Source organism: Amycolatopsis thermalba, assembly GCF_023376025.1.
GTDB lineage: Bacteria > Actinomycetota > Actinomycetes > Mycobacteriales > Pseudonocardiaceae > Amycolatopsis_E > Amycolatopsis_E thermalba.
On record NZ_CP091196.1, the window covers coordinates 112,879 to 169,770 of the forward strand.

The 56,892-nt window shown below is 70.8% G+C and carries 54 protein-coding genes, 1 tRNA gene and 1 pseudogene (2 of these 56 cut by a window edge); 30 read left to right on the forward strand and 26 right to left on the reverse strand.

Annotation, left to right across the window (positions count from 1 at the left end):
* The 3 genes from L1857_RS00555 to L1857_RS00565 form a co-directional block, all read left to right on the forward strand.
* A protein-coding gene (locus tag L1857_RS00555) for a ZIP family metal transporter (RefSeq protein WP_094006447.1) crosses the window boundary here: on the forward strand, positions 1-93 show its end. Its footprint begins 660 nt before the window's first position; 93 of the gene's 753 nt are visible here — the last part of the coding sequence; its start codon lies off the left edge, out of view; it ends in the stop codon at positions 91-93.
* A 231-nt stretch (positions 94-324) separates the two neighbouring features.
* The gene (locus tag L1857_RS00560; protein WP_116110988.1) at positions 325-1,545 is read left to right on the forward strand and encodes an MFS transporter; all 1,221 of its coding nucleotides are present in this window, start codon (positions 325-327) and stop codon (positions 1,543-1,545) included.
* 274 nt (positions 1,546-1,819) lie between these two features.
* Positions 1,820-2,083, forward strand: a complete 264-nt coding sequence (locus L1857_RS00565) for a DUF3040 domain-containing protein (RefSeq protein WP_116110989.1) — start codon at positions 1,820-1,822, stop codon at positions 2,081-2,083.
* 39 nt (positions 2,084-2,122) lie between these two features.
* On the opposite strand, the gene L1857_RS00570 is transcribed toward L1857_RS00565, so the two are convergent.
* Positions 2,123-2,662, reverse strand: a complete 540-nt coding sequence (locus tag L1857_RS00570; RefSeq protein WP_116110990.1) for a DUF305 domain-containing protein — start codon at positions 2,660-2,662, stop codon at positions 2,123-2,125.
* A 55-nt stretch (positions 2,663-2,717) separates the two neighbouring features.
* Positions 2,718-3,059, reverse strand: coding sequence for a hypothetical protein (locus L1857_RS00575; protein WP_233157336.1), 342 nt, complete (start codon positions 3,057-3,059; stop codon positions 2,718-2,720).
* Between the two features lie 242 nt (positions 3,060-3,301).
* Here L1857_RS00575 and L1857_RS00580 point away from each other — a divergent pair, with 242 nt between their 5' ends.
* From L1857_RS00580 to L1857_RS00595, 4 genes are all read left to right on the forward strand, one after another.
* Positions 3,302-3,580, forward strand: a complete 279-nt coding sequence (locus tag L1857_RS00580; protein WP_233157337.1) for a PASTA domain-containing protein — start codon at positions 3,302-3,304, stop codon at positions 3,578-3,580.
* Between the two features lie 156 nt (positions 3,581-3,736).
* Positions 3,737-5,569, forward strand: coding sequence for a hypothetical protein (locus L1857_RS00585; RefSeq protein ID WP_205413272.1), 1,833 nt, complete (start codon positions 3,737-3,739; stop codon positions 5,567-5,569).
* A 65-nt stretch (positions 5,570-5,634) separates the two neighbouring features.
* On the forward strand, positions 5,635-7,293 hold the full coding sequence (locus tag L1857_RS00590; protein ID WP_249464260.1) for a hypothetical protein: 1,659 nt from the start codon (positions 5,635-5,637) through the stop codon (positions 7,291-7,293).
* A 28-nt stretch (positions 7,294-7,321) separates the two neighbouring features.
* Positions 7,322-7,528 carry a hypothetical protein gene (locus L1857_RS00595; RefSeq protein WP_240323212.1) on the forward strand — a complete coding sequence of 69 codons (207 nt, stop codon included), beginning with the start codon at positions 7,322-7,324 and terminating at the stop codon, positions 7,526-7,528.
* A gap of 291 nt (positions 7,529-7,819) precedes the next feature.
* On the opposite strand, the gene L1857_RS00600 is transcribed toward L1857_RS00595, so the two are convergent.
* The 4 genes from L1857_RS00600 to crcB (L1857_RS00615) all read right to left on the reverse strand — a co-directional run bounded on the left by L1857_RS00600 (position 7,820) and on the right by crcB (L1857_RS00615) (position 10,445).
* Positions 7,820-8,056: a hypothetical protein gene (locus L1857_RS00600; RefSeq protein ID WP_116110994.1), complete on the reverse strand. Its 237-nt coding sequence runs from the start codon at positions 8,054-8,056 to the stop codon at positions 7,820-7,822.
* Positions 8,057-8,152: 96 nt separating this feature from the next.
* Positions 8,153-9,424: a YeeE/YedE family protein gene (locus L1857_RS00605; protein WP_116110995.1), complete on the reverse strand. Its 1,272-nt coding sequence runs from the start codon at positions 9,422-9,424 to the stop codon at positions 8,153-8,155.
* Positions 9,425-9,654: 230 nt separating this feature from the next.
* On the reverse strand, positions 9,655-10,023 hold the full coding sequence (crcB, locus tag L1857_RS00610) for a fluoride efflux transporter CrcB (RefSeq protein ID WP_116110996.1): 369 nt from the start codon (positions 10,021-10,023) through the stop codon (positions 9,655-9,657).
* Entirely contained in the window at positions 10,020-10,445 is a 426-nt protein-coding gene (gene crcB, locus L1857_RS00615) for a fluoride efflux transporter CrcB (protein WP_346009484.1), read from the reverse strand. The genes crcB (L1857_RS00610) and crcB (L1857_RS00615) overlap by 4 nt, the downstream gene beginning before the upstream one ends.
* Before the next feature lie 363 nt (positions 10,446-10,808).
* Between crcB (L1857_RS00615) and L1857_RS00620 the strand changes: the two genes are divergently transcribed.
* Positions 10,809-11,090, forward strand: coding sequence for a DUF3040 domain-containing protein (locus tag L1857_RS00620; RefSeq protein ID WP_233157339.1), 282 nt, complete (start codon positions 10,809-10,811; stop codon positions 11,088-11,090).
* 3 nt (positions 11,091-11,093) lie between these two features.
* Here the strand turns inward: L1857_RS00620 and L1857_RS00625 are convergent, their stop codons facing one another.
* Positions 11,094-11,609 (reverse strand): DUF6328 family protein, encoded by a 516-nt coding sequence (locus L1857_RS00625; RefSeq protein WP_094006408.1) that lies wholly within the window; start codon positions 11,607-11,609, stop codon positions 11,094-11,096.
* Positions 11,610-11,667: 58 nt separating this feature from the next.
* Between L1857_RS00625 and L1857_RS00630 the strand changes: the two genes are divergently transcribed.
* Both L1857_RS00630 and L1857_RS00635 read left to right on the forward strand, forming a co-directional pair.
* Positions 11,668-12,201, forward strand: a complete 534-nt coding sequence (locus L1857_RS00630) for a superoxide dismutase (RefSeq protein WP_116110997.1) — start codon at positions 11,668-11,670, stop codon at positions 12,199-12,201.
* A gap of 80 nt (positions 12,202-12,281) precedes the next feature.
* The gene (locus L1857_RS00635) at positions 12,282-12,533 is read left to right on the forward strand and encodes a hypothetical protein (protein WP_094006410.1); all 252 of its coding nucleotides are present in this window, start codon (positions 12,282-12,284) and stop codon (positions 12,531-12,533) included.
* Between the two features lie 146 nt (positions 12,534-12,679).
* Here L1857_RS00635 and L1857_RS00640 read toward each other — a convergent pair whose 3' ends face one another.
* A complete protein-coding gene (locus tag L1857_RS00640) occupies positions 12,680-13,681 on the reverse strand; it encodes a LacI family DNA-binding transcriptional regulator (RefSeq protein WP_116110998.1) in 1,002 nt (333 codons plus the stop codon).
* Between the two features lie 152 nt (positions 13,682-13,833).
* Here L1857_RS00640 and L1857_RS00645 point away from each other — a divergent pair, with 152 nt between their 5' ends.
* The 5 genes from L1857_RS00645 (at position 13,834) to dusB (ending at position 23,472) form a co-directional block, all read left to right on the forward strand.
* On the forward strand, positions 13,834-15,123 hold the full coding sequence (locus tag L1857_RS00645) for an MFS transporter (RefSeq protein WP_116111018.1): 1,290 nt from the start codon (positions 13,834-13,836) through the stop codon (positions 15,121-15,123).
* Positions 15,120-18,671 carry a hypothetical protein gene (locus tag L1857_RS00650; RefSeq protein ID WP_249464262.1) on the forward strand — a complete coding sequence of 1,184 codons (3,552 nt, stop codon included), beginning with the start codon at positions 15,120-15,122 and terminating at the stop codon, positions 18,669-18,671. Before L1857_RS00645 ends, L1857_RS00650 begins: the two co-directional genes overlap by 4 nt.
* Positions 18,668-21,373: a glycoside hydrolase family 78 protein gene (locus tag L1857_RS00655; protein WP_116111000.1), complete on the forward strand. Its 2,706-nt coding sequence runs from the start codon at positions 18,668-18,670 to the stop codon at positions 21,371-21,373. Before L1857_RS00650 ends, L1857_RS00655 begins: the two co-directional genes overlap by 4 nt.
* A 529-nt stretch (positions 21,374-21,902) precedes the next feature.
* Entirely contained in the window at positions 21,903-22,298 is a 396-nt protein-coding gene (locus L1857_RS00660; RefSeq protein ID WP_094006414.1) for a hypothetical protein, read from the forward strand.
* A 28-nt stretch (positions 22,299-22,326) separates the two neighbouring features.
* Positions 22,327-23,472, forward strand: a complete 1,146-nt coding sequence (gene dusB / locus L1857_RS00665) for a tRNA dihydrouridine synthase DusB (RefSeq protein ID WP_116111001.1) — start codon at positions 22,327-22,329, stop codon at positions 23,470-23,472.
* A 71-nt stretch (positions 23,473-23,543) separates the two neighbouring features.
* On the opposite strand, the gene L1857_RS00670 is transcribed toward dusB, so the two are convergent.
* Positions 23,544-23,873: a contact-dependent growth inhibition system immunity protein gene (locus L1857_RS00670; RefSeq protein ID WP_094006416.1), complete on the reverse strand. Its 330-nt coding sequence runs from the start codon at positions 23,871-23,873 to the stop codon at positions 23,544-23,546.
* Entirely contained in the window at positions 23,870-24,565 is a 696-nt protein-coding gene (locus L1857_RS00675; protein ID WP_116111002.1) for a potassium channel family protein, read from the reverse strand. The genes L1857_RS00670 and L1857_RS00675 overlap by 4 nt, the downstream gene beginning before the upstream one ends.
* Positions 24,566-24,681: 116 nt before the next feature.
* Between L1857_RS00675 and L1857_RS35640 the strand changes: the two are divergent.
* Both L1857_RS35640 and L1857_RS00690 read left to right on the forward strand, forming a co-directional pair.
* A pseudogene (locus L1857_RS35640) lies at positions 24,682-25,916 on the forward strand (hypothetical protein).
* Entirely contained in the window at positions 25,903-26,625 is a 723-nt protein-coding gene (locus L1857_RS00690; RefSeq protein WP_116111003.1) for a nucleotidyltransferase domain-containing protein, read from the forward strand. The pseudogene L1857_RS35640 and the gene L1857_RS00690 overlap by 14 nt, the downstream one beginning before the upstream one ends.
* On the opposite strand, the gene L1857_RS00695 is transcribed toward L1857_RS00690, so the two are convergent.
* The 4 genes from L1857_RS00695 to L1857_RS00710 all read right to left on the reverse strand — a co-directional run bounded on the left by L1857_RS00695 (position 26,618) and on the right by L1857_RS00710 (position 28,877).
* Positions 26,618-26,992, reverse strand: a complete 375-nt coding sequence (locus L1857_RS00695) for a hypothetical protein (protein ID WP_162831073.1) — start codon at positions 26,990-26,992, stop codon at positions 26,618-26,620. The genes L1857_RS00690 and L1857_RS00695 overlap by 8 nt on opposite strands.
* 83 nt (positions 26,993-27,075) lie before the next feature.
* Complete coding sequence (locus tag L1857_RS00700; RefSeq protein WP_240323215.1) at positions 27,076-27,753, reverse strand: nucleotidyltransferase domain-containing protein; 678 nt, start codon at positions 27,751-27,753, stop codon at positions 27,076-27,078.
* Between the two features lie 413 nt (positions 27,754-28,166).
* Positions 28,167-28,544: a hypothetical protein gene (locus L1857_RS00705; RefSeq protein WP_094006422.1), complete on the reverse strand. Its 378-nt coding sequence runs from the start codon at positions 28,542-28,544 to the stop codon at positions 28,167-28,169.
* 262 nt (positions 28,545-28,806) lie between these two features.
* A tRNA-Gly gene (locus L1857_RS00710) sits at positions 28,807-28,877 on the reverse strand.
* A gap of 101 nt (positions 28,878-28,978) precedes the next feature.
* Here L1857_RS00710 and L1857_RS00715 point away from each other — a divergent pair.
* Together L1857_RS00715 and dcd are read left to right on the forward strand one after the other, a co-directional pair.
* Positions 28,979-30,196 (forward strand): oxygenase MpaB family protein, encoded by a 1,218-nt coding sequence (locus tag L1857_RS00715; protein WP_116111011.1) that lies wholly within the window; start codon positions 28,979-28,981, stop codon positions 30,194-30,196.
* A 9-nt stretch (positions 30,197-30,205) separates the two neighbouring features.
* Positions 30,206-30,787, forward strand: a complete 582-nt coding sequence (dcd, locus tag L1857_RS00720; RefSeq protein ID WP_094006457.1) for a dCTP deaminase — start codon at positions 30,206-30,208, stop codon at positions 30,785-30,787.
* 712 nt (positions 30,788-31,499) lie between these two features.
* On the opposite strand, the gene L1857_RS00725 is transcribed toward dcd, so the two are convergent.
* A complete protein-coding gene (locus L1857_RS00725; RefSeq protein WP_094006458.1) occupies positions 31,500-32,216 on the reverse strand; it encodes a nucleotidyltransferase domain-containing protein in 717 nt (238 codons plus the stop codon).
* 115 nt (positions 32,217-32,331) lie between these two features.
* Between L1857_RS00725 and L1857_RS00730 the strand changes: the two genes are divergently transcribed.
* A complete protein-coding gene (locus L1857_RS00730) occupies positions 32,332-33,753 on the forward strand; it encodes a sugar porter family MFS transporter (RefSeq protein ID WP_205413275.1) in 1,422 nt (473 codons plus the stop codon).
* On the opposite strand, the gene L1857_RS00735 is transcribed toward L1857_RS00730, so the two are convergent.
* The 6 genes from L1857_RS00735 to L1857_RS00760 form a co-directional block, all read right to left on the reverse strand.
* A complete protein-coding gene (locus L1857_RS00735; protein WP_094006460.1) occupies positions 33,746-35,359 on the reverse strand; it encodes an acyl-CoA dehydrogenase family protein in 1,614 nt (537 codons plus the stop codon). The genes L1857_RS00730 and L1857_RS00735 overlap by 8 nt on opposite strands.
* Positions 35,352-35,948, reverse strand: coding sequence for a TetR/AcrR family transcriptional regulator (locus tag L1857_RS00740; RefSeq protein ID WP_094006461.1), 597 nt, complete (start codon positions 35,946-35,948; stop codon positions 35,352-35,354). The genes L1857_RS00735 and L1857_RS00740 overlap by 8 nt, the downstream gene beginning before the upstream one ends.
* A 29-nt stretch (positions 35,949-35,977) precedes the next feature.
* Positions 35,978-36,847 (reverse strand): serine hydrolase family protein, encoded by an 870-nt coding sequence (locus tag L1857_RS00745; protein WP_240323217.1) that lies wholly within the window; start codon positions 36,845-36,847, stop codon positions 35,978-35,980.
* 67 nt (positions 36,848-36,914) lie between these two features.
* Positions 36,915-37,919 carry a cation diffusion facilitator family transporter gene (locus L1857_RS00750; RefSeq protein ID WP_094006462.1) on the reverse strand — a complete coding sequence of 335 codons (1,005 nt, stop codon included), beginning with the start codon at positions 37,917-37,919 and terminating at the stop codon, positions 36,915-36,917.
* Positions 37,920-37,939: 20 nt separating this feature from the next.
* A complete protein-coding gene (locus L1857_RS00755; RefSeq protein ID WP_094006463.1) occupies positions 37,940-38,650 on the reverse strand; it encodes a DUF742 domain-containing protein in 711 nt (236 codons plus the stop codon).
* Positions 38,651-39,295: 645 nt separating this feature from the next.
* The gene (locus tag L1857_RS00760) at positions 39,296-41,581 is read right to left on the reverse strand and encodes a (Fe-S)-binding protein (protein ID WP_094006465.1); all 2,286 of its coding nucleotides are present in this window, start codon (positions 41,579-41,581) and stop codon (positions 39,296-39,298) included.
* Positions 41,582-41,728: 147 nt separating this feature from the next.
* Here L1857_RS00760 and L1857_RS00765 point away from each other — a divergent pair, with 147 nt between their 5' ends.
* Complete coding sequence (locus L1857_RS00765; protein ID WP_094006466.1) at positions 41,729-42,052, forward strand: DMT family transporter; 324 nt, start codon at positions 41,729-41,731, stop codon at positions 42,050-42,052.
* Positions 42,049-42,609 carry a TetR/AcrR family transcriptional regulator gene (locus L1857_RS00770; protein ID WP_094006467.1) on the forward strand — a complete coding sequence of 187 codons (561 nt, stop codon included), beginning with the start codon at positions 42,049-42,051 and terminating at the stop codon, positions 42,607-42,609. The genes L1857_RS00765 and L1857_RS00770 overlap by 4 nt, the downstream gene beginning before the upstream one ends.
* 1,066 nt (positions 42,610-43,675) lie before the next feature.
* Here L1857_RS00770 and L1857_RS00775 read toward each other — a convergent pair.
* On the reverse strand, positions 43,676-44,218 hold the full coding sequence (locus L1857_RS00775) for a YbhB/YbcL family Raf kinase inhibitor-like protein (protein WP_249464264.1): 543 nt from the start codon (positions 44,216-44,218) through the stop codon (positions 43,676-43,678).
* A gap of 148 nt (positions 44,219-44,366) precedes the next feature.
* On the opposite strand from L1857_RS00775, the gene L1857_RS00780 reads away from it, so the two are divergent.
* The 6 genes from L1857_RS00780 (at position 44,367) to L1857_RS00805 (ending at position 50,729) form a co-directional block, all read left to right on the forward strand.
* The gene (locus tag L1857_RS00780) at positions 44,367-45,038 is read left to right on the forward strand and encodes a DUF4097 family beta strand repeat-containing protein (protein WP_094006469.1); all 672 of its coding nucleotides are present in this window, start codon (positions 44,367-44,369) and stop codon (positions 45,036-45,038) included.
* Positions 45,035-46,408, forward strand: coding sequence for an alpha/beta hydrolase (locus L1857_RS00785; RefSeq protein WP_116115437.1), 1,374 nt, complete (start codon positions 45,035-45,037; stop codon positions 46,406-46,408). The genes L1857_RS00780 and L1857_RS00785 overlap by 4 nt, the downstream gene beginning before the upstream one ends.
* A gap of 132 nt (positions 46,409-46,540) precedes the next feature.
* Positions 46,541-48,397: a molecular chaperone DnaK gene (gene dnaK / locus L1857_RS00790; RefSeq protein WP_094006471.1), complete on the forward strand. Its 1,857-nt coding sequence runs from the start codon at positions 46,541-46,543 to the stop codon at positions 48,395-48,397.
* Positions 48,394-49,089, forward strand: a complete 696-nt coding sequence (gene grpE, locus L1857_RS00795; RefSeq protein ID WP_094006472.1) for a nucleotide exchange factor GrpE — start codon at positions 48,394-48,396, stop codon at positions 49,087-49,089. Before dnaK ends, grpE begins: the two co-directional genes overlap by 4 nt.
* 27 nt (positions 49,090-49,116) lie before the next feature.
* Positions 49,117-50,295 (forward strand): molecular chaperone DnaJ, encoded by a 1,179-nt coding sequence (gene dnaJ, locus L1857_RS00800; RefSeq protein ID WP_094006473.1) that lies wholly within the window; start codon positions 49,117-49,119, stop codon positions 50,293-50,295.
* Positions 50,292-50,729 carry a heat shock protein transcriptional repressor HspR gene (locus L1857_RS00805; RefSeq protein WP_094006474.1) on the forward strand — a complete coding sequence of 146 codons (438 nt, stop codon included), beginning with the start codon at positions 50,292-50,294 and terminating at the stop codon, positions 50,727-50,729. Before dnaJ ends, L1857_RS00805 begins: the two co-directional genes overlap by 4 nt.
* A gap of 210 nt (positions 50,730-50,939) precedes the next feature.
* Here L1857_RS00805 and L1857_RS00810 read toward each other — a convergent pair whose 3' ends face one another.
* From L1857_RS00810 to L1857_RS00825, 4 genes are all read right to left on the reverse strand, one after another.
* Positions 50,940-51,800: an IS3 family transposase gene (locus tag L1857_RS00810; RefSeq protein ID WP_249467338.1), complete on the reverse strand. Its 861-nt coding sequence runs from the start codon at positions 51,798-51,800 to the stop codon at positions 50,940-50,942.
* 17 nt (positions 51,801-51,817) lie between these two features.
* Positions 51,818-52,099, reverse strand: a complete 282-nt coding sequence (locus L1857_RS00815; RefSeq protein ID WP_249464266.1) for a transposase — start codon at positions 52,097-52,099, stop codon at positions 51,818-51,820.
* Positions 52,100-52,269: 170 nt separating this feature from the next.
* The gene (locus L1857_RS00820; protein ID WP_094006475.1) at positions 52,270-52,977 is read right to left on the reverse strand and encodes a dienelactone hydrolase family protein; all 708 of its coding nucleotides are present in this window, start codon (positions 52,975-52,977) and stop codon (positions 52,270-52,272) included.
* 10 nt (positions 52,978-52,987) lie between these two features.
* A complete protein-coding gene (locus L1857_RS00825; protein WP_198958272.1) occupies positions 52,988-54,160 on the reverse strand; it encodes a globin domain-containing protein in 1,173 nt (390 codons plus the stop codon).
* A gap of 301 nt (positions 54,161-54,461) precedes the next feature.
* Between L1857_RS00825 and L1857_RS00830 the strand changes: the two genes are divergently transcribed.
* On the forward strand, positions 54,462-54,971 hold the full coding sequence (locus L1857_RS00830) for a MarR family winged helix-turn-helix transcriptional regulator (protein ID WP_198958273.1): 510 nt from the start codon (positions 54,462-54,464) through the stop codon (positions 54,969-54,971).
* Between the two features lie 23 nt (positions 54,972-54,994).
* Positions 54,995-56,892 carry the 5' portion of an MFS transporter gene (locus L1857_RS00835; protein ID WP_249467341.1) on the forward strand. The gene runs 379 nt beyond the window's last position, so only the first 1,898 of its 2,277 coding nucleotides appear in the window; the start codon lies at positions 54,995-54,997; its stop codon lies off the right edge, out of view.

The following is a 56,892-nucleotide window of genomic DNA, read 5'->3' on the forward strand; positions in this document are numbered from 1 at the left end:
GTGCCGGAGGCGTTCGAGGAGGCCCAGCTGGTGACCGGCCTGATCACGGCGGCCGGGTTCCTGACCGCGTTCGCCCTGGAGCGGCTGGGCTGACTGCGGCCCTCGCCACAGTGGCGAAGTGTTAGCAGCGCCCACTGTCGCCATCGACACAAGGACAGCCGGCGAACCCGCCGGTAGCGTGGAGCGCGCTCCTGGGCGCCTGCCCGGGAAATCCAGGCCCGGGCGCCGACCTGCCCGGGCCTGACGCACGTCCCACCGCCGGGACCCGTTCGGGACCGCCCCGGCACTTCGGAAGGAAAGACCTTGCGGCGACAACTGCCGCCGATGATCCGCGCGCTCGGAAACCACAACTACCGCCTGTGGGCGACCGCCGACTTCGTGTCGGTGACCGGTACCTGGATGCAGGTGCTCGGCCTCAACTGGGTCGTGATGGCCTCCACCGGCTCGGCCACCTCGGTCGGTCTGTCGGTCCTGCTCTCGACCCTCCCGGCGCTCCTCGTCGGCCCCTGGGCGGGCGCGATCGCCGACCGGTTCCCGCCCCGGCGCATCATCCTCGCCGGCCAGACCACCCATCTGGTGATCGCGCTGCTGCTGGCCGTCCTGGTGTGGCAGGACATGCCGCTGGCCGGCATCTACGGCCTCACCGCCGTCGCCGGGATGGTCGGCGCGTTCGAATCCCCCGCGCTGGGCCGCTTCGCCGGGCAGGTCGTCCCCCGCCACGACCTGGGCAACGCCCTCGCGCTCGGCTCCATCATCAACTCCGCCGGGCGCGTCCTCGGCATGAGCCTGGCCGGCGTGCTCGCCGCCGCGGTCGGCGACGCGCTCCTCTTCGCGCTCAACGCGGCCAGTTTCATCGCCGTGATCGTCACGGTCCTCGTGATCCGCACGGCCGAGCTGCACCCGCTCGCCGTCGCCAGGGCCGAACGCGCCGGGGTGCGCGCGGGCCTGGCCTACGTGCGCCGCAGCCACGTGCTGATCGTCCTGTTCACGCTCGGTTTCGTGCTGTCCGGCCTGGGCCGGAACTACCAGGTCACCATGGCCGCCATGGCGCAGGGACCGCTGAACTCGGGCGCCGCCGGCTACGGTCTGCTGTCGTCCGTGTTCGCCGTCGGCACGGTGATCGGTGGCGTGATCGCGGCTCGCGTGCGGGAGCTCACCCTCCCGCTCCTGCTCGGCGCCGCCGCGGTGACGAGCGTCCTGCAGACCGTCAGCGGCTTCCTGCCCGGGATGCTCGGGTTCGGCGCCGTGATCCTGCCCATCGCGGCCGGCGCGGTCCTGATCGACACCGCCAAGAGCACCCGCCTGCAGCTCGACTCGGCCGAGGACATGCGCGGCCGCGTGCTCTCGATCGACGGCGCGGTCGCCGCGGCCGCGGGCGCCACCGGTGCCCCGCTGCTCGGCTGGATGTGTGAGCGGTTCGGCGCGAGCGAGGCACTGCTGGTCGCGGGCGTGGTCACCCTCGCGGCCACCGGTGTGGCGACGCTCGCGCTGCAGCGGGCACGCCGGCAGGTCGTCGAACCCGTGCTCGCTCCGTCGGTGGCGTGACGGGCAGGCGACCGGCGTCGAGTCCAAGCCGCCGCTGCGGCTGATCGACCGCGGGACCACCACCGGCTCACACCGGTCCACTGTGGATCTTTCCGGACTGGCGGCCGGGCTCGCGCGCGGCCACGCCGCTGGTCAAGGCGGACAACCGGTGCCGGCTCGTCGGTTCACCGGGTGGTGCGGCGGCCGTAGCACGGGTGGGTCAACCCGGATTGACCTGCGCTGATGCGGGTATCCGCCGGAGCAGACCAGTCAACGGCGACCCAGGGGCGGCAGCATGTTGAGCCGGAACGAGCAGCAGCAGCTCAGGGCGATCGAGCAGTGGTTCGAGGTCAGCGATCCCGAGCTGACCAGAGCACTGCGTGAAGGCCGCTTCCACCACCTGGGCCTGTCCCGCCGGCTCCTGTGCGTCACGCTGATGGTGCTCGGCGGGGTGCTCGTCGGGCTGGGCGCGGTCGCCGCCCACGTGTTCCTGCTCTTCGTCGGCATCCTGAGCCTGACGACGGGCGTGTGCCTGCGGATCGGCGCCATCCGGCCGTGACGGGCGGGGCGGGCGCCGGGCCCGCCCCGCCGCCGCGAGCTAGGGCAGCATCGCCCGCATCTCGGTGATCTCGGCCTGCTGCGTGTCGATGATCCGCTGGGCCAGCGCCTTCGCGTCGGCGTTGGTGCCCTGCGCGAGCTCGGTCCGCGCCATTTCGACCGCGCCCTCGTGGTGCTCGATCATCATCCGCAGGAACCGCTGGTCGAACTCGGCGCCGGTGGCGTGCTCGAGCATCGCCATGTCGTCGTGGCTCATCGCGCCCGGCATCGAGTGGTCCATCGGTGCGGCAGGTGCGCCCCACCGGGTGAGCCAGTCGCGCATCTGCCGGATCTCCGGGTCCTGCGCCCGCTCGATGCGGGCGGCGAGGTCGAGCACGCGCTGGTCGGTGCTGCGCTCCGGCGCCAGCTTCGCCATCTCGAGCGCACCCTCGTGGTGCGGGATCATCATCCGGGCGAACTCCACGTCGGCCTGGTTGTGACCGGCCTGTTCGGTGGCCGCGCCGTGCGATTCGTGCGGCTCGGCGCCGCAACCGGTGAGCAGGGTGGCGGCCAGCAGCAGGCCGCCCATGATCTTGCGCATGGGAAGAGGAACCTCTCGTGTGTTTGCTACTGCGAATCTGGCGGGCGAGCGCCGATCACAGCCGCAGCACACAGAGGCCGGCGAGCACCGCGCGACCGGACGGCCGGTCCGGCGCCCGCGAGCGGGGACGACCGGCGGGACGGCGCACCAGCGGCGGGGCCGGCGCGGCACGCAGCAGCATCCACAGGCCGAGCAGGACCCCGGCCAGCAGCACAGCCAGGCACAGGTGGAACGCGTCGTGCGTCACGCCGTGGTCGCCGTGGGGCTGCCCGGCGTGGGCGACCACGGTCACCGCCGGGCTGTGCGGGTGCTCGATCCCGGCGACGTGGTGCATGCCGACCAGGCCGAACGCGAGCAGGCACAGCAGCACCACTCGTCGCCAGCCGGTCACCGTCACGCGGTCAGGATATCGACAGCGGTGGATCCGGCGGCGGCATCGGTGGCTCCGGTGGCGTCGGCGGTACCGGCGGTTCGGGCGGGGGCGGCGGCACCGGTTCGGGACCCGGCCCGGGCGGGATGGGCTCGGGACCGGGAGGCACGGGATGCACCATGACGTCCTCCTCGGTCGTGGTCGACCCGTCCGGTATACCCGGTTCCGCGCTCCGGCGAACGTCGTCGATCTGCGCCTAGACTGGTCGCATGCGGCGACACCGGCCGGTAGTCGAAGTGCCCGACGTCGTGGGCCTTGGCGCGGACGACGCGTGCGCGATCGTGCGCCGCGCCGGGCTGGTCCCCGCCGGGCCCGAGGGGATGCCGGCGCCGGAGGACGGCGTGGTCGTCGCGCAGGCGCCCATCGGCACGGCCGGCGCCGAGCAGGGCGCCACGGTCGTCCTGATCACCCAGCACGGCCGCCGCCCGTCGGACGATCCGATCACGCCGCCGCCGACCGAAGAAGCGGACACCCTGCAGCCCGCCTGATCGGGTTTCCTCACTCGAAAGAGTGACACCGGGAACTATTCCGGTGGGTGATTCCCAGCCTTTGACACTGCTTTGACACCCGGCGGCGCCGCACGGAACCATTCCGTTCCGCCCATTTCCGGGGCACAGATTCAGGGAACGGAACATGGAGAAGGCATGCGCCTGAAATCGCCGTCATGGCGAAAGATATCGATCGGCACGGTGGCCGTCGCACTGGCCGCCGGCGCCGTGACCTACACCGGCACGAGCAGCGCCTACGCCGACGTGCAGGTGGTCACCGACTCGAAAACCGGGGCGGACGGAAAACAGTACTGGGTGGAGAACCACCTCGTCGACGGCAATAAAATTCGCAGTGAAAACAATGGGCAGCGCAAGGAATGGCTGCTCGTCTGGGCCGGTGACGAGAACATCGCCGACACGGTCGTCAAGGACGTCAAGAACCTGCCCGGCACCATCAGCGGCGGACTGAACAAGGCGAAGAACGCCCTGCCCGGCCCGGACTTCCTCGCCGTCATCGACGCCACCAAGGGCTCGCCGACGTACGGCAAGGTCGTCAACACCGCCACCGTCGGCCCGCTGGTCGAGAACGAGCCGCACCACATGCAGTACGTGTGGCACAAGGGCGACACGATCTACGCCGGCGCGCTGTTCGCCGCGGCGACGTACGCGTTCGACGTGAGCGCGTTGCCGCAGCTCAAGCTCAAGGGCGTCAGCCTGCCGACCCAGACGCTCGGCGGGTCCGTGCCGGACGCCTACTGGGTGCTCAAGGACGGCACGGCCTACGGCACGTACATGGGTGGCCCGGTCGCGCCCGGCCCGTACACCTACGCCAACGGCCAGACCGTGATCAGCAACGGGTTCGCCGGCAGCCCCGGTGAGGTCGTGCGCTTCGACGAGAACGCGCAGGTGCTGTCGCAGACCTCGGCGGCCACCCCGCAGGGCGACAACGCGAAGCTGTGCGAGAACCTGCCGACGCTGGGCCAGCCGACCTGCGCCAACCCCCACGGCATCCAGGCCCGTGAGGACCTGAACACGCTGGTCACCAGCGACTACGCGGAGCCGCGGAACATCATCCTCGACCCGGTCAAGCAGCCGTCGCCGTACCTGCGCCGGCCGACCGTCCGGACCTGGGACATCTCCGACCGCAACAACCCGAAGCTCAAGGCCGTGTCGTACCTGCCGGACGGCCCCCGCGCCGGCGACTACGACCCGCTCTACGCCGAGAGCCGGGCGGTCATGGAGACCACGGTGACGAACCTGCCCGGTCACAAGGGCGCGTTCGCCCAGACCATGCAGGGCGGCGCGGTGTTCTACACGCCGGACATCACCAAGGCCGAGCCCCACTGGTACCAGGTGTGGGACGACGGCGCGGCGAACCGGGCGCTGGGCAACAACGACAGCATCGGCGCCAGCTCCAACGGCGGCTGGATCCAGACCAGCCCGGACGACCGGTTCCTCTACCGCGCCATCCAGGGGCGGCAGAAGGGCACGCTCGGGCCGGACGACCCCGGCACCACCGGCGGCGTCTACATCCTGAACATCGAGAACCTGCTCGCGCAGGGTCCCGACTGGGCCGGTCCGGGCATCCAGACGAAGGAGCAGGCGCGCAGCGGCGCGGACAACGGGGTGCTGCCCACGCTCGCCGGTGCGGCGCCGATCAACCCGGGCACCCCGGGAGCCGGCCCGCACTGGGGCGCCTACGACAACTTCGAGCTGGGCGAGGACGGTTTCTACCACGAGATCACCTCGCCGGACCGGCTCGCGGTGTCGAACTACTTCGTGGCGCGGTCCGGTTTGGACGGTGACCACAAGGTCAACATCGTGAACCTGACGCCGGACGGCAAGGCCTCGGTGGACCAGGACTTCCGCGACGAGTTCACCGGCCAGGTGGGCATCAACTTCAACCGGAAGTCGTGGCCGCACGGCGATTTCGGCAACGCCAAGCCCCACTCGGAACTGTTCGTCGTCGCTGACGCGGACGTGAAGTAAGCGCTCTCCGTGCGGGGCCGGGCCGGACCCGGCCCCGCACGGACGGCGCGCGGAAGAGGTACGTCATGGACCACGGGTCCCATCCGGTCACCGGCTCGGCCGGGCTGGATCTGGCCGCGCTGATCGTGCGGCTGGTGTTGTTGCCGGCCACGGCGTTCGTCGCGGGGGTCGGGCTGCTGCGGCCGCAGGTGACGCTGCCCCGCCGGTTGTGGCAGGTCACCGTCGTCCTCGGCGGGCTCTCGGCGGTGCTGGCCGTGGTGTCGGCGGTGGCCTTCGCGGTCAACGTCGTCGGGGCCGTCGTGCACGCGCTGCTGGTGCTGGCCGTGCCGGTGCTGACCGCGCGGCGGCCGCCGGTGGGCCGCTGGGTGGCCACCGCGCTGCTGGTGCTGCTGATCCTGGAGACCGCGCTCGGCCGGTCCGGGGTGGAGTTCGCGATCGACACGGTGTACGTCGCGGCGACGGCCGTCTGGTTCGGACTGGCGTCGCTGGCGCTGGCGCGGGCGGAGACGCCGCGGCTCGGGCCGCTGTCGTGGACGCTCGGCGGTGTGCTGGCGCTGGCGGGCGCGGTGCAGCTGGTCCTGTCCGGTGTGGCGTTCGACCGGCGGCTTTACGACACGGGGTTCGGAATCGCGCTGCTGGCCGCGTTCGTGTTGCCGATCGTGGCGGCCGTGCTGTGGCGGCGGGTGGCGGTCGTCGGTGTCGCGGCCGCGTTCGTGGCGTGGAGCGCGTTCGTGGCCCTGCCGGAACCGGCCGACCTGCCGGTGCCGGGCGTGCCGCTGCTCGCCGACGCGGGTGGCACGCCGGTGCTGGTCAGCCCGCAGCGGCCGGGGGTGAACCTGGTGCACCTGCCCACCGCGGGCTCGGTCCGGGTCGGGGACGGGCCGGCCGTCCCGGCGGTCGCGCGGCCTGGTGCCTCGGGTTTCTGGGCCGAGGTCGAGCTGCCCGCGGGACGCAGCGAGCTGGTGGTGGGTGACCGGACGGTCGAGGTGGACACGGGTTCGCTGACCGCTCTGGGAACGGCGTCGGGGCCGGATGGGCCCGAGTGCGCGACCACCGCGCTCGGCGGCCTGGTCGCGGGGCGGAAGGACGTGCTGACGAACTGCCCGGCGGACGCACTGTCCGAAGCGGACGCCGACGCGCTGCGCAAGCTGGTCGGTTTCCTGGCCGACCGGAAGACCCAGTCGATCACCGTCGTGGACGATTCGTCGCCGCGTGGCGCCGCGGCCGGCCGGGTGGTCCGGGACGCCGCCGCGGCTGACGGAATCGCCGTGCGCCCGGACGGCGTCGCGCTGGTGGTGGTCGCGGGCTGGGCACAGGCGGCCGCGGCGCTGGACGGGGCGGCCGCGGCGCAGCGGGAACGGCCGGCGTACCCGTACGGGCTGTACGTCGCTCCGTGGCTGCTGACCGGGCCGCTGGTCAACACGGTGACCAGCTCAACGGTGCCGCTGCGGTTCGACCCGCGCGAGCAGGCCGCAGTGAGCTATGCCGTCGCGCTGGACAACGCCTTCCCCGGCGAGGCGGCGACCGCGACCGGGTTCCGGCAGTGGCTCGGCCCGGAGCAGCCGGAGGCGCCGCGGGTGCAGCTGTTCGCGTCGGCGCAGGTCAACGCCATGCCGATGGCGCCGGGACAGCCGCACGCGCCGGGCATGGACTCCCCCGGCGAGGGACCCGGGTTCTTCGTTCCACAGGGGACGGTCGTGCCGATCAGTTTTCCGCTCGGTTGAGACGGGCGGAGCAGAAAGGAGAGTGCAAGTGCGCAGGAGTGTGGTGAGGGTGCTGGCCGGCGGTGTGATCGCGGCCGCGGCACTGGGGCTGGGCGGCGGCGTCGCGAGCGCCGACGAGGTGCCGATCTGGGTCGTGCCGGGCGTGGACGCCGGCCCACTGCTCGACCCGACGATCGGCCTGCCGACGACGGCGCTGGCCCCGGTCTACGGCCTGCTGACCGAACTGGCGGGCTGACCGAGGAAGAGCCCCGCGCCAGGTGGGTGGCGCGGGGCTCTTCCGTGTTCCAGCCCGGCCCACCCGAGGCGCGACGACGGTTCCTGGGCCCCGCACCAGGCAGATCGCGGCGCCGAGCCAGCGGCCCAGCCCCTCCGCAACTCACCGGCCGACGGTGCACGAGCCCCCGCCAGGCACCTGGCAGCGCCGGCACCTGCAACCCTCCCCGGCCACCCGACCACCGTTACCAGCGGCCCGAACAGGAAGAGCCCCGCGCCAGGTGGGTGGCGCGGGGCTCTTCCGTGTTCAACCTCAGCCGAAGCTCGGCAGGAGCTTGCCCGGCGCCGCGTTGATGGAGCGGATCAGCCCGATCACCGGCACGCCCAGCGGCGCGAAGGTGTAGGCGTTGTCGAGGTTGGACGTGTCCGGCTCGTCCACGACCGCCACGTCACCCGGCGCGGGCGCGGCCAGCGCGGGGGCCGCGGCGCCGATCACGGCCGCCCCGGCGAGGGCGCTCGCGACGAGGCCCCGGATCACGGTCTTCTTCATGTTCCCACCTTTCTGTTGTCGGGGATTTTCCTTTCCCCGCAACGAAGAATGGCAGGACAACCGGGTGGTTGTCCTGCCATTCCAGGGCTTGGGAACTCAGCAGATGGAGTCCGCCGGCTTCGGGTTGGCGAGCCCGAACAGCGGCCGCAGCTTCAGGCCGATCCACGTGCCACCCAGCGCGAAGACGCCCCACAACCAGCCGTGCAGGCTGCCGGTGGAGATACCGGCCAGGTAGGCGCCGATGTTGCAGCCGCCGGCCAGACGGGCGCCGATGCCCATCAGGATTCCACCCAGGACGGACGCGATCGCCGTGCGCCACGGGATCTCCGAGTGGATCTTCCACGTGCCCGCCGCCGCGGCCGCGACCGCCGCGCCCAGGATGATGCCGATGTCGGTGAGGCTGGTCTTGTCCGTCCAGATCGGACTCGCCAGCGACTTGGCGTTGCTGGTGGTCTGCCAGAACTCCCAGGTTTCCGGGTGCAGGCCGATCAGCTGCAGGAACTTCGCGCCCCACAGGGCGAAGGCGAACGTGACGCCCCAGGTGCCGCCGGAGACGAGCACGACCGCGGCGGCGAGCACGGCCAGCACGACCGCGCCCACCAGCAGCGGCCACGAGCCGCGGAAGACGCGCGCGACGCCCTTCGCGGTCGGCGGCACACCCACCGGCGGCGGGTTGCGGCGCGCCTGCACGACCCGGGTCGCGACGACGACCAGCCCGAGCACGGCGATGGTGATGGCCCACGAGCCGAACCAGCCGACGTGGTCGGCGAGCAGCACGCCGGTCACCTGCGGCCAGCCGTCGAAGATCGGGAACGCCCAGGTGTAGAAGACGGACCCGGCGATGAACCCGCCGAGCGTGAGCACGATCGACGACTGCCCCGACCCGACCGCGAACAACGTGCCGGACGCGCACGCGCCGCCGAGTTGCATGCCGATCGCGAACAGCGCGGCCCCGACGAACAACGCGAGCCCGATCGGGCCGGCCGTGGCCTTCGGCGTGGTGCCGAACAGGCCGGTGCCGGTGCCGATGAGCAAGGCGATCAACGTCGCGGCCGTGCCGAGCAGCAGCGCGTGGGCGCGCAGACCCTCGCCGTTGCCGACCGCGATGAGCTGCCGCCAGGCCGAGGTGAACCCGAAGCGCGAGTGGTACAGCGCGAGGCCGAGGAACAGCCCGATGACCAGCAGGGCGCCGAACTTGCCGCCGTAGGTGGCCCAGACGTACCAGCTCAACGCGACCGACCCGGCGGCCGAGACGGCGAGCGGGACCTTGCGGACCGGCTCCTCGGGCTCCGGTATCGGCGCGGCGCACGAGGTGGGCGAGCGCAGCAGGAAGTTGCCGGCAGGCTGCCGGTCGGTGACAGCGGACACAGAGCACTCCAAAACGGGGCCATGGGGACGAACCACGGACCACGTTAAGACTCCGTGAACCGTTCGCCCAGGTCATCCCAGAGTGCGGTACGCCATCGGGCCTACTCGGTCACATCTGCCACCTCGACCCCGCTCGAGGGCGGGGTCCGCAACCGGCAGTGATCACGAATCCGCCCGGTCAACCAGGCAGTGCCGGGAACCGTGTTCAACGAGCAGTTCCCTGCTGGACGTCATGCCACAAACGCCTGCACGAGGGCAAATCCGGCATACGCGCCACCGAGTCCGGCGGCCACGCTGACCACGATGTTCACCACCGCGGAGAAGTACGCCTTCTGCTCGACCAGCCGCAGCGTCTCGAAGCTGAACGTGCTGTACGTGGTCAACGCGCCGCAGAACCCGGTGCCGAGCAGCGCGAGCATCGGGGCGGGCAGCGCGGATCCGGCGCCGGTCAGGCCGCCGAGGATCAGGCACCCGGCGACGTTGACCAGCAAGGTGCCCCACGGGAACGGCCCGTCGTACCGCGATCGCACCGCGCGGTCGGTGAGGTAACGCAGGGGCGCGCCGACCATCGCGCCGGCGACGACGAGCACGGCCGTCATCGGCGGGCCAGCCGTCGGGTCAGGGCGACACCGGCGAGCACGGCGAGCATCGCCGCCAGGAGTGTCCCGCCGAGGTAGGCGAACGCCACACCTGCCGAACCGGGCGCGAGCAGCCCGTGGATCTCGACGGCGTAGGTCGAGAACGTGGTGAACCCGCCCAGCACCCCGACCCCGAGGAAGGGCCGGACCAGGCGGTGCGCCGGGCGGACCTCGGTGACCAGCACCATCAGGACACCGATCAGGAAACAGCCGGTGACGTTGATGACGAACGTCGCCCACGGGAAGTGACCCGGCGCCGCGGGCCAGGCGGCGGTCAGCTCGTACCTGGCCAGCGCACCGATTCCACCGCCGACCGCGACGGCCGCCACGACCGGGGCCTGCGATCGGCGCGTGGTGGTGGCCGTGCCGGGATCACCGCTCACAGCCACCACCGTAACGTCTCACTCGGCCTGCTTCGGCTCCTCGACCAGGTCCTCGAGCAGGCGGTCGAAGTCGAACTCCTCGCGCAGCGCCTCGAAGATCGGCGTGTCACCGATGACGCGCTCGTCGGTCTTGCTCATCACAGCACCTTCTCCCTCGCCCGCGCGTGCACTCCCACACGGTTCGTTCTCGCAGGATCGGACGCTCTCCCCTCGCCCTTTGGTTCCCGCGATCGGGTTAACGGGAGGTAATATTACCTACTCAGGGTGAGCGCGCATCGGGCAGCGGCAGAAGAACAACGCAGATCACACCCGTGACAAGGAGCCGTCGGCGAGCGATACTGGTCGGTAGAGGCGGTGCGGGCGATGGCACTCCACGGTGAAGAACAGCGACGGCTCTCGGAGATCGAGCGGCAACTGGCCGCCGAGAACCCGCGCCTGGCGCAGCGACTGGCCGAACTCCGGCCGATGCGCGTGTCCGGCATCCTGCTGTCCGTCCTGTGCATCCTCGGCTCCCTGGTGATCGGCCTGTTCCTGCTGGTGGCCGCGGCCCAGTCGCAGACGCTGGTCCTGTTCGTGATCGGAACCGTGTTCACCTCCGTGCTGCCGACGGCGCTGATCTGGCGCGCCTGGCTGCACCGGTTGTGACCGCTACTCCGCCGCGGCGGAGTCCCTCGGCGGCACCGGTGACGGGCGGGTGTCCTGCTGCGCGTGGTTCGACAGGAAGTTCGGGACCACGAACCACAGCACCGCGAACGTGATACCGACCAGCCCGCCGACGATCGCCATCGCGATCGGGCCGTAGACCACCTTCGCGATCAGCGACACCGTCGCCGTGATCGCGGCCGCCAGGCAGACCAGGCCGGCCAGGACGGCGCGGTTGCCCGCGCGCAGGATGTCGTCGCGGCGGCCGGCGCGGAACAGGATCCGGTGCCACGCCGCGGGCGAGGACAGCAGCGCCGTGGAGACGACCGCGAGCAGCACCGCGACCAGGTGCACGGCCTTCTCGAACCCGCTGGCCGCGCGAAACTCGCCGGTGAACACGACCGTCAGCAGGAAGCCGAACAGGATCTGCACCCCGGCCTGCGCCACTCGCAGCTCGCCGAGAAGCTCGTTCACGTTCCGCGCGAGGCGCTGGTTCGGTGTCTCTTCGTCAGGGCCGCTCACGGAGATCAGCCTATGGGAGGATTTGCGCGGTCACAGAATGACCGATAAATGGAACATCATGCGAATCGTCCCCTTGGTCCTCGCCGCGGCCGCACTGCCGGTCCTGTCACCCGCCGAAGCCGCCGCCGCACGCGCCGCGCAGGTGGGCGTCGGCACCTCCGTCGTGCGCTACGACACGGCCCTCGTGCCAGAGGGGGCGACGGCGCGGGCGTTCACGGCGTCGGCGGCGGGCACCCTGACGGCGCTTTCCGTGCGCGGTCTGCTGCCCGCCCGCGAGTACGGGGCCCACGTGCACACCAAGCCGTGCGGGCCGTCGCCGAGCGATTCCGGGCCGCACTACCAGCACGTGCCGGACCCGGTGCAGCCCTCGACCGACCCGGCGTACGCCAACCCGCGCAACGAGATCTGGCTCGACTTCACCACAACCGCGAACGGCAGCGGGTTCGCGGTTTCGCACGTGGATTGGACTTACGGCGACCGGTTGCCGGCGTCGGTGGTCATCCACGAGACGCACACGCACACGGGCCCGGGTCACGCCGGGACGGCGGGCGGGCGGCTGGCCTGCCTGAACCTCGAGTTCGGGCCGAGGTGACCGCCACGGCCAGGTGAATCCGGCTTGAGCCGGCGGCCCGCGGGTAGGTCCGGACGGAGCAGCGGCGGAGGGGAGAAGCGATGGAAGCGACCCCGGACGACCATCCGGTCTGGGTGACCAGCGCGGACGGCACGGCCGAGCACGCGGTTCCCGACACGGCGATGGCGGCGGGCCTGGAGCTGGAATCGGTGTGCGGCGCACGATTCCTCCCCGCCGCGATGACCGCACCACCCGGCAAGACCTGCGAAGAGTGCCTGACGCACCTGCTGGTGCCCGCACCGCGCGAGCCGGAGCCACGCCGGCTCTGGCGCCGCTACGTGGCCAAACACTGACGGGCCGCGGGCGGCACCCGGTGCCACCGCTCCGGCGCGGAACGCTGACCCGCGCTGGCACCGGAGCCCGCGAGGCGCGCCTGCCCGCCCACGGGGGAATCAGCTCGAAACTGCCGGGCGCCACCCGAGCCGCCGCCCGGAAGCCCTCACCGGCGCGACTGCGTCGACGCCCGCACCACCAGCTCCGGCTTGAACACCACCGACCGGTGCGCCGGCCGGTTCCCCGGGTCCGCCGTCTCCGCGATCAGCAACTCCGCCGCCGTCTGGCCCAGCCGCCGCGCGGGCTGGCGCACCGACGTCAGCGGCACCGCCGCCGCCCCGGCGAACTCGATGTCGTCGTAGCCCACGATCGCCATCTCGTCCGGCACCCGCACGCCCGCGCCGACCATCGCCTGCAGCACGCCCAGCGCGAGCAGGTCGTTGGCGCAGAACACCGCCGTCGGCCGGGGGCTCACGCCCAGCAGCCGCGCGCCCGCGTCCCGCCCGGACACCACGTCCAGCTCGGCCGTCTCGATCACCGACAGCTCGGCCCCGGACCCCTCCAGCGCGGTCCGCAGCCCCTGTTCCCGGTCGCGGCACTGCGTGAGTATCCGCGGCCCGTTGACGAACGCGATGTGCCGGTGCCCGGTCTCCAGCAGGTGCCGCCCGGCCAGCTCACCGCCCGCGAGATCGTCCACGGACACCGAACTCGCCTCGTCCGCGGGCACCTTCCGGTCCACGAACACGTACGGGATCCCACTGCGGCGGAACGTCTCCAGCGCCGCGCCGGACGTGTCGACCGGGCTCAGCAACAACCCCCGCACCCGCTGCTCGGCCAGCAGCGACAGGTACGACTCCTCGCGGTCGACGCGCTGCCCGCTGTTGCACGTGATGACGCTCAGCCCCGCGTCGTGCGCGGCCTGTTCGGCTCCGCGCGCGACGTCGACGAAGAACGGGTTCGCCAGGTCCAGCACGAGCAGCGCCATGATGCGGCTGCGGCCGGCCCGCAGCTGCCGCGCGGACTCGTCGCGGACGTAGCCCAGCTCCTCGATGACGGACAGCACGCGTGAGCGGGTGGCCGGGGAAACGATGTGCGGCCGGTTGACCACATTGGACACCGTGCCGATGGAGACCCCGGCGCGCCGGGCCACATCCTTGATGCCAACCATGCGTCCCCTCGATCTGCCAGGCTACGAGCCTAGCACGCATGAAACGTTCAATGGGCCGAACGGAAGCTTGTTATTCCCCCACCCACACGCTAACCTGCCCGCTTAATACGTTTCAAAATGTGACCCGCGTCAAGGAAGACGAGGAGAACCACATGACCTCACGCGAAGCGGTCGGCGCGAGCGCCGTGGAAGACGGCGGCACGATCAGCCGCCAGCAGTGGCGGTGGTCCGTGCTCGCGGGCATGGCCTCCTACCTGGATGCCGGGTCGATCGTCGCCCTCGGTGCCGGTCTGGCCCTCTTCCAGAGCTACCTCGGCCTGTCCGAGGGCGCGGTGGGCGCGCTCGCCGCGATCGGCCCGAACGCCATCGGCTGTGCGATCGGCGCGTTCATCGGCGGCCGGCTGGGCGACAAGCTGGGCCGGAAGCGGATCTACAAGTACGACCTGCTGGTCTACGCGGCCGGCATCCTGTGCATCGCGCTCGCGGTCAACACGCCGATGCTGTTCATCGGCACGTTCGTCGTCGGGGTCGCGGTCGGTGCGGACGTGCCGACGTCGCTGGCGCTGGTCGGCGAGTTCTCCCCGTCGAAGGCACGCGGCAAGCTCCTCGGTTTCACCCAGGTCGCGTGGAACCTCGGCCCGGTGATCGTGCTGTTGCTGTCGCTCGCGCTCACGCCGCTGGACCTGCTGGGCACGCGGATCGTGTTCCTGCACCTGTTCGTGATCGCGCTGGTCACCTGGGCCATGCGCCGGGGCCTGTCCGAATCCGCGCGCTGGACCTCGGCCGCCTCCACGAAGGACGTCAAGTACCAGCTGAAAGCGCTTTTCCGGGGCGCCCACCTCAAGGCGCTGCTGTTCACCGGGCTCGTCTACGTGTTCTGGAACATCGCGGCGGGCACGTCGGGGATCTTCACGCCGTACGTCATCAAGACCCTCAACGCGGGCAGCCAGGCGGCCAGCGTCGCGCTGTCCTGCGCCGGGTTCGTGATCGGCATCCTGGTCACCACGCTGGTCTTCATGCGCTTCGCCGACCGCAGCCACCACACGCGCAAGTGGATGTGGGGCATCGGCGCGATTATGCAGATCGTCGCCTACGGGCTCTACGTGGTGCTGCCGTTCAACGTCCCGGTGATCATCGCCAACATCGTGCTGTTCGGCGTCGGCTGCTCGCTCGCCGGTGAGGCGTTCTACAAGGTGTGGAGCCAGGAGCTGTTCCCGACGATGCTGCGCGGCACCGCGCAGGGCTTCACCTTCGGCGTCGCCCGGACGTTGCTGGGTGTGTGGAGCTTCTTCCTGCCGACGCTGGCCAGCGGCGGGTTCACCCTCGCCGGCGGTCTGCTCACGCTGTTCCTGGTGATCAGCGGCGGCGTCGGGTTCTTCTTCATGCCGAACACCTCGGGCAAGTCGCTGGAGCAGATCGAGGCGGAGCGCACCACCGCATGAGCTCCGACGAGCTGCTGACCCGGTTCACCGATCCCGGCCCCGAGTTCTCGCCGCTGCCGATCTGGTGGTGGAGCGGCGGCCGGGTCACCGGGGACCGGATCCGGTGGCAGATGGAACAGCTGGTGTCGCAGGGCGTCCGGCAGGCGGTGGTGATGTGCCTGGCGCCGACCGGCCCGATGTTCGGTTCGCTGGCCGACGATCCGCCGTTCCTCAGTCCGAAGTGGATCGAGCTGCTGGACGGCGCCTGCGCCGACGCCGCCGAGCTGGGGTTCCAGCTGTGGATGTACGACCAGATCGGGTTCTCCGGGGCGAACTTCCAGGGCCGCCTCACCGCGGCCCACCCGGAGTTCGCCGGGCTCGCCCTGCACCGGGACCCGGACGGCACGATCAGCCACCGCGTCAGCGGCTTCGACTACTTCAACCCGGACGCCTGCGCGGCGCTGCTCGACCAGGTGCACGGCGAGCTGGAGCGGCACGTCGGCCGCTGGTTCGGCACGGTGATCCCGGGCTTCTTCCAGGACGAGCTGCCACCGCTGCCGACCTGGGGGCACGACTTCGCGGAGACCTTCGCGGCCGAGTACGGCTACGACCTGGTGCCGCGGCTGTCCGCGCTGTACGCGGGCGACGACGCGGAGTCGGCCGGGATCCGCCGGGACTACCAGGAACACCGTGCCCGGCTGGCGCGGCGCGCGTTATTCGGTCCACTGGCTCAGTGGCTCAGCCACCGCGGCCTGATCTGCGGGTTCGACCAGGCGAGCCCGGCCCGCGAAGGCGATCCGGTGGGCGGTGTCCGGATCTACGGCGACTACCTGGGCACGCACTCCGGGTTCGGCGCGCCGGGCAGCGACCACTGGGGCGACGCGAAGGTGCACAGCTCGCTCGCCCACGCGCACGGGCACCCGCGCACCTGGATCGAGGCGTTCCACTCGTCGGGCTGGGGCGGCACGCTCGAGGAGACCTACGACTGGCTCGCGCCGTTCCTGCGCCGCGGCGCCACGCTCTACGACCCGCACGCGGTGTACTACTCGACGGCGGGTGGCTGGTGGGAGTGGGCGCCGCCGTCGACCTGCTGGCGGCAGCCGTACTGGCCCGCGTACTCGCAGTTCTCCGGCGCGGTGAGCCGGTTGTGCTCGGTGCTGACGGCGGGCACGCACTGCTGCGACGTGGTGCTGCTGTCGCCGACCAGCACCGCTCAGGCCTACCTGACGCTGGACGGCCCGCTGCCGCCCGCGGAGCGCGCGGCGGCCACGTTCCACGCCCTCAACGGGGTGGGCACCTGGTTCGCCGAGGAACGCGGGGTGCTGGAGCGCGCCGGGATCGACCACGACACGTTCGACGAGGCCACGATCGCCTCCGGGGAGGTCACCGCCGACGGGCTGCGGATCGGGGCGGAGACCTACCGCGCGGTGGTGCTGCCCGAGGTCGAACTGCTGCTCCCCGCCGCGGCCGCTCGCCTCGCGGAGTTCGCCGCGGCCGGCGGGACCGTCGTCTGCGTGGGCGGCGGCGCAGTGGCGGGCGCGATCACGGTCGCCGAGCCCGAGGACGTTCCGGCGGTGCTTCCGAAATCCCGGATCCGGTCCGACGTGCCGTTCCTGGTCCGGCGGCACGGCGACCGGCACGTCCTGCTGCTGACCGCGCACGACGAGCGCAGCGGCACCCGGGCGCCGATCGTCGACCTCGACCGCGAAGGCTGGACGGACACGGGTTTTCCTTGGGACGAGTACTGGCGGCAGCTGCGCGCGAACGGGTACGAGTTCGTGTCGCCCTCGGACCGGGTGGCGCGGGTCAGCGGGGTGACCGGACGGGCCCAGCAGTGGAACCCGCGCACCGGGGAGCGCACGAACGTCCCAGTCGTGCACGGTTCGGTCGAGGTCGCCTTCACCGACGGGCCGATGACGCTGCTCGTCTTCGGCGACGACCTGCCCGCGGCCACGCACACGCCGCCGGGGCCGGTGGTGCGGTCGGTGCTCCTGGACGACTGGCGCGGGCTGGCGGAGTCCACTCTGGACAACCGGCACGGCGACCTGGCCGCGCCGTCCCGCACCGGCGTGCTGCCGATCGAGGTCTGGCGGCTGGGTGACGAGCTGGCCGGGTACGGCGTGTTCGCGGAAGCCCGGGACGCCGATGGGTGGCGGCCCGTCACGTGGTCGCTGTCCCGCGGCATCCGCGACGACCCCGGGCACGCGGAAGCGCTGGGCCCCAAGGGTTACGTGCCCGAGGAGTTCCTCGACTGGCGGCACGTGCGCACCGGGGAGACGGTCGGAATACGAACGTATCTGCCCCTGCCCGAGCGCGACGGTCTGTTCCTCGCCGTCGGGGCGAGCGCGGCGCGGCGGGTGTTCGTGGACGGTGCGGAGGTGCCGGTCGACCGGCCGGGGTACAAGTCGTTCAGCCCGCTTCCGGCCAGCCGGACGGTGCGGGTGGAGATCGAGTTCACCGCGGACCAGGACGGCCCACTGCGGGCGTCGTTCGCGGTGGTCACCGATCCTGCCGCCTACCGCAGGCCGGAATGGCTGGCGGGCGGGGAGATCCACCGGACCTTCCACCTCGACGAGATGCCCAGTGACGCAACGGTGCAGGTCGCCAGCGAGGAGGCCTGCCGGGTCCTCGTCAACGGCGCCGAGGTGGGCAGGCAGGGCGATTTCAACCCCTACCCCGGGTTCCGCGAGATCCGCATCCACCCGTATGACCTGCGCGAACACCTCCGCCCCGGGGAGAACACGCTCACCCTGATCACGACCGGCCCGGTCGCCGTGGACTCGCGCGATCCGCGCCTGGTCAGCGGACCGGACTGGGGCGAGGTGCGTCGCCTGCACCGGCGCGACCCGCGGTTCCTGTGCCGGTGGGCGCGGCCGCACCCGCTGCCCGGCGCGCACTGGCTCGAACCCGCCGCCGCGCCCGGCGAGGTCGTCGTGCCGGTGATCCCCGACGTCGCGCCGGGCGGGGAACGCACCGAGACGCTGACCTTCCCGGCCCCGCTCGGTGCGGTGGCGCTGCGCGTCCCGACCGATCTCGACGTGGTCGTCCGGATCGGCGAGGCCGAGTACAAGCCGGTCGACCAGCGAGTCCGCTTCCCCAAGCCGTTGCGCGCCGGCACCCCCGTCGAGCTGCGGTTCCGCGCGGTGGACGGGCGCCGGGGTGGCGCGCTGCTGGACGCGGGACTGGAGGTCGAGACCGCCGAAGCGCCGGTCGAGCTGCACAGCTGGGAGGACCTCGGACTGCGTGCGCTCGGCGGCCTGGTCCGGTACCGGACCACGTTCGAGGCGCTGCCCGGCCGCGTCGTGCTCGACCTCGGCGAGGTGCGCGGCACGGCCGACGTGGTGGTCAACGGCCGGCTCGTCGACCGCCTGGTCTGGGGACCCTGGCGGTCCGAGATCTCGGACGCGGTCCGGGATGGCGTCAACGAACTGGAAATCGTCGTCCGCGGGACGCTCGCCGGGTACCTCGACGACGCGTCGCCCACGATGGCCGTGGCCGCCGGGCAGGTCCGCACGGGCCTGTTCGGGCCGGTGCGGCTGGTACAGCACGAGAAGGAGAGCGATCGTTGACCGTCACCGCCGTCCGCTTCGAGCACCACGACGTCCCGCTGGGCATCGGCACCGGCACACCGCGCCTGTCCTGGCAGGTGCGCACGGACGACCCGGACTGGGCGCAGACCGCGTACGAGGTCGAGCTGAACGGGTCGACGACGGTGCGGGTCGAATCGGCCGACCAGGTGCTGGTGCCGTGGCCGTTCGAACCGCTGCCGTCGCGGACCAGGGCGACCGTGCGCGTGCGCGTCGGCGACGAGTGGTCGGAGCCGGCGACGGTGGAGACCGGGCTGTTGCGGCCGGAGGACTGGTCGGCGCGCTTCATCAGCCCGCGCACGATCGGCGGCATCGGGCAGCGCGCGCCGATCCTCACCCGCCGCGTGGAGCTGCGGCCGGGCATCGTGTCCGCCCGGCTGTACGCGACGGCGCACGGCGTCTACACCGCGTCGATCAACGGTTCCCGCGTCGGTGACGAGGTGCTGGCGCCCGGCTGGACCAGCTACGCGCACCGGCTGCGCTACCAGACCCACGACGTCACCTCGCTGCTCCGCGAGGGGACCAACGACCTGGAGTTCCTGCTCGGCAACGGGTGGTTCCGCGGTCGGCTCACCTGGTCCGGCCGCCGCGCGCTCTACGGCGACCGGCTCGCGCTGCTGGCGCAGCTGGAGGTGACCTACGCCGACGGCACCACCGAGGTCATCAGCACCGACGAGCGGTGGTCGGCGACGGAGAGCCGGATCACCTCCGACGACCTGTACGACGGGCAGCACACCGACCTGACGCTGACCGAGTCCGAAGCGGACGAGGTCGAGGTGGTGGACGCCGACCTCGGCCGGCTCGTCGCGCCCGAGGGCCCGCCGGTGCGGGTGACCGAGGTGGTGCCCGCGGTGCGGGTGTGGGCCTCGCCGTCCGGGAAGACGCTGGTGGACTTCGGGCAGAACGTCGTCGGCTGGGTGCGGCTGCGGGTGCGGGACGCCCGCGAGGTCACCGTGCGGCACGCGGAGGTGCTGGAGGACGGCGAGCTGGGCGTGCGGCCGCTGCGGTCAGCGAAGGCGACCGACACCTACGTCCTGCCCGGCGGCGCCGAGACCGTGCTGGAGCCAAGCCTGACGTTCCACGGTTTCCGGTACGCGGAGGTGTCCGGAGTGGACGATCTGCGAGCCGCGGACCTGGAAGCCGTGGTGGTGCACAGCGATCTGCGCCGCACCGGCTGGTTCAGCTGCTCGGACCCGGACCTGGAGAAGTTCCACGAGAACGTCGTGTGGGGCATGCGCGGCAACTTCCTCGACGTGCCGACCGACTGCCCGCAGCGCGACGAGCGGCTCGGCTGGACCGGCGACATCCAGGTCTTCTCGCCGACCGCGAGCTTCCTCTACGACTGCGCCGGGTTCCTGCGCTCGTGGCTGGCCGACCTCGCCGCCGATCAGCGTCCGGACGGCGCGGTGCCGTTCGTGATCCCGGACGTGCTGCCCGGCGACAGCCCGACCGCGACGGCCTGGGGTGACGCGGCGGTGATCGTGCCGTGGGTGCTCTACCAGCGGTTCGGCGACGCCGAGGTGCTGGCGCGGCAGTTCGACAGCATGCGCGGCTGGGTCGACAAGATCGCGTCGCTGACCACCGACGGCGTGTGGGCGGGCGGGTTCCAGTTCGGCGACTGGCTCGACCCCACCGCACCGCCGGACGACCCGTTCGCGGCGAAGGCCGACTCCGACGTGGTCGCGACGGCGTATCTCGTGCGCTCGGCGGAGATCGTGGCCGCGGCAGCTGAGGTGCTGGGCCGGGACGGTTCGAAATACCGGACGCTGTCCGAGGAGACGCGCGCGGCGTTCGTCCGGGAGTACGTCACCGGGTCGGGGCGCGTGCTCTCCGACGCGCCGACCGTGTACGCGCAGGCGATCGAGTGGGCACTGCTGCCGACGGAGGAGCAGCGGGCGGTCGCGGGTCGACGACTGGCGGATCTCGTGCGCACCAACGGCTTCCGCATCGCGACCGGGTTCGTCGGCACGCCGCTGATCACGGACGCGCTGACCACGGCCGGGTACCCGGAGCTGGCGTACCGGCTGCTGCTGGAGCGGGGGTGCCCGTCGTGGCTGTACCCGGTGACGATGGGCGCGACGACGATCTGGGAGCGCTGGGACAGCATGCTGCCGGACGGGTCGATCAACCCGGGTGAGATGACCTCGTTCAACCACTACGCGCTGGGTGCGGTGGCCGACTGGATGCACCGCACGGTCGCCGGGCTGGCGCCGGCCGCGCCCGGGTACCGGTCGATGGTGGTGCGCCCGGTGCCCGACGCGGCGCTCACCCACGCCTCGGCCCGCCACGAGACGCCCTTTGGTGCGGCTTCGGTGGCCTGGCGACGGGCGGACGGGCAGCTGACCCTGGACGTCGTGGTTCCGCCCGGCACGCGGGCCGAAGTGCACGTGCCCGGCGGCCCGGTGACCGAGGTCCGGCACGGCACGCACAGCTGGACGGTCGACGACCCGTGCCTGTCGCAGCCACACGTGCGGACCATTCGTGAGCTGATCGGCTCGCCGAAGTGGGCGGAGGCGGTGTCGCTGCTGGTCGAGCACGGACTCGCCGAGGACGCGGTGGACGCCGCGCACCGGGCGGGCCGCTACCTGGACCGCCCGGCGCCGGAACTGGCGGACTTCCTGGCGATGAAGACCCTCGACGATGGGTCGGTCGCGCGGCAGGCGCTGGAGAAGCTGCTGGAGTGAGCCCGCGTCGCCCGGGGTGGCTGCTGAAGCGAGCCGGCCGTCGCCCACCCCGGCGACGGCCACTCCGGCACGGCCGGACCGCTACCGGAGTCAGCCGGCATCAACCACTCCAGTCGCGCCCCGCCGCCCGATTGAATCCGCCCCAGCCACGGCCCCACCGCAACGAGAGCGAACCCCCGCCAACCACTCCAGTCACCACCGCGACCCGAGCGAGCCGGCATCAACCATCCCGGCCGCAGCCGCACCACCAGCCGACCGAACCCGCGCCAGCCGCCCCGACCGCCATCGCACCCGCGCCGTCCCAACGAACCGGGGTCAACCACCCCGGCCGTAGCCGCCCCCACCACCCGACCGAAGCCGCGCCAGCCACCACCGCGACCGGAGCGAACCGGCATCAACCACCCCAGCGACGGCCGTACCGCCACCCGACCGAACCCCCGCCAACCACCGCTACCCGAGCGCACCGACGTCAACCACTCCGGTGACAGCCACCCCGCGGGGCGCGTCATCGGCACCCATACTGGGGGCCATGAACCAGCCGGAGCCGTTGTTCAGCTCGTCCCGGGCCTTCCGCGTGTGGCGCTACGGCGTCGAGCACTCGGAGCTGGTCCTGCGCACCGACGACGACCCCGACGAGCCGGTCGAGCTGCTGTTCGAGGGCGTGCTGTCGGTGCACTTCGATCAGCTGTGGTTCACCGGCCTGGTGGTCGGCCGCGCGGAGGACCAGATCCTGCGGAGCCCCACCGTCGACATCCCGCACCTGAAGGTCGAACTCGGGTCCGCGGGCCACGCCGCGCAGGTCGTCTGCCGGAGCCTGACCTGCATCGGCGGGATCCACCCAGACGGGAAGATTCTGTGGACCGTCACCGCACCTCGTCCGAAATCCCGGATCACCGCCGACATCCCGGCAGTCGAACGGGCCTGACTGCGGGTGGCGCGAGTCACCAGCGACAATGGAGGACGTGACCGCGACCCTGAGCAAGCCCGCACTGAAGATCGGCCCGTACGAGGTCGATCCCCCAGTGGTGCTCGCGCCCATGGCCGGCATCACGAACGTCGCGTTCCGGCGGTTGTGCCGCGAGTACGGCGCCGGGCTGTACGTGTGCGAGATGATCACCGCGCGCGCCGTCGTCGAGCGGCACCCCGGGACCATGCACATGATGGCCTTCGACCAGGGCGAATACCCCCGGTCTATGCAGCTCTACGGCGTGGACCCGAAGACCATGCGGGAAGCGGTCAAGATCATCGTCGGTGAGGGGCTGGCCGACCACATCGACAGCAACTTCGGCTGCCCGGTCGCCAAGGTCACCCGCAAGGGCGGCGGCGCGGCGCTGCCGTACAAGCGGAAGCTGTTCGCGCAGATCGTGCGGGCCTCGGTGGAGGCGGCCGAGGCCGCGGGCGTGCCGTTCACGGTCAAGTTCCGGATCGGCATCGACGACGACCACCACACCTTCCTCGACGCCGGCCGCATCGCCGAGGCCGAGGGCGCGGCGGCGGTCTCGCTGCACGCCCGCACGGCCGCCCAGCGCTACTCCGGCAAGGCCGACTGGAGGGCGATCGCCCGCCTGAAGGAGGCCGTGCGGACCATCCCCGTGCTGGGCAACGGCGACATCTTCACCGCCGACGACGCGCTGCGGATGGTGGCCGAGACCGGGTGCGACGGCGTGGTCGTCGGACGCGGGTGCCTGGGCCGGCCGTGGCTGTTCGGCGAGCTGGAGGCCGCGTTCGCCGGCCGCCCGATCCCGGAGGGGCCAAGCCTGGGCGAGGTCGCGCGGGTGCTGCGGCGGCACGCGGAGCTGCTGGTCCAGCACGACGGCCACGACAAGGCGATGCGCGACCTGCGCAAGCACATGGCCTGGTACTTCATGGGCTTCCCGGTGGGATCCGGGCTGCGGCGGCGGTTCGCGATGGTGTCGTCGATGGACGAGCTGGACGAGCTGATCGCCCAGCTGGACCACGCGGCGCCGTTCCCCGCGGACGCCCTCGGCCCGCGCGGACGCCAGGGCTCACCCGGCAAGGTCACGCTGCCACACGGCTGGCTGAACAACCCGGACGACGACCTGGTGCCCGAAGCAGAGGACATGCACTCGGGCGGCTGACGTCCGGCACAGTCGCTCGAGGTCCACGGGAATCGCCCAGGTGATCGATCCGAGGACATTTATCCGGGCGGCTAGCGCCCGGCGCGCCGTCTCGCGCGGTCGAAATCGGCGTGCTGCACCGGGTTGGCCGCCCAGTAGTCCTCCGGGATGCGGCGGAGCGCGTCGACCAGGTAGCCGAAGTGGGTTTCCGCGAACGGGTCCCGGTTGAGGATCTCGAGCGCGCGCGGCACCAGGTACGGCACCCCGATCTGCTGCCCGAGCAGGATGCGCACGCCCTCGGCGTCCAGCTCGTCCAGCGGGACCTGGCGCATCCGGTAGCAGGTCCGGATCAGGTAGCTGGTGTCCGGCGGCGGGTCGCCCCAGTAGTCGTCCTCGAGCTGCTCCAGCGACCGGCCCGTCACGGGTCCTTCCGTTCGCTCGCGCCCAGGGCGGCGCGCAGTTCGGCGATCTCCCGGCTCAGCTCGGCGATCTGTGCGCGCGTCACGGTTTGCGACGTCGCCTCGGCCTCCTCGACCCGGCGGACCAGCCACGACGCGAAGGTCGCCGTCACCACGCCGAGCAGCGCGATGCCCGCGACCATCAGCCCGACCGCGATCAGCCGCCCGGTGCCCGACACCGGGTAGCGGTCGCCGTAGCCGACGGTGGTGATCGTCGTGATCGCCCACCACAGCGCGTCCGGGAAGGTCTTGATGCCGGCCTCCTCGACCGGCCGCTCCGCTTCGAGCACGGCGAGGGCCGCGCAGAAGACGATCAGCACCGTCGCGCCCACGAAGTACACGACGACCCGTCCGCGCAGGGCGAGCGCGGCGGTGCGGTTGAGGACGTTCAGCATCGCGACGAGGCGCAGCAGCCGCAGCGGGCGGAGCAGCGGGAGCACGATGACCAGGAGGTCCAGTACGTGCCGCCGGAGGAAACGCGGTTTGTCGCGCGACTGGACCAGTCGCACGACGTAGTCGAGCGCGAACAGCCCCCACGTGAGCCACGTGACGACCTCGCACCACAGACGGCCGGTGCTCCCGAGCGACGGCTGGAGGATCGGCCAGGCGTAGGCGGCCAGGAACACCACCGCGACGCCCGTCAGCGGCCACTCCATGCGCTTTCCCACATGTCCCACTCCCGTCGGTCGGCGCGATCGTCGCACGGACCGGCGCGGTGATCCGGATCATTTCGCCCGGATCGTTACCCGCTTTCTGGTAGACACCATGATCGATGGGCAAGCTGACCAACCGCGCCAGGGCGAAGGCCGACTACTTCTGGTTCATCGGCTCGCGTGAATGGCCGGTGTTCGTGTCCGCCCTGGGCGTGTTGCTCGGCCTCGTCACGCTCGTGCCCAGCGCCGTCGGCATCGTGCTCTCGGGGGTCGCGCTCGCGCTCGGCGTCCTGACCCTCACCCGCGACATCCGCATGCTCCGCGGCCGCTGGGCCGCCTACGAGTTCGCCGCGATCGCCGCGCCCTTCCCGCACGCGGACGTCCCACCGCCCGCGAGCTACCCCGAAGCCCGGTACCTCCACCTGACCGGACGCGGAACCGCCCTGGTCAGCGATGCCATCGACCGAGCACTGTGGACACAACGGTTCTCGGTCGAGGTCGCGCCGGACCCGTATCGCCTGCCCGCCGAACTCAAGGCCACCGCGCCGTACGTGCTGCCGTTGCGCGCGCACGGCCGGTTGCTGTTCAACGGCAAGGTGGTCGGCATGCGGGTGAGCCGCTGCCGTCGGTCGGGCACGGCGCGCCGATCCGGCTGCAGCGCACCCGGTTCTTCGACGCGCAGTGCTCCAACGAGCTGGCGACCCTGCGGATCGCGCGCCGGGACACCGACCAGGTCTTCGACCTGCGACGACACATGATGGTCGACACCGCGGGCCGGCTGCACACGCTCGCCGAGAGCCGGCTGGCGGACATCGTCGGGGTGTCAACGGTGGCGGTCACCACCGACGGCTGCGTACTGGTGGTGCTCCAGTCCAACCGGAATTCGGCCAGCCAGTCGCTGCTCGCCCCGTCGGGCAGCGGATCGCTGGAGCCGCGCGACCTCGACGGCGACGACCTGCACGACGTGGTCCGCGCCGGGATGGAACGCGAGCTGTGCGAGGAGACCGGGCTGCGCCGCGACGAGATCGTGCGCACGACGATCACCGGGTTCGCCCGCTGGATGGACCGCGGTGCGAAGTCGGAGTTCTTCGGGCTGACGGAATTGTCGGTGACGCGGCAGGACCTCGTGACGCGCCGTCCGAGCCGGTCGGAGCGCGATTTCACGGCGGCGATGCGGTTCGTGGAGATCGACCTCGCGGCGTACGGGCGGGAGCTGGCCGCGGGTGCGGACCTGCCGTCCCTGCCCGCGCTGATCACCGACAGCGGTTCGGTGCCGCTGCTGCTGGCGCTGCGGGCGGCCGCGCGGTGGACGGTCCGCGCCGAGCCGAAGGAGGGCGATCGTGTTCACCCCTGACAGTCGTGCGCGGTTGCGCGACGCCTTGATCGCGGTGGCGCACGCCGACGAGCGGGTCAGCGGTGCGGCGCTGACCGGGTCCGCGTCCGTTGGACGAGAGGACCAGTGGTCGGACATCGACCTGGCGCTCGCGGTAGCTGAGGACCGTGAGCAGGTCGTGGCGGACTGGACCGACCGGATGTACCGCGAGCACCGCGCGATCCACCACTTGGACCTCGGCGTGTTCCGGGTGTTCCTGCTGCCGGACACGCTCCAGGTCGACATCGCGTTCTGGCCGGAGGCCGAGTTCGGCCCGACTGGTCCGACATTTCGGACGCTGTTCGGCATGCCGCACGAGCCGCCGCGGATTCAGCCGCCGTCGGCGGAGCACCTGATGGGCATGGCGTGGCTGTACGCGCTGCCCGCCCGGTCCAGCATCGCGCGGGGCCGGGTGTGGCAGGCGGAGTACATGATCAGCGGCGCACGTGATCAGGTGCTCGCGCTGGCGTGCCTGCGTCACGGGGTGCCGGCCGTGCAGGGACGCGGGGTGGACGACCTGCCCGCGGACGTCCTGGCGCCATTCGCGGACACCCTGGTCCGGACCGTGGAGCCGGCCGAGCTGCGGCGCGCGTTCGGGGCGGTCGTGGAACCGCTGCTCGCCGAGGCAGCACAGGTCGACGTGGCGCTCGCGGCCCGGCTGTCGGGGCCGCTCCGGGAGCTGGTCAGCTGACCTCGACGGTGACGAGGGTGACGTTCGCACCGGCGAGCCGGATGGTGAACGTGCCGGTGCGGGTCGGGGTGACGTCGAGGTCCTCGGGCTCGGTCGGGGCGACGTCGGCGTTCGCGTCCGGGTAGGCGTCGACCACGATGTCGTCAGCGCGGTCCGAGGTGACGTTCACCTGGAGCGGCTGCCCGACCTTCCCCGGCACGACGAGGTTCGCGGGATCCACCTGCCCGTTCCGGTAGGCGACGTCGACGATCGACGCGCCGGCGCTGGTGGGCGGCGCGGAGGTGGGCGCGGCCTGGTCGTCGCCACCGGACGAGCAGCCGGCGGCGGCGAAGGCGATCAAGGTCGTTGCGAGAACACGGCGCACCATCCGACCCAAGCTAGGCCGGATGGCGGCGGCGCGCAGGGCGAAGACCACGTCGGAGTGATCCCGGGGCGTTGTCCTGTGCGGACTCAGGGCCGTGGTGTCCGCTCACCGTGGGTGGCGGTGTACTCGGCGGCGAGCCAGGGGGCCAGGTCGTCGATCAGCATCGCGAGGATCGCCGGGTCGGCGGTGGGTTCGCGGGCGGTCCGGGCGGCGGTGCGCATCTGTTGGCGGCGGTCCGGGTAGTAGTGGCCGAAGAGTTCGGCGGATCGGGCGAGGTCGCTCGTCCAGCCGCCCCAGCGGGGCATGACCAGGGTGAAGCCGGTGCGGACGATCCGGCGCGCGACCGTGCGGCTGAGGGTCTGGCGTTCGCGGTCGGTCACCTCGGCGGCGCGCTTGCGCCAGTCCGGGAGCAGCGCTCCGAGATCGCCGTTCGTCTCGCGCGCGAGCACCGACGTGGGGCGATAGCGGGGCAGGTGCTCGGCGAGGTCGGGGCCGAGGAGGGGCGTGCACAGGCAGGCGACGAAGAAGCCGCCGTCGTGGCGTTCGGCGTCGCTGAGGAGTGTGCGGGCGCTGTCGAGTTGGATGCCGGCGCCGTTGATCTGGGGGAACTCGCGGTCGAGGGCGTCCTCGATGCGCCCGGCCTCGCGCCGGTCGGCGTCGGTGGGCTCGTCGTGGAGGGCGAGGAGGGCGTCGAGGTCGGAGGTGCCGGGGAGGGCGGTGCCGCGCGGGACGCTGCCGTAGAGGTAGGCGCTGTGAAGCCGCACGAAAGTCCCAACGACGCGCCTCCGAAACGCCTCCACGACGGGGGCGAACTCTGTGGACACGCGATCCAGAGAGCCTTCGCGCGCGATCGTCCCGTCCCGGTCTAGACCTCGATCGTCCACCTGACTACTGTGCCCTGCGTTCGTCTTGCGGGCGGGTAACTTCTGCCGGATGTGGGACATCCTCGGCGACCTGGTGGCTGCGTTGATCGGGACGCCGTCCCCCGAACGCGAGCCCGGCCGGCGCCGGGAACGTGTCTCGGTGAGGCGGCGGGAGGCGTTCGAGATCAGGCTCAGATGCGCGCTGCGGTGGCCGGCTGGCGGGGTGCCGTGTTGGCGGTCGGGCAGCGAGGTTGTTCGGATTCCCCCGAACCGTGGATGATCACAGCTTGCCTTCCCCCTGATCGCACATGCCGCTACGCACTCGCGGGAGCATCGTCGGCGGCTTCGCGTTCGGCCAGGGACTCGTCCAGCAACTCGAACAGCACGTTGATGGCGTGCGCGTTCTCGTCGGCCGTGAGGTCGAAGCCACGTGAGCGGAAGGCTCCATCAGGAAATGCGAGCCACAGCACTTCGGCGCTCCAGACCAGAGGGCTCCTCTCGAGGCCGCGCCTCCGCAAGACCCAGTCGTGAAATTCGCGCAGCCATCCGCCGCCGTTGCGCATGGCGTGCTGGTCGTATCCGGTGATGAAGGAACTGATCGCGTGGTAGGTCCCGCGCTCGACGAACATGCCGGGCCGCCGCCCCACATTCGCGAAGAACTCCCGTTCGCTCATCGTCTCGAGCGACGTCATGTCGATCTCCCCTGAGTTGAGTCGAACAGAGCATACGAACGGACGCGCTGCACAGGCGCAAGCGAGCCTCGGGCGAGGTTCGGGCGGCAGGGCCGCTGATGACGTCACGACGGTTGGAGCGGGAGGTGTGCCGGGGCCGACGGCCTAGGCGGAGCGGCTCCCGAAGCTCGTCGAGGAGCACCGCCGTGGCCGCATGATGTTGCTGGAGACAGCAGAAGGGGCGCCTCCCGAACCCGGATGGCACCCCTTCTGACCTGCGGAGAGCGGATGACGGGAATCGAACCCGCGTTCTCAGCTTGGGAAGCTGATGTTCTACCATTGAACTACATCCGCAGCGACGCACAGCATACACAACGTCGCTCCTCTGCGAAGCCACCCCCTTGACTCCGTGGGGCGCAAGTGACAACACTCGTTGTCGAAAGGGGTGGGTGTGCATGGATGAGCGACTGCCGGATCCCGAGTTGTTCCGCCGTGGGGGTTTCAGCCTGGCGGCCAAGCTCTTCGTGAAGCACGACATCCGCGCGACCGAACGCCAGATGCGCCGCTTCCGGGAGTTCGCCCAGGCGCAGGACCCCAAGGCCGACGCCGTCGTCGCGATGTTCCGTCGGCTGCCGGGGCACCAGGGGCGCCGGCTGTTCGAACAGGCCCTCACCGACGGCATCCACAGCCTCGACGATCCGCCGCGAGAGCTCGTCGACTTCTTCGAGCACGTCGAGGCCACCCCGTACTGGGTCGATCCCGTCCGCCTCGACCGGGGCGCGAAAGCGATCATCCGCACCGGCGTCCTCGGCCTCTTCCCGCTCGGGGACATGTCGCTCATGGGCGGCTACCTCGCCTCGCGCGCCACGAAGACCCTCGTCGCCACCGGGGAGATCGAGCGGATGGCCAGCCAGCGCCTCGTGGAAACCGCGGCCTGGTGGATGGACGTCACCACGCCCGGCGCGCTGGCCATCGGCCACAGCGGCTACGCCTCCGCCCTGCGCGTCCGGCTCGTGCACGCCCACGTCCGCGCCGCCATGAACCGCCGCCCGGACTGGGACTACGACGAGTGGGACAAGCCGGTCAACCAGGTCCAGACCGCCGGCACGCTGCTCCTCTTCTCGCTCGTCTTCGTCTACGGCACGCAGCTGCTCGGCATCCGGTTCAGCGACCGCGAGCGCGCCGACATCCTGCACCTCTGGCGCTACGTCGGCTGGCTGCTCGGCATCGACGAGGAACTCCTGCCCGCCACCGAGGAGGACGCCTGGCGCCTGTTCTGGCTGCTCGCGTCCACCGAGTTCATCCCCGACGAGGACAGCAAACGCCTCGCCAAGGCCCTGATCGAGTCGCACGCCGCCATCGGCGCGGGGCGCGGCGCCGTGGGCAAGGTGCTGTCCCACGTCTCGGTCGCCGTGCACTCCTCCATCAGCCGGCTCGTGCTGGGCAAGACGAACGCCGACTTCCTGGAGATCCCCAACGACCCGATCGCGCAGGGCGCCATCCTCGCCGTCGCCGCGGGCAACTTCGCCGCCGAGACCGCGCGGCGCTTCATCCCCGGCGCCACGGCGCTGCAGGAGTACATCGGCGCACTCGAACGCCGCCGCTACGTCGACCGGCTCGGCCGGGTGTTCAAGCTGGATCCCACCTACGCGCGGCACATGCGGGCTGCCTAGGGTTAGAGCGTGCTGCTCAGTGACCGCGACCTCCGCAAAGAGCTCGAAGCCGGCCGTCTCGGCATCGACCCCTTCGATCCGGCGATGCTCCAGCCGTCGAGCATCGACGTGCGGCTGGACCGGTTCTTCCGGGTGTTCAACAACAGCCAGTACACCCACATCGACCCCAAGCTCCAGCAGGACGAGCTGACCTCGCTGGTCGAGAAGGACGGCGACGACGCGTTCGTCCTCCACCCGGGTGAGTTCGTGCTCGCGTCCACGTTCGAGCTGGTCACGCTGCCCGACGACCTCGCCGGGCGGCTCGAGGGCAAGTCGTCGCTGGGACGGCTCGGACTGCTCACGCACTCCACCGCCGGCTTCATCGACCCCGGCTTCACCGGGCACATCACGCTGGAGCTGTCGAACGTGGCGAACCTGCCGATCACCCTGTGGCCGGGGATGAAGATCGGCCAGCTGTGCCTGTTCCGGCTCACCAGCCCGGCCGAAAACCCGTACGGCTCGGCCGCCGTCGGGTCCCGCTACCAGGGCCAACGCGGCCCGACGCCGTCCCGGGCGTACCTGAACTTCCACACCGCCGACACCAACCGCTAGAGGCCGAACAGCTCCCGCCGGGCGGGCGGTGGCTTGCGGTGGGGGACGGTGGTGAGCGGTCCGCGCTCCGCTGACCTGGAGACAGCAGCCCGAACCCGTTCGCCCCCAGCCGGTGCCGCCATCACAGTGCGACGATGTGGCCTACGGGGGCTTGGCCGGCTGTGTGCGGCATGGCCGGGTCGGGCAGCGCGCCGCCGTTGGCAGCACGTCAGGTGCATCGCCACCGAGCATCGTCGCCGCGTCGCATCGCAGCGACGCCAAGTCCAGACCGGGATGGCCCGCCCCGGCACAGTCCAAGCCATAGATCACCGTGCACGAACACCGGGACCGAAGACGCCTCCGGCTGTCCCGAACGGCAGATCCGCGCGCGAACCAGCTCGACCGCGTGCAACTCCGCCGCGACAGCGCCGCGTCAATCTACCGGCGCTGGGCTCCACCGGGATCTGGCTGCTGCCCGAGACTCGCCGGCCAGGCGCAAGGCCGCAACCTCCGTGCGACCTGCGCCGGGCCGCAACACCGCCTCCGAGTCATCCTCGAAACGCAACAGCCAGGGCGCTCCCCCTTCACGGAGCCCGCACCAGCCCAGCACCCGCTGCCCGGCGGCCGTCTCTGCCCAGCTCAGCGCACCTTCCACAGCCGCGGCCCAGAGCGATTTCCGGGACCGAGTCCCGTCAGCCGCTCCCCACGTCGTTCGTGGCCGTCGTCCAGCCCCCTACAGGCCGAGCAGCTCGCGTGCCCGCCGGGCCGCCTCCTGCAGGTCGCCGGTGATCAGCTTGTCGATTTCGCGTAGGCCGGCGCGGTCCAGCAGGCGCTTCTCGTTGAGCACCCACTCTCCGCGTTCGGCCAGCACCGCGTGCCCGGCCTGCATCGCCGCCGTGGCGAGTGCTCCCGCGAACTCCGTCACCTGCCCGCGCGGCGCGTAGTTGTGTTCGGCGTACGTCAGCGTCAGCGAGGCCCGCGCGCGCCACACGGCAGGCGCCGACCGCCGCAGCGCCTCCGGGAACTCCACGGCCGGCAGCGAACCCCGCAGCACCCGGTTGATCGCCAGCTCGGCCACCACCAGGTAGCTCGGGATCCCCGCCAGGTGGAACATCAGCGGCTCCCAGTGGAACCGGCCCTCCCGCGCCTCGGCCAGCTCGTGCTCGACCACGTCCAGGTCGCGGTAGTGGACATCGGCCTTGCGCCCGTCGATCGTCAGCCACGCGCCGCCGTTGAACACGCCGCCGCCCCATTCGCCGATCTCCGACACCTCGCCCGGCCAGCCGAGAGCGCGCAGGTCAGCGGGATCGAAGGCACCGCGGTAGTACACCGCGAAGTCCCAGTCGCTGTCCGGCCGGTGCGTGCCCGCCGCCCGGGACCCGCCCAGCGTCACGGCCTCCACGCCGGGCAGCCCGGCCAGCCGCGCGGCCACCTCGTCTTCGAAGCTCATGCGTTCAGCCTCCCATGATCAGGTGGTCCATGTCACCCGGTGGTACGGCATGGACTGGACCATTTTGTAGGTTGCTCCGAATGGAGGCATCACCTCAGGCAAAGGAGCACGGGTCGTGAGTTCGACGACGACCGGGGAGCGAGCCGGTCAACAACACCTCGCCCATGTCGTGTTCATCGCCAGCGCGGCCGCGGTCGGCGGGTTCCTGTTCGGGTACGACAGCTCGAACATCAACGGTGCCGTTCTCGGCATCCAGCGGCACTTCGAGGTCGGTGACGGGGTGACCGGGCTGACCGTGTCGAGCGCGCTGATCGGTTCGGCCGTGGGCGCCTGGTTCGGCGGACTGCTGTCCGACCGGATCGGCCGCATCCGGACCATGCAGCTCGCGGCGGTCCTGTTCCTGGTCAGCGCCCTCGGAGCGATGTTCCCGTTCAGCGTGTGGGACCTGGCGATCTGGCGCGTGGTCGGCGGCATCGCGATCGGCGTCGCGTCGGTCATCGGCCCGGCCTACATCGCCGAGGTCGCGCCACCGGCCTACCGCGGCAGGCTCGCCTCGCTGCAACAGCTGGCGATCGTCCTCGGCATCGGGGTGTCCGCGCTGGTCAACTGGGTCATCAAGGCACTGGCCCCGATCGGCGCGGACGGTGCGCACGACCTCAACGGCAACCTCGGCGGCATCGAGCCCTGGCAGTGGATGCTCGGCGCCGCGGCCGTGCCCGCGGTGATCTACTTCGTCCTCGCCTCGATCATCCCCGAGTCGCCGCACTTCCTGCTGGCCAACGGCAAGATCGACAAGGCCCGCAAGGTGCTGCGCGAGGTCGAGGGCGGGGACGTCGACACCAAGCTCGACGACATCCGCCGCAGCCTGCGCACCGAGAAGCGGTCCAAGGTCCGCGACCTCGTCGGCGGCCGCTTCGGGCTGCTGCCGATCGTGTGGGTGGGCATCGCGCTGGCGGTGTTCCAGCAGTTCGTCGGCATCAACGTGATCTTCTACTACAGCGACACGCTGTGGCACTCCGTCGGCCAGAACACCGACTCGCTGCTGATCTCGATGGTCAGCCCGGTCATCAACATCATCGGCACGTTCATCGCGATCGCCTTCATCGACCGGGTCGGCCGCAAGCCGCTGCTGCTGATCGGCTCGGTGGGCATGCTCGTCGGCCTCGGGGTGGCCGCGATCGCGTTCGGCAACGCCGTCACCGTCGGCGGCGAGCTGAGCCTGCCGGGCGCGTGGGGCCCGATCGCGCTGGTGTTCGCGAACCTGTTCGTGATCTCCTTCGCGATGTCGTGGGGCGTGATCCTGTGGGTCATGCTCGGCGAGATGTTCCCGCTGCGCATCCGCGGCGCCGCGCTGGCCGTCGGCACCGCGGCGAACTGGGTCGCGAACTGGGCGGTCACGGTCAGCTTCCCGAGCATGGCCGGCTGGAACCTGTCGGTCACCTACTGGATCTACGCGGCGTTCGCGCTGCTGTCGATCCCGTTCGCGCTGCGGTTCGTCCGGGAGACGAAGGGCACCGCGATCGAGGACGTCAGCTGACGAACGCCCGCTCGATGATGGCCCTGGTGCCGGTGCCCGCGGGCAGGGTGCCGAACGCGATGCCCCAGTCCCCGGCCAGGCGGGACGCGCAGAAGGCGTCCGCGACGGCCTTCGGGGCGTAGCGCACCAGCAGGGAACCCTGCAGCACCAGGGCCATCATCTCGGCCAGCCGCCGCGCCCGGTACTGGAGGTCCTCCAGGTCCGACAGCTCCTTGCGCACCCGGGCGATCGCGTCGTCCAGGCGCGCGTCGGCGCCGGCGGCGAGGTCGAGTTCGGCGAAGAACGCCTCCACCGACTCCGGCTGCTTGCCCATCGCGCGCAGGGAATCCAGCGCCGCGACGTTGCCCGAACCCTCCCAAATGGACAGCAACGGCGCCTCCCGATACAGGCGCGGCATGCCGGAGTCCTCGACGTAACCGTTGCCGCCCAGGCATTCCAGCGCCTCGGCGGTGTGCGCGGCGCCGCGCTTGCACACCCAGTACTTGGTGACCGCGAGCGCGAGACGGCGGAACGCCTGCTGGTCCGGGTCGGCGGTGGCGCCGGCCAGCCGCATCGCGACGGTCGTGGCCGCCTCCGACTCCACGACCAGGTCCGCCAGCACGTTCGCCATCGCCGGCTGGTCGACGAGGTGCGCGCCGAACGCCTTGCGGTGCCGCGCGTGGTGCACGGCCTGCACGACGGCCTGGCGCATCAGGGAGGCGCTGCCGAGGACGCAGTCCAGGCGGGTGTTGTTGACCATCTCGATGATGGTCGGCACGCCGCGGCCCTCCTCGCCGACGAGCCACCCGACCGCGCCGTCGTACTCGATCTCGGACGAGGCGTTCGACTTGTTACCGAGCTTGTCCTTGAGGCGCTGGAAGAAGATGCGGTTGCGGGAGCCGTCGGGCAGCACGCGCGGCAGCATGAAGCAGGACAGGCCGCCGGGCGCCTGCGCCAGCGTCAGGAACATGTCCGACATCGGCGCCGAGGTGAACCACTTGTGGCCGGTCAGCACGTAGCTGCCGTCGCCGGCCGGCTGCGCGGTGGTGGTGTTGGCGCGGACGTCGGAACCGCCCTGCTTCTCCGTCATCGACATGCCGGCGATCAGGCCGCGCTTGGTGGTGGGCACGCGCAGGCCGTAGTCGTACACCGGCGCGGCGAGCAGCGGCTCGTACACCGCGGCCAGCTCCGGGTTGTGCCGCAGCGTCGGGACCGCGGCGTAGGTCATCGAGATCGGGCAGACGTGCCCGCCCTCGGCCTGGTTCCACACCAGGACCTTCGCCGCGCGCGCGACGTGCGCGCCCGGCCGGTCGGACACCCACGGCGCCGCGTGCAGGCCGTGCTCGACCGCGACCGTCATCAGCTCGTGGTAGTACGGGTGGTACTCGACCTCGTCGACGCGGTGGCCGTAGCGGTCGTGCGTGTGCAGGACGGGCGGGTTCTCGTTGGCGACCCGGCCCCACTCCTGGCCCTGGGCGCTGCCGGCGAGGCGGCCCAGCTCGTGCACCTCGTCCTCGGCCCAGCCACCGCCTTCCCGGCGCAGCCCCTCCAGCAGCGCGGCGTCGCCGGCGACGTCGTAGTCGACCAGCGGCGGGACCTGGTTGAGGACTTCGTGGGTGTCAGGCATGGCGGCCTCCCAGAGCGCGGACGATGAACGTGCGGAGCGCGCCGATAGCGTCGGCGCTGTCGGTGGTCAGTGGTCCGATCAGCACCTCGGCGGCGCCGCCGACGAGGGCGGCGGCGGTGAGGTCGGCGTCCTGCGGCGGCAACTGCCCGCTGCGGACGCCCGCGGAGACGTGGCGGGCGATCTCGTCCCGGAACACACGCCGGAACACGATCCGCTCGGCCTCGATCGGGGCGTCGACGGGTTCGGCGAGCAGGGCGTACGCCTGACGCGGGACCTTCAGCGCCCGCTCGGCGAACGTCTCGATGATCGCCACGATCCGCTCGACCGGGTCGCCGGGCGTCTCGGCGGCCTTGCGCACCGCGGCGACCTCGTGGCCGACGATGCTCTGGAACAGCTCGACGACCAGCTCGGCCTTGCCGGGGAAGTGCTTGTAGACCGTGCCGGTCGCGATGCCCGCCTTCTCCGCGACGGCGCTCACCGAGCACCCCGCGTAGCCGCGCTCGGCCAGGAGCGCGGCCGCGGCGGTCAGGATCGCCTCACGCTGGGCGTCGAGGCGAGCCTGGACCTGCGGGGTACGTCGGTACGGCACGTGAAGAAGTGAACCACTGATTCACGGCTTCACGCAAGGGAGCGGTACGCCTCGCGCGTCAGATCGGTGATCCGGTCCGCCGAGTCCGCCCAGCTCAGGGTGGTCGGCTGGGAGGTCAGGACGACGACGATCCGCCGGTCGCCGCGGTCGGCGGTGCCGGAGGTGTGCATGACGCGGCTGGTCAGGTCGACGTCCCCACTGGAGGCGAGCTCGGTCGCGGACCGCGCCTCGGGCGAGGCGAGCACGCGCTTGGTGTTCGCCGGCACGCACTCCTCGCCCGGAGCCGGCGCCGCGCCGAAGCCGGACCAGCCCTGCTTCACCGCACCCGGTCGCGGGAGCGCGCTCGGGATGCCGAACGACTGGTCGAACCCGTCGTCTGCGCACTTCGTGGCCTGCTCCAGGTTGTCCATGATGAAGTCGCGGAACTTCGGGTGCGCCTTTTCGAGGATGTACTCGTAGGTCTTCGCGACGTCCGCGGCACTGACCGCGGTGTAACCCCAGGTGCCGCGCTTTTCCGCGGGCGGCGGCGTGGTGTCGGTGAGACCGATCTTCGCCACCATCCGGTTGACGATCTCCTCCCAGCCGTCGCGCACCCACAGCACGCTGGCCGCGTCGTCGTTGCTGGAGCGCAGCATCGGTTCGAGCAGCGCGAGGTCGTCGGCCGGGATCTCGTAGTCCGGCCCGTGCGACTCCAGGTAGTCGAGCGCGATGAACAGCTTGACCAGCGACGCCGACCGGTACTGGTGGTGCTCGTTCCCGGCGACGGTCTCGCCGGTGCGCCGGTCGAGGACGACGTAACCGGCGGTCATGCCCTCGGGCAGCTCAGCCGCGGAAGCGGGCGCGGCCAGCACGGCCGTCGACGCCGCGAAAGCCACGGCGAGGCTCAGGATCTTGCGCAATGTCGGATCCCCACAGTTCGATGATCAGCTTGGTGGGGCGCACACTATCGCCTGGCCGTGGGGCCGGTCAGCGCCCGTAGCGTTTCGCGATGTCGCCGTACCGCGCGAGCACCGCGGCCCTCAGCTCGGGATCGCTGCGCGGCACCGGTTCGATGAACACCTCGGTGACATCGGAGAACTCGTCGTGCAGCTCGGCGGCCAGCCGGACGCACGCGCGTTCGAGGTCGGCGGCGCTCAGCGCGTCGTCGAAGTCCACGCGGGCGCAGACCAGGATCTGGTCCGTGCCGAGCAACATGGTCTGCAGGTCGACCACCGACTCGACCTCCCCCGCCGCCGACAGGTACTCGCGAATCCCGCGCACCACCGTCAGGTCCGCCTGGCGGCCGATCAGCAGGCGCAGGTTCGTCCGCCCCAGCACGTACGCCACGACAGCCAGCAGCAGGCCGATCAGGATCGACGCGATCCCGTCGTACACCGCGGACCCCGTCACGTGGTGCAGGAACACCCCGGCGAACGCCAGCACCAGCCCGATCAGCGCGGCCGAGTCCTCCAGGAACACCGTCTTCGGCGCCGGGTCGTCGATGTAGCGCAGGAACTTCCAGATCGTCCGGTTCTGCTCCGCCGCGCCCCGCCGCACCTGGCGGAACGCCTGCGTCCACGACACCGACTCCATCGCGAACGCCAGCGCCAGCACGACGTACCCGACGATCGGGCTGCTCTGCTCCACCGGCTCCCCGAACACCGTCGAGAAACCTTCGTACAGCGCGAACGTCGCACCGGAGGCGAAGATCGACACCGCCGCGAGCAGCGACCAGAAGTACCGCTCCTTGCCGTACCCGAACGGGTGCATCACATCCGCCGGTCGGCCGGACCGGCGCAGCGCGGTGAGCAGCAGGATCTCGGTGAACGTGTCGGCCACCGAGTGCGCCGCCTCGGACAGCATCGCCCCCGAGCCGGTGATGACGCCGGCCACCGCCTTCATGATCGCGATGGCCAGGTTGACACCGCCGGCCAGCAAGACGGTGAGGGTGCTTTCGCCCCCGCCGGTCTGCCGCTCCGATTCCTCGCTCACCGGCCGATCCTACGAGTGGATCACAGCCGCTGCAGGCCGTCCAGAACGCGCTTCATCAGCTCGAGCGGCGGGCGCCCCTCGGCGGTCCGCTCGATGCCGTGGATGTGCAGCAACCCCAATTCGGCCATATCGGACAACAGCACCCTGGCGACGCCGAGCGGGATCGACAGCAGCGCCGCGACCTCGGCCAGCGACCGCGGGCTGTCGACGACCGCGCGCACGGGCTGGTACTCCGCGCTCAACGCGGGGCCGGTCCACTTGGCGTCGGCCCGGACGGACACCAGCGTCTCGATCGCCAGCTCGTACGCGGAGTGCGTGCGCCCCTTGGTCAGCACGTACGGCCGCACGCGCAGCCGGTTCTCCTCGTCGGGGTCGAGCAGCTCGGCGGGTTCCGGCTCCGGCTCGGCGGGCTCGGGGCGGGGCCGCGGCGAGGGCTTGAACTCCTCGCGCGGTTCGGGGTCCGGCAACGGTTCGGGCTCCGGTTCAGGCGCGGGATCCGGCTCCGGTTCGCGGTACCGAGCGAGCTGCTTCTCGGTGGGGAACCGGGCACCGGCGGCCCGCTTGGTCTTCGTGGTCTCGGCGGGGACGGGGTCCGGAGCTTGTGGTTCCGGACCAGGGGGTTCGGCGTTTTCGCCGGTCAGCTTCCGCATCTGCGTCACGGACGGGAACCGGGCACCGGCGCGCGCGACCGCCGGCTCTCCGGCCGGTCCGGTCCCGTCGGGTACTCCCATGCTCAGCCCCGTTCGCGCGCGTCAGCATCCTCCGCGGGCAGCGTCGGCAGCGTGACGAACAGAATAACCCGGGTGTCGAGCCCCCAACGGGCGGTTGTGACTCGCAGGTTCAACGGTCCTGCGGCAAGTTCGCGGTCGGTGGTGGTGAGCCCGTCGCAGGTCGCTCGCGCGCCCAGTGACACGGGCTGTCGCGGATCTCGGCCAGGTGGACCAAGCCGGCGCTGGACGCGGACGAGCGGGCCGAGCGGCTGACCCAACCGGAGAGGAACGAGAAGGCGGTTCCGCTGGGGGCCTGCCCGACTTGTCCAAGTTCATGGCGACGGCGTCCGTATCGGAGTCGGCCCTGGGAGACGAAGAAGAGTGGGCGCGTGCTGCCCGCTGCCGAAGTGTGGCGTTACACGTCATCGTGCCGTTTCGCGTGCGGCAGGTGGCCTGCTACTGGATCCACCTCATCTTCCCGACGCGGGCGGTTGCCAAGGCCTCATGCGCCTTCGGCTGCGAGCGTAGGCGGATGCCGGCGAGGGAATGACGGCGTGCGGCGGTCACGAAGATCTTGTCGGCGCTCTCCCCCGTTGGCGGGAGCTGGGTGGAGACGCGTCGAGGGCCGCCCCACCGCGCGGTGGGGCGGCCCTCAGCGCAACCGGATTACTTGTCCTCGGTCGGGAGCGGCGTGCCGGTGGGCACCTGGTCCGTCCGCGCGTCGGCCTCCAGCGGGTCCGACTCGACCGCCGGCAGGGAGTCCGCACCGGGCGCCGGCGCGGGCTGCGGGCGTCGCTTGACCGCCGACAGCAGCAGCTGCGAGACGTCCACGACCTCGACCTTCTCGCTCGCCTTGCCGTCGTTCTGGCGCGCGGTCACCCCGTCGGTGAGCATGACGCGGCAGAACGGGCAGCCGGTCGCGATCTTCGACGGCGCGGTGCCGAGCGCCTCGTCCACGCGCTCGATGTTGATCCGCTTGCCGATCTTCTCTTCCATCCACATGCGGGCACCACCGGCGCCACAGCACATCGACCGGTCGCCGTGCCGCGGCATCTCGCGGAACTGCGCACCCGACGCGCCGACCAGCTCACGCGGCGCCTCGTAGACCTTGTTGTGGCGGCCCAGGTAGCACGGGTCGTGGTAGGTGACGTCGTCCGCGATCGGCGCGACCGGCACCAGCCGCTTCTCCCGCACCAGGCGGTTGAGCAGCTGCGTGTGGTGCACGACCTCGAACTTCCCGCCCAGGTCCGGGTACTCGTTGGCGAGCGTGTTGAAGCAGTGCGCGCAGGTCGCGACGATCTTGCGGCTGCCCGGCTCCCGGCCCTCGAACACCGAGTTCAGCACCTCGACGTTCTGCTGCGCGAGCATCTGGAACAGGAACTCGTTGCCGGCGCGGCGGGCCGGGTCACCGGTGCAGGACTCCTCCGGGCCGAGCACCGTGTACTTGACGCCCGCGATGTGCAGCAGCTCGGCCACCGCGCGGGTGGTCTTCTTCGCGCGGTCCTCGAACGCGCCGGCGCAGCCGACCCAGAACAGGTACTCGGTGTCGCCCAGCTCGCCGTCGAACACCGGCACCTCGAAGTCCAGGTCCTCGGCCCAGGCCATCCGGTCCTTGGCGTTCTGGCCCCACGGGTTGCCCTTGTTCTCCAGGTTCTTGAACATCCCGTTCAGCTCGGTCGGGAAGTTCGACTCGATCATGACCTGGTAGCGGCGCATGTCGACGATGTGGTCGACGTGCTCGATGTCCACCGGGCACTGCTCGACGCACGCGCCGCAGGTGGTGCACGACCACAGCACCTCGGGGTCGATGACACCGCCGTCGTCGCCGACCAGCGGGCGCTCGGCCTCGGCCAGCGCCAGGACGTCGATGCCGGCGTAAGGGTTCTCGCCGGTCAGGCCCACCTCTTCGCCGGTGACGTCCTTCTTGCCACCCGCGAGCAGGTAGGGCGCCTTCGCGTAGGCGTGGTCGCGCAGCTGCGTGATGACCAGCTTCGGCGACAGCGGCTTGCCGGTGTTCCACGCCGGGCACTGCGACTGGCAGCGGCCGCACTCGGTGCAGGTGGTGAAGTCGAGCCAGCCCTTCCAGCTGAAGTCCTCGATCTGGCCGGCGCCGAAGACGTCCTTCTCCGGGTCGGCCTCCTCGAAGTCGAGCGGCTTGCCCCCGCTCATCATCGGCTTGAGCTTGCCCAGCGCGGTGCCGCCGTCGTCCTCGCGCTTGAAGTAGATGTTGAAGAAGGCGCTGAAGCGGTGCCAGGCCACGCCCATGGTGAGCGTCTGGCCGACGATGTACAGCCAGATCATGCCGGACAGCAGCTTGACCAGCGCGGTGATCGTGACCGCGACCGTGCTGGCCGGCAGGATCTCGGCGAGCGGCTTCGTGACGAAGCTCGTCCACAGCGCCGGGTCCTCGATGCCGCTGGAGATCTTGAACGCCTTCACGCCGAGGATGCCCAGACCCTCGACGATCACCACGGTCTCGACGAAGTAGGCCTGCTTGAAGTTCGACCCGGCGAAGCGCGACTGCCGGTCGGCGCGGCGCGGGTGGTTCAGCTGCCGGATGATCACCAGCGCGAGCCCGCCGACGACCGTGCCGAGGCCGAGCAGTTCGGTCAGCAGCAGCCACAGGCTCCAGTTGCCGATGATCGGCCAGTGGAAGTGCGGGTCGAACGTCTCGCCGTAGGCCTCGAACCAGGACAGCGAACCGATCAGGAAGCCCCACATGACCAGCCAGTGCCAGGGGCCGACGTGGCGGAACTTGTTCATCCGCGTGTGGGCGGCGAACTCCTTGATCAGCGTCTTCATGCGCGGCCCGAACGGGCCGTTGCGCGTCGCGTCCGGTTGTCCGAGCCGGATGATCCGGACCATCCGGTACACACCGGTGCCGAACATGATCCAAGCGACGATGCTTACGGCGACGCCGACCACGCCGAGCGTGATCTGCAGTGCACCCATGATCGGGGCCTTTCGTCCGTGATGTGGTGGGTTGGCGGGAGCCTAACCGGATTTACCCATGAGTAACCGATTGGCGCGAGTTGAGTCCCACGAGTGTGGTGTAGGACTCCCTGGATATCGGGACGATCGTACCGGTAGTTTGGGTTGATGGTCGCATACATCTTGCTCGCCCTGGCCATCGCGGCCGAGGTCACCGCCACTGTTTCGATGAAGTTGTCGGAGGGCTTCACGAAATTGTGGCCGTCTGTGGTCGTGGTGGCCGGGTACCTCGTCGCGTTCGCGGCACTCGCGAGCGTGCTCAAGCGCGGGATGCCGGTCGGGGTGGCGTACGCGATCTGGGCGGCGGTGGGGGTCGCGGCGGTCGCGATCATCGGGGTGCTGTTCCTCGGGGAGCCGGTGAACCTGACGATCGTGGCCGGGTTGGCGCTGGTCATCGGCGGGGTGGTGCTGATCGAGGTCGGTTCGGCGTGAAACCCCAGCGCGACGGCCGCCGGGCGCGCGGCGAGAAGCGGCGGCAGGAGATCATCGACGCGACGCTGCGGGTGATCGAGCGGGACGGCGTGGCGGGGGTGACGCACCGGACGGTCGCGGCGGAGGCCGGGGTGCCGACGACGTCGACGACGTACCACTTCGAGACGCTGGACGATTTGCTGATCGCCACGTTGATTTCGTGCGCCCGCGACATGGCGACCGAGGTGTACTGGACGATCGACCGGGCGCGTTCGCGGGGCAGCCGGGGAGCTTCGGAGGTGGCGACGCTGCTGGCCGAGGCGCTGGGCCCGCGGCGCGGCCGGACGATGGCGGAGTACGAGCTGTACCTGCTGGCCGCGCGACGGCCCGAGCTGCGGCCCGCCGCGCGGCGGTGGCTGGACGTGCTGACGACGATGGTGCGCCCGGACGACCTGGTGGCGCTGCGGGTGTTCCTGGCGGGGATCGACGGACTGCTGATCCAGGGCTTGATCGACGACGAGCCCCCGACGGCGGACGAACTGCGGCCGACGGTGGAGTACCTGCTGAAGCCGCGGTGAGCGTGGCGCGAGGTGACTGACCGCGGCGCGGTAGGACGACCAGCCGCGGTGGCACGGGGCGACCAGCCGCGGTGAGCGTGGCGCGAGGTGACTGACCGCGGCGCGGTGGGACGACCAGCCGCGGTGGCACGGGGCGACCAGCCGCGGTGAGCGTGGCGCGAGGTGACTGACCGCGGCGCGGTGGGACGACCAGCCGCGGCGCTCCGGGGCGACCAGCCGCGGTGGCGCGAGATGTCGAGCCGCACACGTACGAGGTGCCCAGCCGCGGGTCGGCGGGTGGGCCACTCGCGATCGCGCCAAGGGGCCACTCGTGAGCCTTCGAGTGGGGCCGGTCGTGAGGCGACGAGCGGGCCACTCGCGGACACGCGAAAAGGCCAAGCACGAACCCCGAAAAGACCACCCACGAAGCTGCGAGAAGACCACTCATGGACCCGCGAGAAGACCACCCATGGACCCAGTCATGGACCTGCTCGTGGGCCGGTCGCGGCGAGCGAAGAGGCCACTCGTGAACCTACGAGAGAGCCAGTCGTGTGGCGGCGAAGTGACCAACCACCGCCGCACGAGAGAACCAGTGACGCGCCCGGCCGCGCGAGAGGGCCGTTCGCGAAGGGATGAATGGACCGTTCATCGATGGGCGAAACCCACCCGGAAAAAAGAGCGGGGCGGGTCCACAAAGATCGGGGCGGGGTCCCACCAAAATGCGGGGCGAGATCCCCACCAAAGGAACGGGGCGAGGTTCCCAACCAAGGAACGGGGCGAGGTTCCCAACCAAGGAACGGGGCAAGGGCCCCATCAACGAGCGGGGCGAGGTCCCCAACCAAATCGGGGCGGGTCCCAACCTCAGGAACCCGCCACCGGACAACCCGTCCCCGCGGGACGGCCTGCCCCGCCGGGCAACCCGCCCAGCCAGGATTGCGCCGACCCGCCAGGTTGCGCCCCGCCGACGTTGCGTCCCGCGGGACAGCCCGCCCCGCCGGACGGCCTGCCCGCCGGACAGCCCGCCCCGCCGAACAACCCGCCCGCCGGACAACCCACCCCCGCCGGGCGGCTCGCTCACCCGTCCAGCTCAGCCCTTGTTCTCGTACACCGGCACCACCATCGCGCGTGCCAGGGTCGCTCCGAACATGTTGAACCCCAGGAACGCCGGCGTCGCCGTGTCGGGCAGGTCCAGCGACTCCACGTTCAGCGCGTGCACGACGAAGAAGTACCGGTGCGGCCCGTGCCCGGGAGGCGGCGCCGCGCCGAGGAACTGTCGCACGCCGCCGTCGTTGGTCACCGTCACGGCGCCCGCCGGCAGGCCGGAGCCCGACGCGTCCCCGGCACCCGACGGCAGCGAAGTCACCGACGCCGGGATGTTGTACACCGCCCAGTGCCAGAAACCGCTGGCCGTCGGGGCGTCCGGGTCGTAGCACGTCACCGCGAAGCTCTTCGTCTCGGCCGGGAAGCCCTCCCACGCCAGGTGCGGCGACCGGTCCGCACCGCCGGGGACGCCGAAGATCCCGCTCAGGTGCGGCGCCGCGAGCGTCTCCCCGTCGGCCACGTCGTCGCTGCGCACCGTGAACGCCGGCACCGACGGCAGGAACTCGTACGGGTTCGGTGGTTGTGGCATCGCTTCCTCCTCGTCACAGAGTGGCCGGTGATCACCCTAGTGCCGGTCGGGGTGACCCCCGGGATGAACCGGGGGCTTCCCCGATACCGGCCCCCCACGCCCAGGCCATAGCGTGTCCGGCACAGCAAAGTTCACTGGGGAGGACGCAATGCGCAAGCCGGCACTCGCGATAGGCGGGATCGCGCTGATCGTCGCCGGGGTCGGGATCGCCCTGAACTGGGACTGGTGGCGCATCTCCGAACGCGCCGAGCTCACCAGCACCGTCACGCAGCCGATCTCGGCCGTCCACGTCGACAACAACTCCGGCGACGTGCGGATCCGCATCGAGGACACCGCCACGACCTCGGTCAACCAGGTCCTCCACTACGACGGCGACCAGCCCGGCCAGGCCTTCCGCCTCGCCGGTGCCCAGCTCGTCCTGGACGGCTGCGGCAACGACTGCACCGTCGACTACGAGGTCGTCGTGCCGCGCGGCACCACCGTGACCGGCGAGGTCCGCTCCGGCGACTTCACCGTCTACGGCGCCGCCTCGGTCGACCTGGCCGCCAGCTCCGGCGACATCCGCGTCCAGGACATCACCGGCCCGGTCACGACCCGCACCAAATCCGGCAGCATCGACGTCGGCCTCGCCACCGCGCAGAACGTCCACGCCGAGGCCCAGAGCGGCGACATCCGGGTCGTCGTCCCCGCCGACCGCTACCGGGTCGCGGGCGAGACCAAGAGCGGCGACCGCTCCATCAACGTCGTCCAGGACCCGGCCGCGCCCCACCTGCTCGACGTCCGCACCTCCAGCGGCGACGCGACGGTGACCCACGCATGATCCCGGCACTGGCCCTCGCCGCCACCCTGCTCGTCACCCCCGTCATCACCCCGGCCGCACCCGCCCTGACCTGGCACGACTGCGCCACCCCGCAGACCGCGAAGCGCCTGCAGTGCGCCGAACTCGACGTCCCGGGCGCGATGCTGCGGCTGACCCGCCTGCCCGCGCTCGACCCGGCTCGCCGCATCGGCTCGCTGCTGGTCAACCCCGGCGGGCCGGGCGGATCCGGCGCCGACGTCGTCAGCTACGGCGGCCTCGGCCTCGCCACCCCGGAGTTCGCCGAGCTGAACCAGCGGTTCGACGTCATCGGCTTCGACCCGCGCGGCGTCGGTGGCAGCACCCCGGCCATCACGTGCGGCCCGATGCACGACCCCGCGGTCAGCCGCTTCCCCGCCGACGACGCCGGTTACGCCCGGCTCGCCGCGCACAACCGGGACGTCGGCCTCGGCTGCCGCGGACCCCGCCGGGTCGACACCGCGACCGTCGCCGAGGACGTCGAGCGCATCCGGCTCGCCCTCGGCGAGGACCGGATCTCCTGGCTCGGCGTCTCCTACGGCACCGAGATCGGCGCGCTCTACGCCGCCCGCTACCCGCACCACGTGCGGGCGATGGTGCTGGACGGCGCGGTCGACCACGCCCTGCCGATGCGCCAGGCCATCCTCGACGAGGCCGCCGCCACCGAGGACGGCCTGCTCCGATTCGCCCAGTGGTGCGCGAGCACCTGCGGGGAGGACGTGCTCGCCCGCTACGACGCGCTCATGGCGGACGGCGCGCCCTCGGCGCAACTCGGCCGCCGGGCCACCCCCGAGGAGCTGGCCGCGGGCGTCTACTCCCACCTCTACTTCCCCCAGCTGTGGCCGCGGCTGGCCGATGCCCTCCGCGCCGCGCCGCGGGACGCCAGCGCGCTGACCTCGGTCATGCAGTTCACCTCGCCGGAGTACGCCGCCTACCGGGCCGTCGGCTGCCAGGACTTCCCGGCGCCGTTCACCGGACCAGCGGACCTGCGGCGGCTCGCCGAGCAGGTCCGGGAGGTCGCGCCGCACAGCTGGCGCTACTCCGAGTTCTGGGACTTCGCGTCGGGCTGCCTCGGCTGGCCCGTCCCGGCCGCGAATCCGCCGCACCCCGAGCCGGTGCGCGGCGCGCCGCCGATCCTGGTGGTCGGCGGGACGCACGACCCGGCCACGCCGCTGACCTGGGCGCGCAGCCTGTCCGCCCGGATCGAGGGCAGCACGCTGCTCGTCCACGACGGCGACGGGCACACCGGCCTCTACAACTCGGCTTGTGTCCGCCGCCACGAAGCCGCGTACCTCATTTCGGGTACGCCGGGAACAAGCCCGGCAACTCGCTCGTTACCCTGTCAGAAAGGTTGAGCGAGCATCACTCAAGTCTGATTGACGCCCGACACGCGCCCGAGATAGAACTTGAGTACCACCCGCTCAACGCGGGCGCGAAACCGCAGCTCGCAGGGCTGCGCACAGAGGCTAACCAGGAGGGAACACACCATGGCGCGAGCGGTCGGCATCGACCTCGGCACGACCAACTCGGTCGTCGCTGTCCTGGAGGGCGGCGAGCCGACGGTCATCGCCAACTCGGAAGGCTCCCGCACGACCCCGTCGATCGTCGCGTTCGCCAAGAACGGCGAGGTGCTGACGGGTCAGCCGGCGAAGAACCAGGCCGTGACGAACGTCGACCGGACCATCCGGTCCGTGAAGCGGCACATCGGCACCGACTGGAAGACCGAGATCGACGGCAAGGCCTACACGGCGCAGGAGATCAGCGCGCGCGTGCTGATGAAGCTCAAGCGCGACGCCGAGGCCTACCTCGGTGAGGAGATCACCGACGCGGTCATCACCGTCCCCGCCTACTTCGAGGACGCCCAGCGGCAGGCCACCAAGGAGGCCGGCCAGATCGCCGGCCTGAACGTGCTCCGCATCGTCAACGAGCCCACCGCGGCCGCGCTGGCCTACGGCTTGGACAAGGGCGAGAAGGAGCAGACCATCCTGGTCTTCGACCTCGGTGGCGGTACGTTCGACGTGTCACTGCTGGAGATCGGCGAGGGTGTCGTCGAGGTGCGCGCCACCAGCGGTGACAACCACCTGGGTGGTGACGACTGGGACCAGCGCATCGTCGACTGGCTGGTGGACAAGTTCAAGGCCAGCCACGGCATCGACCTGACCAAGGACCGGATGGCGCTGCAGCGCATCCGCGAGGCCGCGGAGAAGGCGAAGATCGAGCTGTCCAGCTCGAGCAGCGCGAACATCAACCTGCCCTACATCACGGTCGACGCGGACAAGAACCCGCTGTTCCTGGACGAGACGCTGTCCCGCGCGGAGTTCCAGCGGATCACCTCCGACCTGCTGGACCGCACCAAGGCGCCGTTCAACAACGTGATCCGCGACGCCGGCATCTCGGTCGGCCAGATCGACCACGTGGTGCTGGTCGGCGGTTCCACCCGCATGCCCGCCGTCGCCGAGCTGGTCAAGGAGCTGACCGGCGGCCGCGAGCCGAACAAGGGCGTGAACCCGGACGAGGTCGTCGCCGTCGGCGCCGCCCTGCAGGCCGGCGTGCTCAAGGGTGAGGTCAAGGACGTCCTGCTGCTCGACGTGACCCCGCTGTCGCTGGGCATCGAGACCAAGGGCGGCGTGTTCACCAAGCTCATCGAGCGCAACACGACCATCCCGACGAAGCGGTCGGAGATCTTCTCCACGGCGGACGACAACCAGCCGTCGGTGCAGATCCAGGTGTTCCAGGGTGAGCGCGAGATCGCCGCGCACAACAAGAAGCTCGGCATGTTCGAGCTGACCGGCATCCCGCCGGCCCCGCGCGGCGTGCCGCAGATCGAGGTCACCTTCGACATCGACGCGAACGGCATCGTGCACGTCACGGCGAAGGACCTGGGCACCAACAAGGAACAGTCGATGACCATCACCGGTGGCTCCGCGCTGCCGAAGGAGGACATCGAGCGGATGGTCAAGGACGCCGAGGCGCACGCGGAGGAGGACCGCAAGCGCCGCGAGGAGGCCGAGACCCGCAACCAGGCCGAGACGCTGGTCTACCAGACCGAGAAGTTCGTCAAGGACAACGACGACAAGCTGCCCGAGGACCTCAAGGGCAAGGTCAAGACCGCGATCGACGAGGCCAACGAGGCGCTCAAGGGCACCGACACGGCCAAGATCAAGGAAGCCATCGAGAAGCTGAACACCGCGTCGCAGGAGCTGGGCACCGCCCTGTACGCCAACGCGCAGCAGGCCGGTGGCGCCACCCCGGGTGCCGACTCGGGTGCGGCGGGCGCGTCCGAGAACAAGGGCGCGGACGACGTGGTGGACGCCGAGATCGTGGACGAGGACGAGAAGAAGTGACGGGACGCCACTCGAACGAGATCGACGAGCAGGAGCCGGTCACCGAGCCCCTGGTCGTGCGGGACCGGCGCAAGATCGACCCCGAGACCGGCCAGGTGCGGACCCAGCCGGAGGCTGCCGAGGCGCCTGCCGCGGACGCCCCGGCGGCCCACGCCGGGCCGTCGCTCGGCGAGTCCATCGTGGACGACGCGGTGGCGGCTCCGTCGGACGTCGAGAAGGAGCTCGCGGAGCGCACCGCCGACCTGCAGCGCCTGCAGGCGGAGTTCGCGAACTACCGCAAGCGCGTGGACCGCGACCGGGAGGCCGTGGTCACCGCGGCGAAGGCGTCGGTGGTGAACGACCTGCTGCCGCTGCTCGACGACTTCGAGCGGGCCGAGCAGCACGGCGACCTCACCGGCGCGTTCAAGGCGGTCGCGGACAAGCTGGTCGCGAGCCTGCAGCGGATCGGGCTGGAGCCGTTCGGCGCGGAGGGCGATCCCTTCGACCCGAGCGTGCACGAGGCCGTGCAGCACAACACCTCGCCGGACGTGTCCGGGCCGACGGTGACGACGGTGCTGCGCCGGGGTTACCGGTTCGGCGACCGGACGCTGCGGGCCGCGCTGGTGGGCGTCACCGACCACGAGCCGGGCGAGGCCCCGGTCGAGGGTGAGCTACCGGTCGAGCAGTTGTCGGATGAGAACGCACAGCAGTAACACGCACGCGAGAGGAGGAGACGTCCGGTGAGTGCACGGGAGTGGATCGGTAAGGACTTCTACCGTGAGCTGGGCGTCTCCTCCGACGCTTCGCAGGACGAGATCAAGAAGGCCTACCGCAAGCTGGCCCGGGAGAACCACCCGGACGCCAACCCGGGCAACACGGAGGCCGAGCAGAAGTTCAAGGCCGTCTCGGAGGCCTACGGCGTCCTGTCGGATCCGGCCAAGCGCAAGGAGTACGACGAGGCGCGGCGGCTGTTCGGTGCGGGCGGCGGGCCCGGTGGCTTCGGCTTCCCGGGCGGTGGCGGCACCGGCGGCTTCGACTTCGGCGACATCTTCGGCCAGACCGCGGGCACGGGCGCGCAGGGCGGTTTCGGTGGGCTGGGCGACATCCTCGGTGGCCTGTTCGGCCGCCGGGGCCAGCAGAGCACGGGCACCCGCGGCCAGCGCGGGGCCGATGTCGAGACGGACGTGCGGATCGACTTCGCCGAGGCGGTGAAGGGCGCGACCCTGCCGCTGCGGCTGTCCAGCCCGGCGACGTGTTCGACGTGCCACGGCAACGGCGCCCGCCCGGGCACCACGCCGCGCACCTGCCCGACCTGCATGGGCGCGGGGCTGGTGAGCCGGAGCCAGGGGGCGTTCGCGTTCTCCGAGCCGTGCCGCGACTGCCGTGGCCGCGGCCGGATCATCGACGACCCGTGCCCCGAGTGCGGTGGCGAGGGCGTCAGCACCCAGACGCGGACGCTGACCGTGCGGGTGCCCGCGGGTGTGGACGACAACCAGCGGATCCGGCTGGCCGGCCAGGGCGAGCCCGGTCGCGGCGGCGCGGCGGCCGGTGACCTGTACGTCCGGGTGCACGTGAACCCGGACCCGGTGTTCGGCCGGTCGGGTAATGATCTGACGATCACGGTCCCGGTGAGCTACCCCGAACTGGCTCTCGGTGCGACGATCACCGTGCCGACGCTGGACGGGAAGGTTTCGGTGAAGGTGCCCGAGGGGACCGGCAGCGGCCGGGTCCTGCGGGTGCGCGGCAAGGGCATCAAGAAGCGGGACGGTTCGCAGGGCGACCTGCTCGTCACGCTGCAGGTGGCCGTGCCGTCGCGGTTGGAGTCTTCGGAGCGGGAGGCGCTCGAGGCGTACGCGAAGATCGCCGAGAAGCACGACCCGCGTCCGGAGATCACGAAGCTGCTCCGCGAGAGGAGTTGATCGAGGTGTTCGGCGGGTTGCCGCACGGGGCCGACGAGGAGACCCCGGTCTTCGTGATCTCCGTGGCCGCGCAGCTGTCCGGCCTGCACGCCCAGACCCTGCGGTCGTACGACCGGATGGGCCTGGTGTCGCCGGGCCGAACAGCCGGCGGCGGGCGGCGGTACTCCATGCGGGACATCGCGCTGCTGCGCGAGGTGCAGCGCCTGTCCCAGGAGGAGGGCGTCAACCTGGCGGGCATCAAGCGGATCATCGAGCTGGAGAACCAGGTCGAGGCGCTGCAGTCCCGGATCGCCGAACTGACCGAAGAACTGGCCACGGCGTACGCGGCGGCCGAACAAGCCGCGGCGGCGGTGCACCGTTCCTACCGGAAGGACCTGGTGCCGATGAAGCAGGAAACCGCCCTGGTGGTGTGGAAACCCCGCCGCAGACGGTAGAGAGACCAGCGAAGGGCCTCGCGAAGCGGGGCCTTTTTTCTTTTCCAGCGCCACGAACAACCCGCAAGCCGGGCAACGCAACGCACGGACTACCCCAACCAGACCTCCCCCGCTCCCGATCCCCAGCCCGCTTTTGGTCGCCGATCAGGCGTGTCAAGGTACTCTTTTGATGTGCTCCGAAAATCTCGGACGCGGCTCAAGCGGACTGTATCACGCAACCTGCTGATTGGTGAACCATTCGTCGAGCACTTCGATCGGTGGTCGATATCCCAGCGCTGAATGTAGTCGGCGTGTGTTGTAGAAGCCTTCGATGAAGCGGATGATCTCGCGGCGAGCCTCCTTCTTGGTCGCGAAATGCCGGTGGTGCATCCACTCCGTCTTCAACTTCCCGAAGAACGACTCGGCCATAGCGTTATCAAAACAGATCCCGGTGCGGCCCATTGATTGCCGAACATTCTCTTCTCGTAGTAGTCGCCCAAAACTGTAGGAGGTATATTGGCTACCGCGGTCGGAGTGGAAGATCGATCCGGCGGGCAGTCGGATACGGTGCGCTGCCATCGTCATCGCCGTGCACACCAGTTCCGCATCGTAATGCTCATCCACAGACCATCCGAGGATGCTTTTCGAGTAGCAGTCGATCACTGTTGCCAGGAAGAGTGCGCCTTCACCGGTGTTGAGCTGCGTGATATCGCCGACCAGTTTCTCCCCAGGTGCCGACGCGGTGAAGTTCCGTCTGACCAGGTCAGGGATCGGGCCGGCAACCCGGTCGGCGACGGTCAGCCCGCGCCGGGGCTTGACCTGCACGGGAAACAGTCGCGCCTGGCGCATGAGCCGCCGCACCAGCTCGTCGTCGACCTGCACGCCGCCGCGCACCAGCTCGGCATGCACGCGCCGATAGCCGTAGGTGCGCTTCGAAGCGGCGAACACCACGCGAATCTGCTCGATCAACAATCCCCGGCGCTGTTCCTGCGCCGAGACCGCGCGACGCTCCCAGTCGTAGAAGCCCGAGCGTGACACACCCATCAGCCGACACATCAGGGCCACATCGAAATGCGCCTTCTCCGCTGCAATACACGCGTAGCGCTGGGCTACCGTTGTTCTTTCGCGAAGAAGGCTGCCGCTTTTTTCAGGAACGCGTTCTCCTGCTCCAGTTCGCGGATACGCCGCTCCAGCTCGCCCACCTGACCCCGCGTCGCGGTCGGCGACTCTTCAGCTCTCTTCTTTTTCTCGGCCGTCACCCAGTTATGCACCGTCTGCGCGACCAAATCAAAATCGCGCGCCGCTTCGGTATAGCTCAGCCCGCCCTCGAGTACCGCTTTGACGACCTCAGCCTTCAATTCCGGCGAGTACTTTCTCGGTCTCCTTGCCATGAAACGCTCCTCCGGTGTCCTCCGCCAGTCTACTTGGAAGACGTGTCCGGAGACCTCGGAGCACATCACTTTCCCGCCTTGACACGTCTGCTCGGCGACCAATACACAATCATGGAGAGGGGGCGGGGGAGGCCGGCACCCAAGGCGACCGTCAAGCGCCGTAAGGCGCTTTACACCGCCTCCCGACGAAGGTGCTCCGCGAAGAACGCCAGCACCCGCCGCCACGCGTCCTCGCTCGCCTCGCGGTCGTAGCTCATCCCGGCGATCTTCAGCAGCACGTTGACCGGCCCGTGGAACTGGTTCGCGAAGCTGTGCCCGACCGTCGGATACTCCTTCACGTCGTGCGGCACGTCCCGCGCCGACAGTTCGCGCGACAGCTTGTCCGCCGCACCACGCAGCGAAAAGTCCTTCTTCCCGTACGAGGCCACGATCGGACACGCACCGTCCAACACGGACAGATCCTTGGGCAGCTGACCGTAGTACGGCGCCGACGCGTCGAACCCCCGCGACGCCGCCACCAAGGCGAAGCCCCCGCCCATGCAGAACCCGACGATCCCGACGCGGCCGGTGCAATCGGACCGCGACGCCAGCAGCGAGCGGGCCGCGTCCAGGTCCTCGAACGCCCGGCCCCGGCCGGCCGCCAGCTCCTTGAACACCGACTTCACGCACCGGACGAACCCGCCCCGCGAATACAGGTCCGGCGACAACGCCACATATCCGGCCGTGGCGAACCGGTCCGTGATGTTCCGCGCGTCCTGCGACAGGCCGACCGCGTCGTGCACGATCACGACCCCCGGCCAGGGCGGATCGCCCGAAACCTCTTTCTGCGGGGTCGCCAGATAACCGCGAATGGTTCCGTCCGCGACAGGAATCTCCATTCCCCGCAGGCTAGTCGATCGTGAACGGGTCGTACCTGATCTGATCGAGTGCCGTTCCGGCTACCAGCATCCGGGACACCGTCGCCCGGATCATCGCCGGCGAGCCCGACACCAGCACGTCGTGACCGGGCCACGCGCCGTACCGGGTCACCACGTCCGCCAGTGTGCCCTGCTCACCGCTGGTCAGGCCCGGCCCGTTCTCCACCACCGGCGTCACCGTCAGCCACGGGTTGCACGACGCGACCATCCGCAACCCCTCCAGCGCGTACAGGTCCTCCCGCGTGCGGCCGCCGTAGAACAGGTGCACCTTCGGGTTCTCGCCCCACTGGCCCAGCTCGTCGATCATCGCCTGCATCGGCGCGATCCCCGTGCCGCCCGCGACCATCAGCACGTCCCGGCCGCTTTCCCGGTCCACGCCCAGCGTGCCGAGCGGCGGCCCGAACCGCCACACATCACCCGCCTGGGTGTGGCTGACGATCGCCCGGGAGACCCAGCCGCCCTCGATCGCGCGGATGTGGAACTCCAGCGAGCCGTCCGGGCGCGGCGCGTTCGCCGGTGACAGGTACCGCCACAGCCGCGGCCGCTGCGGCACCTCGACGCTCAGGTACTGCCCGGGCCGGAACGGGATGTGCTGCTCGGGCTCCAGCCGCACCATCGCCAGATCCCAGCTCAGCCGCCGGTGCTCGGCCACCCGCGCCGACCAGTTCGGCGGGTTGGTGTCGGTGGCCGCGGCCTCCTGCATCTGCCGCGCGATGATCGTGAACGCCTCGGCCCACGCGCGCTCGACGTCCTCGGTCCAGTCCGGCCCGAGCTGCGTCTTCATCGCCGCCAGCAACGCGGTGCCGACCGCCTCGTAGTGGCCCGGCACCACACCGAACTTGCGGTGGTCGCGCCCCAGCTGCCGCAGGAACGGCACCAGGTCGTCGGGCTGGTCCACCATCTGCACGACGTGCACCAGGGCGCGCACCATCCGGTTGCGCTGGACCTCCATGTTGATCGGGAAGAAGTCCCGCGTCGCGGGCGCGAGCGTGAACAGCATCCCGTAGAAGAACTGCGTCACCTCGGGCAGGTACGGCTCCGCCTTGGCCCAGGAGTCCCTGATCAGGCGCACCATCGCGGTGACGGCAGGCGGCGCCTCCCGGTGCACGGACCGGGGTACGGGGCTGACGGGGTCGGCTGTCATGGGTTCGGGGCTGCTCCGTGGTGCGCGTTCATGCTCGTCGTCGATTATTCATGAACACGCAATAGCAGGTGAGCGTGTGAAAAGATCATGAATAATCCACTCTGTTCGGTCAATCGTCCCCGGGCAATACGAACACGATCCGTCGCAGGGTAACCGCCGCGGCCGCGATCCTCGTGAAGTTGCTCCTTCCGGGTGGTCCGGCGATCCCCCCACCAGTGGGACAAGTCACCTACTTAGATAGTTGTGGCATACAACTACTGGCTTTATAGTTGTATGTGACAACCAACCAGGAGGTGGGTCCATGGGGGACCGCGACGAGAAGGCCGTCCAGCTCATGCGTGAGCTGCGCGCGGCGGGCCAGCTGCAGCACGCCTGGATCAACCAGTCCTGGCAGCGCGAGCACGACGGCCTGCACCCCGCGGCTGCCATGCTGCTGTCCGACCTCAACGCGCACGGCGAGAGCCGCCCCTCGGACCTCGCGAAACGCAAGATGGTCGACGTTTCGGTGATCAGCAGGCAGATCGCCCAGCTGACCGCGGCCGGTCTCGTCGAGCGCAGGCCCGCCCCCGAGGACGGGCGCGCGAGCCTGATCAGCCTGTCCGACGCCGGCCGCGCCGAGCTGGAGCGCTGGCGGCTGCTGCACGTCGACTTCCTGCAGCGCGCGCTCGCGGACTGGACCGACGACGAGGTCGAAGCACTCACCACCCGGTTGACCCTGATGAACCAAGGACTGCGCGAGGCCCTCGGCCAGACGCCGGTCACCTTGCCCGCCCGCACAGGCGGCGGAGAAGAGGAAGTGATCCCGAAGTGAGCACGACAGCGAACCAGGAGGCGATGACGCCGCGTCAGGTGGGGCGCGCGTTCGTCGGCCTGCTCCTGGCGCTGCTGGTCGCCATGTTGTCCTCCACGATCGTCTCGAACGCGCTTCCGACGATCCTGGCCGACCTCGACGGCTCGCAGAGTCAGTACACCTGGGTGATCACCGCCACCCTGCTGGCGTCCACGGCGAGCACCCCGATCTGGGGCAAGCTGTCGGACCTGTTCAGCAAGAAGATGCTGTACCAGCTGTCGATCGTGATCTTCACGGCCGGCTCGGTGCTCGGCGGCATCGCGCAGTCCATGCCCGAGCTGATCGCGTTCCGCGCGGTCCAGGGCCTCGGCCTCGGCGGCATGCAGGCGCTGGTCCAGGTCGTGATCGCGGCGATGATCTCGCCGCGCGAACGCGGCCGCTACAGCGGTTACATCGGCGCGGTGATGGCGCTGGCGACGGTCGCCGGCCCGCTGCTCGGTGGCCTGATCGTGGACTCGCCGCTGGGCTGGCGCTGGACCTTCTGGGTCACCGTCCCGGTCGCGGTGGTCGCCTTCATCGTGCTGGGCAAGACCCTGCACCTGCCGGTCTTCAAGAAGCAGGTCAAGATCGACTGGATGGGCGCGACCCTGCTCGTCGGCGGCGTCTCGCTGCTGCTGATCTGGGTTTCGCTGGCGGGCGGCAGCTTCGCCTGGTGGTCCTGGTCGACCCTGTTCTACGTGCTGGGCGGCCTGGTGGCGCTGGCGCTGGCGGTGTTCGTCGAGACGAAGGTCGCCGACCCGGTGGTCCCGCTGCGGCTGTTCCGCAACCGCACCTTCACGCTGGCGGTGATCGGCAGCCTGTCGGTCGGCACCGCGATGTTCGGTGGCGCGGTGTTCCTCGGGCAGTACTACCAGCTGGCCCGCGGCTACTCGCCCACGCACGCCGGCCTGATGACCATCCCGATGATGCTGGGGCTGTTCCTGTCCTCCACCATCGCCGGGCAGGTCATCTCGCGCACCGGCAAGACCAAGTCCTGGATGGTCGGCGGCGCGGTGCTGCTGGTCGCGAGCCTGTTCCTGCTCAGCACGATCGACCACCAGACCAACCTGGTGCTGATGGGCGGCTACCTGGCGCTGCTCGGCCTCGGCGTCGGTGCGCTGATGCAGAACCTGGTGCTGGTCGTGCAGAACACCGTGTCGATGAAGGACATGGGGTCCTCGTCGTCGGTGGTCACCTTCTTCCGCACGCTGGGCGGTTCGGCCGGGGTGTCCGCGCTGGGCGCGCTGCTCGCGGCGAAGGTCAGCAGCCACGTGTCGAGCGCGCTGTCCGCGATGGGCATCGAGGCCGGGGCGAGCGGCGCGGGCAGCAGCCTGAACCTGGCCGTGCTGCCGGAACCGTTCCAGTCGATCGTGCGGGCCGCCTACGGCGACAGCATCGGCTCGGTCTTCCTGGCGGGCGGGATCATCGCGATCGCCACGCTGATCGCGGTGCTGTTCATCAAGGAGGTCCCGCTGCGCCGCAGCATCGACCTGACCGAGAACGCCGAGGCCGCGCCGGTCACCGGCTCCGCGATCCACGGTGTGGTGAGCGGCCCGTCGGGCCGCCCGCTCGCCGGGGCCGCGCTGACGCTGACCGACTCGTCGGGGCAACAGGTGGCGCGGACGCTGACCGCGGCCGACGGCACCTACCGGCTGCCGGCTCCGCCGGACGCCATCTACCTCCTGATCACCTCGGCCGCCCGGTTCCAGCCGAGCGCGGTGATGGTCACGGTCAACGGGCAGCCGGTGCGGCGCGACATCGAGATGAGCGGCGCCGGTGGCGTCAGCGGCGTGGTGCGGGCGCGTGGCGGTCAGCCGGTCGGCGGCGCGACGCTCGTGCTGACCGACGACCGCGGCGAAGTGGTCGCGTCGGCCGTGACCGGCGGCGATGGCTGGTACCACTT

Excerpts from the sequence above, each read along its gene's own strand:
- L1857_RS00600 (WP_116110994.1), bottom strand. The coding sequence starts at position 8,056 with ATGAAGAAGACCGTGATCCGGGGCCTCGTCGCGAGCGCCCTCGCCGGG.
- L1857_RS00715 (WP_116111011.1), top strand. The coding sequence starts at position 28,979 with ATGGATGAGCGACTGCCGGATCCCGAGTTGTTCCGCCGTGGGGGTTTC.
- L1857_RS00590 (WP_249464260.1), top strand. The coding sequence starts at position 5,635 with ATGGACCACGGGTCCCATCCGGTCACCGGCTCGGCCGGGCTGGATCTG.
- L1857_RS00735 (WP_094006460.1), bottom strand. The coding sequence starts at position 35,359 with ATGCCTGACACCCACGAAGTCCTCAACCAGGTCCCGCCGCTGGTCGAC.
- L1857_RS00675 (WP_116111002.1), bottom strand. The coding sequence starts at position 24,565 with ATGGAGTGGCCGCTGACGGGCGTCGCGGTGGTGTTCCTGGCCGCCTAC.
- dnaK (WP_094006471.1), top strand. The coding sequence starts at position 46,541 with ATGGCGCGAGCGGTCGGCATCGACCTCGGCACGACCAACTCGGTCGTC.
- L1857_RS00565 (WP_116110989.1), top strand. The coding sequence starts at position 1,820 with ATGTTGAGCCGGAACGAGCAGCAGCAGCTCAGGGCGATCGAGCAGTGG.
- L1857_RS00775 (WP_249464264.1), bottom strand. The coding sequence starts at position 44,218 with ATGCCACAACCACCGAACCCGTACGAGTTCCTGCCGTCGGTGCCGGCG.
- L1857_RS00620 (WP_233157339.1), top strand. The coding sequence starts at position 10,809 with ATGGCACTCCACGGTGAAGAACAGCGACGGCTCTCGGAGATCGAGCGG.
- L1857_RS00815 (WP_249464266.1), bottom strand. The coding sequence starts at position 52,099 with ATGGCAAGGAGACCGAGAAAGTACTCGCCGGAATTGAAGGCTGAGGTC.
- L1857_RS00725 (WP_094006458.1), bottom strand. The coding sequence starts at position 32,216 with ATGAGCTTCGAAGACGAGGTGGCCGCGCGGCTGGCCGGGCTGCCCGGC.
- L1857_RS00785 (WP_116115437.1), top strand. The coding sequence starts at position 45,035 with ATGATCCCGGCACTGGCCCTCGCCGCCACCCTGCTCGTCACCCCCGTC.
- L1857_RS00580 (WP_233157337.1), top strand. The coding sequence starts at position 3,302 with ATGCGGCGACACCGGCCGGTAGTCGAAGTGCCCGACGTCGTGGGCCTT.
- L1857_RS00560 (WP_116110988.1), top strand. The coding sequence starts at position 325 with ATGATCCGCGCGCTCGGAAACCACAACTACCGCCTGTGGGCGACCGCC.
- L1857_RS00760 (WP_094006465.1), bottom strand. The coding sequence starts at position 41,581 with ATGGGTGCACTGCAGATCACGCTCGGCGTGGTCGGCGTCGCCGTAAGC.
- L1857_RS00825 (WP_198958272.1), bottom strand. The coding sequence starts at position 54,160 with ATGACAGCCGACCCCGTCAGCCCCGTACCCCGGTCCGTGCACCGGGAG.
- L1857_RS00570 (WP_116110990.1), bottom strand. The coding sequence starts at position 2,662 with ATGCGCAAGATCATGGGCGGCCTGCTGCTGGCCGCCACCCTGCTCACC.
- L1857_RS00820 (WP_094006475.1), bottom strand. The coding sequence starts at position 52,977 with ATGGAGATTCCTGTCGCGGACGGAACCATTCGCGGTTATCTGGCGACC.
- crcB (WP_116110996.1), bottom strand. The coding sequence starts at position 10,023 with ATGACGGCCGTGCTCGTCGTCGCCGGCGCGATGGTCGGCGCGCCCCTG.
- L1857_RS00650 (WP_249464262.1), top strand. The coding sequence starts at position 15,120 with ATGAGCTCCGACGAGCTGCTGACCCGGTTCACCGATCCCGGCCCCGAG.
- L1857_RS00765 (WP_094006466.1), top strand. The coding sequence starts at position 41,729 with ATGGTCGCATACATCTTGCTCGCCCTGGCCATCGCGGCCGAGGTCACC.
- L1857_RS00660 (WP_094006414.1), top strand. The coding sequence starts at position 21,903 with ATGAACCAGCCGGAGCCGTTGTTCAGCTCGTCCCGGGCCTTCCGCGTG.
- L1857_RS00585 (WP_205413272.1), top strand. The coding sequence starts at position 3,737 with ATGCGCCTGAAATCGCCGTCATGGCGAAAGATATCGATCGGCACGGTG.
- L1857_RS00695 (WP_162831073.1), bottom strand. The coding sequence starts at position 26,992 with ATGGTGCGCCGTGTTCTCGCAACGACCTTGATCGCCTTCGCCGCCGCC.
- L1857_RS00630 (WP_116110997.1), top strand. The coding sequence starts at position 11,668 with ATGCGAATCGTCCCCTTGGTCCTCGCCGCGGCCGCACTGCCGGTCCTG.
- L1857_RS00780 (WP_094006469.1), top strand. The coding sequence starts at position 44,367 with ATGCGCAAGCCGGCACTCGCGATAGGCGGGATCGCGCTGATCGTCGCC.
- L1857_RS00635 (WP_094006410.1), top strand. The coding sequence starts at position 12,282 with ATGGAAGCGACCCCGGACGACCATCCGGTCTGGGTGACCAGCGCGGAC.
- L1857_RS00830 (WP_198958273.1), top strand. The coding sequence starts at position 54,462 with ATGGGGGACCGCGACGAGAAGGCCGTCCAGCTCATGCGTGAGCTGCGC.
- L1857_RS00755 (WP_094006463.1), bottom strand. The coding sequence starts at position 38,650 with ATGGGAGTACCCGACGGGACCGGACCGGCCGGAGAGCCGGCGGTCGCG.
- dusB (WP_116111001.1), top strand. The coding sequence starts at position 22,327 with ATGGAGGACGTGACCGCGACCCTGAGCAAGCCCGCACTGAAGATCGGC.
- L1857_RS00640 (WP_116110998.1), bottom strand. The coding sequence starts at position 13,681 with ATGGTTGGCATCAAGGATGTGGCCCGGCGCGCCGGGGTCTCCATCGGC.
- L1857_RS00705 (WP_094006422.1), bottom strand. The coding sequence starts at position 28,544 with ATGACGTCGCTCGAGACGATGAGCGAACGGGAGTTCTTCGCGAATGTG.
- L1857_RS00645 (WP_116111018.1), top strand. The coding sequence starts at position 13,834 with ATGACCTCACGCGAAGCGGTCGGCGCGAGCGCCGTGGAAGACGGCGGC.